Source organism: Nonomuraea sp. NPDC059007, from assembly GCF_042740555.1.
Lineage (GTDB): Bacteria > Actinomycetota > Actinomycetes > Streptosporangiales > Streptosporangiaceae > Nonomuraea.
Map to the genome: position 1 here is coordinate 1 of NZ_JBHYJD010000059.1, position 56,838 is coordinate 56,838.

47 protein-coding genes (1 of these 47 only partly in view) are annotated in these 56,838 nt (G+C 73.9%); 26 read left to right on the forward strand and 21 right to left on the reverse strand.

The annotated features are described in order from the left end of the window. Positions 1-111: 111 nt before the first annotated feature. Both ACFWY5_RS50115 and ACFWY5_RS50120 read right to left on the reverse strand, forming a co-directional pair. Positions 112-1,680: a (2,3-dihydroxybenzoyl)adenylate synthase gene (locus ACFWY5_RS50115; protein WP_379639213.1), complete on the reverse strand. Its 1,569-nt coding sequence runs from the start codon at positions 1,678-1,680 to the stop codon at positions 112-114. Between the two features lie 10 nt (positions 1,681-1,690). Next, positions 1,691-2,251: a pyridoxal 5'-phosphate synthase gene (locus ACFWY5_RS50120; RefSeq protein ID WP_379639214.1), complete on the reverse strand. Its 561-nt coding sequence runs from the start codon at positions 2,249-2,251 to the stop codon at positions 1,691-1,693. A gap of 56 nt (positions 2,252-2,307) precedes the next feature. Between ACFWY5_RS50120 and ACFWY5_RS50125 the strand changes: the two genes are divergently transcribed. Continuing rightward, on the forward strand, positions 2,308-2,967 hold the full coding sequence (locus tag ACFWY5_RS50125) for a methyltransferase (RefSeq protein WP_379612753.1): 660 nt from the start codon (positions 2,308-2,310) through the stop codon (positions 2,965-2,967). A 1-nt stretch (position 2,968) separates the two neighbouring features. Here the strand turns inward: ACFWY5_RS50125 and ACFWY5_RS50130 are convergent, their stop codons facing one another. Genes ACFWY5_RS50130 through ACFWY5_RS50170 form a run of 9 tightly spaced genes read right to left on the reverse strand, consistent with a single transcriptional unit; the run spans position 2,969 to position 20,872 of the window. Continuing rightward, the gene (locus ACFWY5_RS50130; RefSeq protein ID WP_379639215.1) at positions 2,969-3,718 is read right to left on the reverse strand and encodes an ABC transporter permease; all 750 of its coding nucleotides are present in this window, start codon (positions 3,716-3,718) and stop codon (positions 2,969-2,971) included. Then, positions 3,715-4,494, reverse strand: a complete 780-nt coding sequence (locus tag ACFWY5_RS50135; protein WP_379639216.1) for an ABC transporter permease — start codon at positions 4,492-4,494, stop codon at positions 3,715-3,717. The genes ACFWY5_RS50130 and ACFWY5_RS50135 overlap by 4 nt, the downstream gene beginning before the upstream one ends. Then, positions 4,491-5,426, reverse strand: a complete 936-nt coding sequence (locus ACFWY5_RS50140; protein WP_379639218.1) for an ATP-binding cassette domain-containing protein — start codon at positions 5,424-5,426, stop codon at positions 4,491-4,493. The genes ACFWY5_RS50135 and ACFWY5_RS50140 overlap by 4 nt, the downstream gene beginning before the upstream one ends. Positions 5,427-5,454: 28 nt before the next feature. Further along, a complete protein-coding gene (locus tag ACFWY5_RS50145) occupies positions 5,455-5,826 on the reverse strand; it encodes a nuclear transport factor 2 family protein (protein WP_379612757.1) in 372 nt (123 codons plus the stop codon). A 23-nt stretch (positions 5,827-5,849) separates the two neighbouring features. Then, positions 5,850-6,629 carry a thioesterase II family protein gene (locus tag ACFWY5_RS50150; protein WP_379639219.1) on the reverse strand — a complete coding sequence of 260 codons (780 nt, stop codon included), beginning with the start codon at positions 6,627-6,629 and terminating at the stop codon, positions 5,850-5,852. Further along, positions 6,626-7,708, reverse strand: coding sequence for a Gfo/Idh/MocA family oxidoreductase (locus tag ACFWY5_RS50155; protein ID WP_379639220.1), 1,083 nt, complete (start codon positions 7,706-7,708; stop codon positions 6,626-6,628). The genes ACFWY5_RS50150 and ACFWY5_RS50155 overlap by 4 nt, the downstream gene beginning before the upstream one ends. After that, positions 7,705-8,751, reverse strand: coding sequence for a saccharopine dehydrogenase NADP-binding domain-containing protein (locus ACFWY5_RS50160; RefSeq protein WP_379639221.1), 1,047 nt, complete (start codon positions 8,749-8,751; stop codon positions 7,705-7,707). The genes ACFWY5_RS50155 and ACFWY5_RS50160 overlap by 4 nt, the downstream gene beginning before the upstream one ends. Beyond that, on the reverse strand, positions 8,748-14,291 hold the full coding sequence (locus ACFWY5_RS50165) for an amino acid adenylation domain-containing protein (protein WP_379639222.1): 5,544 nt from the start codon (positions 14,289-14,291) through the stop codon (positions 8,748-8,750). The genes ACFWY5_RS50160 and ACFWY5_RS50165 overlap by 4 nt, the downstream gene beginning before the upstream one ends. After that, positions 14,288-20,872, reverse strand: coding sequence for an amino acid adenylation domain-containing protein (locus ACFWY5_RS50170; protein WP_379639223.1), 6,585 nt, complete (start codon positions 20,870-20,872; stop codon positions 14,288-14,290). The genes ACFWY5_RS50165 and ACFWY5_RS50170 overlap by 4 nt, the downstream gene beginning before the upstream one ends. 311 nt (positions 20,873-21,183) lie before the next feature. On the opposite strand from ACFWY5_RS50170, the gene ACFWY5_RS50175 reads away from it, so the two are divergent. Genes ACFWY5_RS50175 through pabB form a run of 5 tightly spaced genes read left to right on the forward strand, consistent with a single transcriptional unit; the run spans position 21,184 to position 26,952 of the window. Next, a complete protein-coding gene (locus ACFWY5_RS50175) occupies positions 21,184-21,900 on the forward strand; it encodes a Phenylacetic acid catabolic protein (protein WP_379639224.1) in 717 nt (238 codons plus the stop codon). After that, positions 21,879-22,529 (forward strand): hypothetical protein, encoded by a 651-nt coding sequence (locus ACFWY5_RS50180; protein ID WP_379639226.1) that lies wholly within the window; start codon positions 21,879-21,881, stop codon positions 22,527-22,529. Before ACFWY5_RS50175 ends, ACFWY5_RS50180 begins: the two co-directional genes overlap by 22 nt. Further along, entirely contained in the window at positions 22,522-24,039 is a 1,518-nt protein-coding gene (locus ACFWY5_RS50185) for an AMP-binding protein (RefSeq protein ID WP_379612766.1), read from the forward strand. The genes ACFWY5_RS50180 and ACFWY5_RS50185 overlap by 8 nt, the downstream gene beginning before the upstream one ends. A 4-nt stretch (positions 24,040-24,043) precedes the next feature. Beyond that, the gene (locus ACFWY5_RS50190) at positions 24,044-24,883 is read left to right on the forward strand and encodes an aminotransferase class IV (RefSeq protein ID WP_379639227.1); all 840 of its coding nucleotides are present in this window, start codon (positions 24,044-24,046) and stop codon (positions 24,881-24,883) included. Continuing rightward, complete coding sequence (gene pabB / locus ACFWY5_RS50195; RefSeq protein ID WP_379639228.1) at positions 24,871-26,952, forward strand: aminodeoxychorismate synthase component I; 2,082 nt, start codon at positions 24,871-24,873, stop codon at positions 26,950-26,952. The genes ACFWY5_RS50190 and pabB overlap by 13 nt, the downstream gene beginning before the upstream one ends. On the opposite strand, the gene ACFWY5_RS50200 is transcribed toward pabB, so the two are convergent. The 3 genes from ACFWY5_RS50200 to ACFWY5_RS50210 all read right to left on the reverse strand — a co-directional run bounded on the left by ACFWY5_RS50200 (position 26,891) and on the right by ACFWY5_RS50210 (position 29,519). Further along, positions 26,891-27,598 (reverse strand): response regulator transcription factor, encoded by a 708-nt coding sequence (locus ACFWY5_RS50200; protein ID WP_379639229.1) that lies wholly within the window; start codon positions 27,596-27,598, stop codon positions 26,891-26,893. The genes pabB and ACFWY5_RS50200 overlap by 62 nt on opposite strands. Positions 27,599-27,672: 74 nt before the next feature. Next, a complete protein-coding gene (locus tag ACFWY5_RS50205; RefSeq protein WP_379612770.1) occupies positions 27,673-28,869 on the reverse strand; it encodes a cytochrome P450 in 1,197 nt (398 codons plus the stop codon). A 71-nt stretch (positions 28,870-28,940) separates the two neighbouring features. Beyond that, positions 28,941-29,519: a helix-turn-helix domain-containing protein gene (locus ACFWY5_RS50210; protein WP_379612771.1), complete on the reverse strand. Its 579-nt coding sequence runs from the start codon at positions 29,517-29,519 to the stop codon at positions 28,941-28,943. Positions 29,520-29,586: 67 nt separating this feature from the next. Between ACFWY5_RS50210 and ACFWY5_RS50215 the strand changes: the two genes are divergently transcribed. Continuing rightward, positions 29,587-30,501, forward strand: coding sequence for an NAD(P)/FAD-dependent oxidoreductase (locus tag ACFWY5_RS50215; protein ID WP_379639230.1), 915 nt, complete (start codon positions 29,587-29,589; stop codon positions 30,499-30,501). A gap of 10 nt (positions 30,502-30,511) precedes the next feature. Here the strand turns inward: ACFWY5_RS50215 and ACFWY5_RS50220 are convergent, their stop codons facing one another. Continuing rightward, a complete protein-coding gene (locus tag ACFWY5_RS50220) occupies positions 30,512-31,648 on the reverse strand; it encodes an agmatinase family protein (protein WP_379612773.1) in 1,137 nt (378 codons plus the stop codon). A 40-nt stretch (positions 31,649-31,688) separates the two neighbouring features. Between ACFWY5_RS50220 and ACFWY5_RS50225 the strand changes: the two genes are divergently transcribed. After that, entirely contained in the window at positions 31,689-33,134 is a 1,446-nt protein-coding gene (locus ACFWY5_RS50225) for a sodium:solute symporter family protein (RefSeq protein ID WP_379639231.1), read from the forward strand. Here ACFWY5_RS50225 and ACFWY5_RS50230 read toward each other — a convergent pair. Both ACFWY5_RS50230 and ACFWY5_RS50235 read right to left on the reverse strand, forming a co-directional pair. Beyond that, positions 33,131-33,631 (reverse strand): TetR/AcrR family transcriptional regulator, encoded by a 501-nt coding sequence (locus tag ACFWY5_RS50230; RefSeq protein WP_379612775.1) that lies wholly within the window; start codon positions 33,629-33,631, stop codon positions 33,131-33,133. The genes ACFWY5_RS50225 and ACFWY5_RS50230 overlap by 4 nt on opposite strands. Beyond that, a complete protein-coding gene (locus tag ACFWY5_RS50235; protein WP_379612776.1) occupies positions 33,624-34,019 on the reverse strand; it encodes a DUF4260 family protein in 396 nt (131 codons plus the stop codon). The genes ACFWY5_RS50230 and ACFWY5_RS50235 overlap by 8 nt, the downstream gene beginning before the upstream one ends. A gap of 85 nt (positions 34,020-34,104) precedes the next feature. Between ACFWY5_RS50235 and ACFWY5_RS50240 the strand changes: the two genes are divergently transcribed. The 10 genes from ACFWY5_RS50240 to menC all read left to right on the forward strand — a co-directional run bounded on the left by ACFWY5_RS50240 (position 34,105) and on the right by menC (position 47,165). Further along, positions 34,105-35,067 (forward strand): GlxA family transcriptional regulator, encoded by a 963-nt coding sequence (locus ACFWY5_RS50240; protein WP_379639232.1) that lies wholly within the window; start codon positions 34,105-34,107, stop codon positions 35,065-35,067. A 231-nt stretch (positions 35,068-35,298) separates the two neighbouring features. Then, positions 35,299-36,783 carry a serine hydrolase domain-containing protein gene (locus ACFWY5_RS50245; RefSeq protein WP_379639234.1) on the forward strand — a complete coding sequence of 495 codons (1,485 nt, stop codon included), beginning with the start codon at positions 35,299-35,301 and terminating at the stop codon, positions 36,781-36,783. A 183-nt stretch (positions 36,784-36,966) separates the two neighbouring features. After that, a complete protein-coding gene (locus tag ACFWY5_RS50250; protein ID WP_379612779.1) occupies positions 36,967-38,511 on the forward strand; it encodes an ABC transporter substrate-binding protein in 1,545 nt (514 codons plus the stop codon). A 1-nt stretch (position 38,512) separates the two neighbouring features. After that, complete coding sequence (locus tag ACFWY5_RS50255; RefSeq protein WP_379639235.1) at positions 38,513-39,448, forward strand: ABC transporter permease; 936 nt, start codon at positions 38,513-38,515, stop codon at positions 39,446-39,448. Continuing rightward, positions 39,445-40,239, forward strand: a complete 795-nt coding sequence (locus tag ACFWY5_RS50260; RefSeq protein WP_379639236.1) for an ABC transporter permease — start codon at positions 39,445-39,447, stop codon at positions 40,237-40,239. Before ACFWY5_RS50255 ends, ACFWY5_RS50260 begins: the two co-directional genes overlap by 4 nt. Further along, positions 40,236-42,038, forward strand: a complete 1,803-nt coding sequence (locus ACFWY5_RS50265) for an oligopeptide/dipeptide ABC transporter ATP-binding protein (RefSeq protein ID WP_379639238.1) — start codon at positions 40,236-40,238, stop codon at positions 42,036-42,038. The genes ACFWY5_RS50260 and ACFWY5_RS50265 overlap by 4 nt, the downstream gene beginning before the upstream one ends. 54 nt (positions 42,039-42,092) lie before the next feature. Then, entirely contained in the window at positions 42,093-43,628 is a 1,536-nt protein-coding gene (locus ACFWY5_RS50270; protein ID WP_379639239.1) for an amidohydrolase family protein, read from the forward strand. Positions 43,629-43,671: 43 nt separating this feature from the next. Further along, entirely contained in the window at positions 43,672-45,240 is a 1,569-nt protein-coding gene (locus ACFWY5_RS50275) for a PucR family transcriptional regulator (protein WP_379612784.1), read from the forward strand. A 54-nt stretch (positions 45,241-45,294) separates the two neighbouring features. Beyond that, positions 45,295-46,059, forward strand: a complete 765-nt coding sequence (locus ACFWY5_RS50280) for a GNAT family N-acetyltransferase (protein WP_379612785.1) — start codon at positions 45,295-45,297, stop codon at positions 46,057-46,059. Then, complete coding sequence (gene menC / locus ACFWY5_RS50285) at positions 46,056-47,165, forward strand: o-succinylbenzoate synthase (protein WP_379639240.1); 1,110 nt, start codon at positions 46,056-46,058, stop codon at positions 47,163-47,165. Before ACFWY5_RS50280 ends, menC begins: the two co-directional genes overlap by 4 nt. On the opposite strand, the gene ACFWY5_RS50290 is transcribed toward menC, so the two are convergent. Further along, entirely contained in the window at positions 47,155-48,342 is a 1,188-nt protein-coding gene (locus ACFWY5_RS50290; RefSeq protein WP_379639241.1) for an N-acetylglucosamine-6-phosphate deacetylase, read from the reverse strand. The two genes, menC and ACFWY5_RS50290, sit on opposite strands and share 11 nt — an antisense overlap. A gap of 79 nt (positions 48,343-48,421) precedes the next feature. Between ACFWY5_RS50290 and ACFWY5_RS50295 the strand changes: the two genes are divergently transcribed. The 5 genes from ACFWY5_RS50295 to ACFWY5_RS50315 all read left to right on the forward strand — a co-directional run bounded on the left by ACFWY5_RS50295 (position 48,422) and on the right by ACFWY5_RS50315 (position 52,646). After that, a complete protein-coding gene (locus tag ACFWY5_RS50295) occupies positions 48,422-48,568 on the forward strand; it encodes a hypothetical protein (protein WP_379612788.1) in 147 nt (48 codons plus the stop codon). Between the two features lie 80 nt (positions 48,569-48,648). Beyond that, complete coding sequence (locus tag ACFWY5_RS50300; protein WP_379612789.1) at positions 48,649-49,671, forward strand: FecCD family ABC transporter permease; 1,023 nt, start codon at positions 48,649-48,651, stop codon at positions 49,669-49,671. A gap of 1 nt (position 49,672) precedes the next feature. Then, entirely contained in the window at positions 49,673-50,464 is a 792-nt protein-coding gene (locus ACFWY5_RS50305; RefSeq protein ID WP_379639243.1) for an ABC transporter ATP-binding protein, read from the forward strand. Positions 50,465-50,469: 5 nt separating this feature from the next. Continuing rightward, a complete protein-coding gene (locus ACFWY5_RS50310; protein WP_379639253.1) occupies positions 50,470-51,441 on the forward strand; it encodes an ABC transporter substrate-binding protein in 972 nt (323 codons plus the stop codon). Next, a complete protein-coding gene (locus ACFWY5_RS50315) occupies positions 51,438-52,646 on the forward strand; it encodes an MFS transporter (protein WP_379639244.1) in 1,209 nt (402 codons plus the stop codon). The genes ACFWY5_RS50310 and ACFWY5_RS50315 overlap by 4 nt, the downstream gene beginning before the upstream one ends. On the opposite strand, the gene ACFWY5_RS50320 is transcribed toward ACFWY5_RS50315, so the two are convergent. Genes ACFWY5_RS50320 through ACFWY5_RS50330 form a run of 3 tightly spaced genes read right to left on the reverse strand, consistent with a single transcriptional unit; the run spans position 52,594 to position 55,431 of the window. Next, positions 52,594-53,679: a serine hydrolase domain-containing protein gene (locus ACFWY5_RS50320; RefSeq protein ID WP_379612792.1), complete on the reverse strand. Its 1,086-nt coding sequence runs from the start codon at positions 53,677-53,679 to the stop codon at positions 52,594-52,596. The two genes, ACFWY5_RS50315 and ACFWY5_RS50320, sit on opposite strands and share 53 nt — an antisense overlap. 25 nt (positions 53,680-53,704) lie before the next feature. Further along, positions 53,705-54,349: a response regulator gene (locus tag ACFWY5_RS50325; protein WP_379612793.1), complete on the reverse strand. Its 645-nt coding sequence runs from the start codon at positions 54,347-54,349 to the stop codon at positions 53,705-53,707. Next, a complete protein-coding gene (locus ACFWY5_RS50330; RefSeq protein ID WP_379612794.1) occupies positions 54,337-55,431 on the reverse strand; it encodes a sensor histidine kinase in 1,095 nt (364 codons plus the stop codon). The genes ACFWY5_RS50325 and ACFWY5_RS50330 overlap by 13 nt, the downstream gene beginning before the upstream one ends. Between ACFWY5_RS50330 and ACFWY5_RS50335 the strand changes: the two genes are divergently transcribed. The 3 genes in view from ACFWY5_RS50335 to ACFWY5_RS50345 are tightly spaced (at most 58 nt apart) and all read left to right on the forward strand, a layout consistent with a single transcriptional unit that may run on beyond the window. Beyond that, complete coding sequence (locus tag ACFWY5_RS50335) at positions 55,430-55,825, forward strand: hypothetical protein (protein ID WP_379639245.1); 396 nt, start codon at positions 55,430-55,432, stop codon at positions 55,823-55,825. The genes ACFWY5_RS50330 and ACFWY5_RS50335 overlap by 2 nt on opposite strands. Next, positions 55,822-56,418: a hypothetical protein gene (locus ACFWY5_RS50340; protein ID WP_379639246.1), complete on the forward strand. Its 597-nt coding sequence runs from the start codon at positions 55,822-55,824 to the stop codon at positions 56,416-56,418. Before ACFWY5_RS50335 ends, ACFWY5_RS50340 begins: the two co-directional genes overlap by 4 nt. 58 nt (positions 56,419-56,476) lie before the next feature. Next, positions 56,477-56,838, forward strand: partial view of an epoxide hydrolase family protein gene (locus ACFWY5_RS50345; RefSeq protein WP_379639248.1) — the beginning only. It continues 778 nt past the right edge of the window; the window shows 362 of its 1,140 coding nt (coding positions 1-362); its start codon is at positions 56,477-56,479; its stop codon lies beyond the right edge, outside the window.

Sequence of the window (56,838 nt, forward strand, 5' to 3'; positions counted from 1 at the left end):
CGAGCCGGTCGCACTCGCGCGCGCCGACCAGCGGCGGCAGCCCGTGCAGGGTGGCGACGACCCTGCCGAGCAGCGCCGGGTCGTCCCAGTCGGGTTGCTGGGCCGCGGCGATCACGGCGCCTCGTCCCGCAGCCGGGCCTTGTCCACCTTGCCGACGGGGGTGAGCGGCAGGCCGGGCACGACGACCACCCGGTCAGGGATCTTGTAGGCGGCCGCGCCGCGCTCGCGCATGAACGCGCCGATGGCCGGGAGCGTGGGCGGTTCGGCCCCGGCGACGATGTAGGCGCAGGTGCGTTCGCCCAGGTAGTGGTCGGGCACGGCGACCACGGCGGCGGCGCGCACGTGCGGGTGGGCCAGCAGGTGTTCCTCGACCTCGTCGGCGGGCACCTTGTCGCCGCCGCGGTTGATCACGTCCTTGACCCGGCCGCAGATGACGAGGTGGCCGCTCGGGGTGGTGCGGGCGAGGTCGCCGGTGCGGAAGAACCCGTCGGGGGTGAAGGCCCGCGCGTTGTGGTCGTCCGCGCGGAAGTAGCCCCTGATCGTGTACGGCCCGCGCACCAGCAGCTCACCGGCCTGACCGGCGGGCACCTCGGCGCCCGACTCGTCCACGACGCGGATCTCGTCATGCTCCGACAGCGGCCTTCCCTGGGCGCCGGCCCGCAGGTCCGGCCCGTCGTCCGGCGGGCTCTGGCTGAGCAGCCCCTCGGCCATGCCGAACGACTGCTGCACCCGCCCGAGCCGCGCCTCGACGTCGGCGACCAGCTCGGGACCGGCCGCGGCGCCGCCGAGCTGCACCAGGCGCAGGCTGTCCAGGCGGTGCGGGGTCCACGCGGCGGCCTCGGCCCACAGCAGGCCGAGCGAGGGCACGAGCCCGGTGACGGTGACGCGTTCGCGCTCGATGATCGGGAAGGCGTCGTCGGGGCCGGGGGTGGGGGTGAGGGCGACGGCGCCGCCCGCGTGCAGGGTGCCGAGCACGCCGGGGCAGCCGAGCGCGTAGTTGTGCGCGATGGGCAGCGCGGCCAGGTAGACGTCGTCCCCGGTCAGCCGGGCGTTGGCGGCGCTGAGCCGGAGGTTGCACAGGTAGTCGTCGTGGGTGCGCGGGATGAGCTTGGCGCGGCCGGTCGTGCCGCCGGACAGCAGGAAGAGCGCGACGTCGCCGGGGCCGGGCGGCTTGAGGTCGGCGGGTTCGGCGTAGAGGGCGTCGAGGGGGGTGAACTCCTCCGGCTGCCCGGCCACGATCACCTGGCGGGGGCCGTGGATCCGGCGGGCCAGTTCGCGGTGGTCGAAGCCCTGGTGGCGGTCGGGGATGACGTAGGCGGCCGGTTCGGTCCGCGCGGCGAGGTGGCCGATCTCGTCGTGGCGGTGCGGGGGCAGCGCGAGTACGGGGGCTGCGCCCAGCGTGAACAGGGCGAACAGGGTGTCGATGAGCTCCGGGGAGTTGGGCAGGTGCACGATGACGCGTTCGCCGGGCCGTACGCCGAGATGGTGCAGGCCGGTGGCCAGGCGGGCGGCGCGCTCGGCGAGGTCGCGGTAGGTGCGGCGCTCGCCGGTGGCGGTGACGAGCGCGGTGCGCCCGTCGTGGGCGTGGAGCAGGGAGCCGAGGGTCTGTCCTGTCCACAGGCCGAGTTCGCGGTAGCGGCGGGCGCTCTCCTCCGGCCACGGTACGCATCCGGGGATCATGCGGTCCTCCTCAGGGGGCCAGCCGCGTCAGGTGCCAGCCGCCGGAGGCGTGGCGGTAGCGGACGCGGTCCTGGATCTCGTCGGCCCTGCGCTGCCAGAACTCCATCTCGCGGGGCGTGAGCCGGTAGCCGCCCCAGTGGACGGGGCGCGGGACCTCCTGGCCGGTGAAGCGGGCGCGCTGGTCGTCGAAGCGGGTGCGCACGGCCTGCCGGTCGCCGATCTCGGTGCGCTGGTCACTGCTCCAGGCCAGCAGTTGGAGGGTGCGGGGCAGGGTGGCGAAGTGGGCGTCGGACTCGACCTCGCCCAGCCGCGCGACCAGGCCCTCGACGCGGACCTGGCGGCCCTTCTCCAGCAGGGCGAAGCACAGGGCGGCCATGGGGTTGACCGCGACGTCGGCGGCCTTGCGGCTGGCGTGGTTGGTGAAGTACACGAAGCCGTGGTCGACGTAGGCCACGTCCACCCAGCGGGCGGAGGGGCGGCCGTGGTGGTCGGCCGTGGCCAGTACGGCGAAGCCGGGCATCTCCCAGCGGGCGAACTCCAGCATCGGATCCACTGCGTTTTCGGTGAGCATTTTCTGCTCCTGCCATTCTCTGGTCAGTTGAAACCCTATTGCCTATAATCGCATTCATGCAAGAAGTCGCAGCGAAACTCATCACCCGCCATCGCGAAATAACCACTCCGCGGACTTTCGAGCTGCTCGGCCTCGAATGGGATCTCCTGCCGGGCGTCTACGCCCCGCACCTGTCCCAGTCGTCGGCCCTTTACGCCGAATGGCTGCCCTATCCCCTGCACGGCTCGTTCTGCGAGGTCGGCAGCGGCACCGGCTACATCTCGGTGCTGGCCGCGCTGCGCGGCTGCGCCTCGGTGACGGCACTGGACCTCAGCGCGGCGGCCGTGGACAACACCCGGCTCAACGCCGTACGGCACGGCGTCGACGACGTCGTCCGCACGGCCCAAGGCGACCTTTTCGAGCCGTTGACCAGCGAAGACCGGTTCGATCTCCTCTACTGGAACTCCAACTTCGTCGAGGGTGAGCCCGCCGACGCGCTGGAGCGCGCGTTCTTCGATCCCGGCTACGCCACGCACGCCGCCTACTTCCGCGACGCCGCCGCGCACCTGGAGCCGGGCGGCCGGCTGCTGCTCGGCTTCACCGACCTGGGCGACGAGAACCGGGTGCGCGCGCTGGCCGAGGAAAGCGGCTGGCGGGCCACGACGCTGCGCGCCGCGAAATGCGCAGCGGAAAAAGGGCACATCGAATACCGCCTCCTCGAATTCCGGCAGCGATAATTCACCGATAAAGGCGGACGGCGAGCGGCGCCAATATGGCGGTCACCGCCACCGCCCACGCCGCGGTGAAAAGCACGGGCACCAGAACGGGACCGCCGCTCGAAAGACCGACGAGCGCGTCACCGGCCAGCGACAGCGGATTGGCCCGCACCACCGGCTGCAGCCAGCCGGGGAACTGCTCGACCGGCACGAACCCCGACGACAGGAACAGCAGCAGCGTCACCGGCGTGTTGAGCGCCCCGCTGACCGCCTGCTCGCTGGAGGCCGACAGCGCCACGACGACGGCCGGCCAGAGGAAGATCCAGGCGAACAGCGCCACCACCGCGAAGAAGGCGAGCACCGCCAGCGGCCCCTGACCGAACCGGAACCCGGCGGCGTACGCGACGGCCGTGGTGAACGCGGCCACGATCACGGCCCTGGCCAGGTCGGCGGCGATGCGCCCGGCCAGCACCGGCAGCCGGCCGATGTCCATGGCCCTGAACCGGTCGGTGATGCCGCCCCGCAGGTCGGTGAAGAAGCCCACGCCGGTGCCGACCGCCCCGTACGCGGCGCTGAACAGCACGATGACCGGGGCGAGCCGGTCGATGTAGGAGCCGCGGGTGGCCTGGCCGACGAGTTCGCCGAAGACCAGCAGCATGAGGAACAGCAGGATCACCGGGAACATCACCGAGTCCGCGACGAGCTGCGGGCTCTTGACGAAGCGGCGCAGATTGCGACCGGCGAGCAGGCCGGTCTCGGCAAGGGTGCTCATGTCGCCCTCCTGAAGGCCTGGACGGCCGCCGCCGAGAAGACCGCCAGCAGCCCGGCCAGCCACGCCAGCGCCTTGAGCACGGGCCCGGCCGTCGGGCCGCCCTCGGCCAGCGCGCGCAGCGCGTCCAGCACCGCGGTGACCGGCTGGTGGCGTACCACCGGCTCGATCCAGGCGGGGAAGGCGTCGGCGGGCACGAACGCCGAGGAGATCATCAGCAGCGGCAGGTAGATGACGTGCAGGGTCGAGGAGACCGACTCCGGGTCGCGGGAGACGAGCCCGAGCGCGCTGGTGCCCGCCGAGATCGTCAGCGCGAACGCCACGGACAGGGCGGCGAAGCCCAGCGCGGCCAGGGGACCGGCCTGGAAGCGGAACCCGGCCACGTAGCCGGTCGCGACGATCACCGCGATGGCCAGCAGCGCCCGTACGCTGTCGGCGGCCATCCGGCCCACCACCACGGCGCCCCGGTTGATGGCGAGCGCGCGGTAGCGGGCCAGCATGCCGCTGCGGCGGTCGGAGGCGGCGAAGAAGGCCGCGGTGATCGCCACGGAGAACATCCACTGCACGATGATCGCCGGTGGCAGGAACTGGGCGTAGTCGATGCCGCGTACCCGCAGCAGGTTGCCGAACAGGGCCAGGAAGCCGAAGACGAAGATGATCGGGAAGATCACCATCGTGCTGACGGTGTCGGCGATCGAGTTGAGCCGGATGTTGCGCCCGGCCAGCAGGAGTCCCTGCCCGAACAGGTTGCCGAGCCCGGCCTCGCTCCTGGCCGTCATGACGCGGCCCCCTCGCGCCCGTGCCCGGTGAGCGCGAAGAACGCCTCGTCGAGCGTGGGCCGGCGCAGCCGAATGTCGTCGGCCTCGACGCCCCGCTCGCGCAGGGCGGCGACGACCTCGGCGAGCGTGCCGCCGTCGGCGTCGCGGACGATGACCAGGCCGCCGGACTCCTCGACGTTCTCCACCTTGCCGCGCAGCGCGCGCAGGGCGTCCTCGGACGGTTCGGCGCGTACTTCGCAGACCTGTCCGCCGACCTGCTTCTTGAGCTCGCCGGGCGTGCCCTCCGCGATCACCTTGCCGCGGTCGATGAGCACGAGCCGGTCGGCCAGCCGGTCGGCCTCCTCCAGGTACTGGGTGGTCAGCAGCAGCGTGACGCCCTTGTCGCGCAGCGAGGCGACGACGTCCCACATCTCCTGGCGGCCCACGGGGTCCAGCCCGGTGGTGGGCTCGTCCAGGAAGATCACCGGGCGGCTGACCACCAGGCTGGCGGCCAGGTCCAGGCGGCGGCGCATGCCGCCGGAGTAGGACTTGACGGGCTGGTCGGCGGCGTCCGCCAGGCCGAACCCGGTCAGCAGTTCCCCGGCGCGGGCCGTGGCCGCCGCCTTGCCGAGCTTGAGCAGCCTGCCGAACAGCACGAGGTTCTGGCGTCCGGTCAGCACGTCGTCGACCGCGGCGAACTGGCCGGTCAGCGCGATGGACGCGCGTACGCCCGACGGGTCGCCCGCCACGTCGTGCCCGGCGACCGACGCCCTGCCGCCGTCGAGCGGCAGGAGTGTGCTCAGGCAGTTGATCACCGTGGTCTTGCCGGCGCCGTTGGGGCCCAGCAGGCCCACCACCGCGCCCGGCTCGACGGCGAAGGACACCTCGTCCACGGCCGTCTTGTCGCCGAAGACCTTGCGCAGGCCCTCGACCTCGACTCCCCCTCCGTTCATGCCGCTCATCTCCTCGATGTGGTGGCCGTCAGCCGTCCTGCTTCACCGGCGTCTGCTGGTGGAAGACGAGCTTCCAGGCGCTGCCGCCGCGCTCGTAGACGCTGGTCATGTAGAGCTGGAAGGCGAACCCGGCCTCCTTGAGCCGGACGGTGGCGCGGTAGGTGATCAGCGCCGCGTCGCCGGTGAGCTCCAGCACCTTGACGTCCTCCAGCGTGTAGTCGTCGAAGGGGGCCTTGTTGGCCTCGATGTCGGCGGCCAGTTCCGCGCCGGTCTGCGGGCCGTCGGGCTCGACGCAGATCGTGCGGTCGGTGACCAGCTCGCGGTAGAAGTCGCCGTTGCCGACCGAGATGGCCGCCCAGCCCTGCTCCTCGAGCTCTCGCAGTTCCTTCTCGACGCTCATGCCCGATGTCTCCTCTTCTTCGGTTACGGGGTCGAGGGCCAGCTGCCGGGCAGGCCGCAGAACTGCAGCACCTGCTCGACCAGCTCGCTCTCGTGGGGGACGAGGTAGAAGTGGCCGCCGGGGAAGTCCCTGAGCCGGAACGGGCCCGTCGTGCAGCCCTTCCAGGCGGCGGCCTCGTCGTGGTCCGCCTCGGGGTCGGCCGCGCCGACGGCGGCGCAGATCGGGGTCGCGATCGGCGCCGTCTCGTCCGGCCGGTAGGTCTCGATCAGCCGGTAGTCGGCTGCGAGCGTGGGCAGGATCAGCTCGCGCAGCGCGGGGTCGTCGAGGGCCTCGTCGCTGGTGCCGCCGAGCCTGCGCAGGTCCTCCAGCAGGGCCCGCTCGCCGCCGAGGTGCACCTGGGCCGGGCGGGCCAGGTGCGGCGCGGGGCGTCCCGAGACGACCAGGCCCGCGATCGGGCCGCCGAGCAGCCTCTCCAGGCGGCGGGCCGTCTCGTGCGCGACGGCGGCGCCCATGCTGTGGCCGAACAGGGCCAGCGGCACCTCGCTCATCGGGGCGAGGGCGGCCGCGACCGGTCCGGCCAGCTCGTCCATGGTCGCGGCGCAGGGTTCGCGCAGGCGGTCCTGGCGGCCGGGGTACTGCACGCCGTACAGCTCGACGCCTTCGGGAAGGCGCGCGGCCCAGGTGCGGAAGAACCCGGCGGCGCCGCCGGCGTGCGGGAAGCAGACCAGGCGCAGCCTGGGCACCTCCTGGACGCGCAGGGGCCGCAGCCACTGCTCGCGCTGCCGGGTGGTCGTCGTGGTCATGCCGGTGAGTCCTCCAGTTCGGTACGGGCGGCCGCGATCAGCTCGGCGGCGGGCATCGGGCGGGGCGGCGGACCGGACAGCCGCTCGGGGAATCCCAGGGAGGCGGCCATCGCCTGCCAGATCCCGCTGACCGACAGGTAGTACTGCCCCTCGCGCAGCGGATCGATCCTGTCACCGGCGGCTTTCCACAGGCCGCTGATCGCGCGGTGGGCCGCCGCGGGCCAGTGAGTCGCCAGGATCTCGCGGTAGCCAGGCGTCTGAGCTGGGCCGATGACGGTGGTGGCGGGCAGGTCGAGGCCGGGGTCGGCGGCATCGGCGAACCTGGTGCTCTTCCTGGCCTCTTCCGGCAGGTGGGGTCGCGGCGACCACAGGACGGGGCCGTGGGTGCCGGCCAGCGTGAGCGTGCCGCCGTCCGCGCCGACGGTGATCCGGTGCAGCAGGTGGGCGTGGTTGTCGGGGTCGGCGGGGTGGAGCTGGTTCTGCACGCGCAGCGTGAACGGCATCCCGGCGAGGGTGCCGTCGATCGTGCGGAAGGGGCCGGAGCCGGTGGGCGCGGGCAGTTCGTAGGGACGCAGCCCGCCGAGCGCCCGGCCCAGGATGTCGAACAGGTGGTAGGAGACCTGCACGCCGCAGGCCGCCTCGACGTAGAGGGGGCGCAGCGCGCGGGCGGCGGCGATGAAGCGCCGCACCGGCGGCAGGTGCACGTAGTGGCTGTTGACCTGGTACACGGTGTGGTGCTCGCGGGCGGCGCGCAGCAGCCCGGCCAGTTCGTCGCGCAGCAGCGGCCCTTCTTGCAGCACATGCACGCCGCGGGCCGTCAGCGCGGCGGCGACCTCACTGGCCGGGCCGCCGTTCACCGCGCCGAGCAGCACGACGCAGGCCAGGTCGACGCCGTCCGGCACGTCTTCGACGCGGGTCCAGAGCGGCACCCGCGCCTCTCGCGCGCAGGCGTGGGAGCGCTCGCCGCCCTTGGCGAGGATGCCCGCGAGCCGGAACCCGGAGCCGGGCGCGGCGATCGCGGCCAGGTGGATCCGGCCGAAGCCGGTCCCGCAGACCAGCACGCGCGGCTGTGAGTTCACAGGACCCCCTCCTCGACGACGGCTTCCTCGACGCCGGAGGTGACCCGCACGGCCGGGTCCGCGCGCAGGTCGCCGAGCACGCGCTCCGGGTCGAGCACCCAGGCGGCCTCGTGCGCGCCCGGCGCCACCCGTCCCGCCGCGTGCGGGTTGCCGGCGCGCGCGGCGACCGCGGCGGTCAGCTCGTAGCTGTCGGCGGCGCGCGTGATCAGAATCCTGCCGTCCAGGTCGAAGACGAGCTGGAAGTACGGCTCCCGCCCCACCGCGTCGAGCCGGGCGGCCAGTTCCAGGTCCCGGGCCGCCTGCCCGGGATCCCTGTCCGCGGCGCCGGCCAGGGCGCGCGGGGCGCGTTCGCCGTCGAAGACGCCCCACCACTCGACCTCGGCCAGCCCGAGCTCGCGGGCCAGGCGGGCGCTCTCGCGGCTGAGGTAGGGATAGGCGCTGACCCGGCCGGGGAAGTGCGGCAGCCGTACCCGGTCGAGCGGGCGCAGCGCGCCGCGGACCTGCCGGTGGCCGCGCCAGGCGGCCTGCGGGGTGGCGTACTCGCCGGTCAGGGAGGCGATGTAGTCGAGGGCTGCGGCCTTGGTGAAGCGGTCGAGGCCGCCGACATGGGCGACGAGCCGGTACGGCGCGGGCCCCGCCATCGCCCGCGGCAGCAGCGCGGACAGGCCCGGCATCATGCCCGCCGCCAGCACGGCGCCGCGCGGCCCGCCGGGCGCCCGCAGGGCCAGGCCGGTGAGGAGGTCGAGGTCGAGCCGGTCGCCCGCGACGTCCACGTAGTGCGCTCCCGCGGCCAGCGCGGCCCTGGCCACGGTGTCGCGGATGTCCGAGGACGGCCCCGCGCAGTTGACCACCACCTCGCACCCGGCGCAGAACCGGGCCAGCGCGGCGGCGTCGTCCAGGTCCAGGGTGACGGCCTCGTCGTCCGGCCTGGCCAGGGCGCGCACCCGGGCGGGGTCCCGGCCGCCGAGCCGCAGCGGGCCGGGCAGCCGTCGGGTCACCGCGCGGCCGACGGCGCCGTAGCATCCGCTCACGCCGATGGTCATGACTCCTCCAGCACGGCGGCGACCTCGTCCACGTGGGGCGGGCGCAGGCAGGTGAAGTGGTCGCCGGGCACGTCGGTGACGGTCAGCTCGCCCAGGCACAGCTCCCGCCAGAAGCCGGTCATGTCGTCGCGCAGCCACGGCAGGAAGCTCGTGCCGCCGCGCTGGCGCAGGAAGGCGATGTCGCCCGCGTACGGCTCCGGCTCGTGGGCGGCGACGGCCAGGAGGCTGTGCCGTACCACCTGGAAGGACGTGGCGACGTGCCGCTCGACGTCGGGGCCGGCGGCGCCGGAGGTGGCGGCGTGGCCGATCGCGGCCAGCCGTTCGGCCTGCGGGCGGGCGGCCTGGGCGCGGAAGGCCGCGGCGGCGGGGGCGAGGTCGCCGGTCAGCGCGGTGACCGAGCCGGCGGGCACGTGGCCGGGGTCCTCGCGTAGCAGGGCGGCGAAGACCTTCGCCATCAGCTCCTCGTCGGCGGGGTAGCCGGCCGCCGCCGGGTCCACGCCCATGACCTTGGCGAAGACGTACTCGGCCACGAGGTCGTCCTCGATGGTCCGGGGCAGCGTGTAGCTGCTGACCACGGTGAGGGCGCTGACGTCGGCGCCGGACTCGGTCAGGTTCCTGGCGACCTCGGTGGCCAGCAGGCCGCCCATGCAGTAGCCGACCACGTGGAAGGAGTGCGCGCCGGTCTCCAGGAGGGTGCGGGCGTAGCGGGCGGCGCGGCGGGCGATCAGGCCGCGCGGCTCCTCGGCCAGGTAGGCGTCCACGTCGGTGATCGCGAGTCCGGCGAGCGGGCCGCCCTTGGCGGTCAGCAGCCGGGACAGCGCGCGGTAGGGGGTGAGGGTGCCGCTGCCCTCGTGGACGAGCACGCGCAGCGGCCCGTCGCCGGGCGGGTCGCCGCCGAGCGGGATCAGCGGCGTGCGCTCGGCGGGGGCGCCGTCCTCGTCGGCGGCGCCGTCGCGCAGGCCGTCGGCGAGCGCGGCCACGGTGGGCTGGTGCAGGATGCGGCGGACCAGGTCGTCCCAGTGCGCATCGGCCGCGGCCGGTACGCGCTCGCGCAGCGTGGCGGCCAGCTTGGCGACCACCAGCGAGTCGCCGCCGAGGTCGAAGAAGTCGTCGTCGCGGTTGACCGTGCCCACGCCGAGCACCTCGGCCCACACGCCGGCGAGCGCGCGTTCGAGGTCGTCGCGGGGCGGCCCACCGGCCGAGGCGCGGCTCGCGGCGGCGCGGGGCAGCCATGAGCGGAGCGTGGTGGTGTCCACCTTGCCGTTGGCGGTCAGCGGCAGCTCGTCGACGATCTGCAGGTGGGCCGGGATCATGTAGTCGGGCAGCCGCCTGGCCAGGTGCCCGGCCAGGCCCGCGACGTCCAGGGGCCGCCGGTCGGTCTTGAACCGGGCGGCGAAGACATTCTGGCCGAGCGGGCCGGTCACGTCGCCGGGGCCGGGCAGGCAGACGGTCGCGCCGGCGCCCGCCTCCCGCAGCAGGCCGAGCCACTGGTCCCGGCCGAGGAAGGTCTGGTCGAGGCCCTGGCGCAGGTCCTCGTAGTCCCATTTGCGGGGGTCCTTGTCCGGCATCATGAACTCCATCGAGGTCATGATCTGGTAGCTGTCCCGCGTGGTCTCGATGAAGACCAGCCAGCCGCCGGGGCGCAGCATGCGTACCAGCCGCTCCAGCACGCGGCCGGCGTGGCGGGAGTTGTGCAGCACGTTCGCGCAGAGGATGACGTCGAAGTCGTTGGGCACGTAGCCCTGCGCGCGGAAGTCCTCGTTGATGTCGAACAGGCCGTAACGCACCCAGGGCAGCTCGCCGAAACGGGCGCGGGCCTCGTTGATGAAGAAGGGCGAGACGTCGGTGAACAGGTAGTCGGCGTCGTGCCCGGCCAGGGCCGGGATCGTCCGCGCGCTGGTGCCGCCGACGCCCGCCCCCGCCTCCAGCACGCGCAGGCGGCCGGGGTGCCCGGCGGCGATGCGGCGCAGGATCTCGACGGCGGCGTGGTTGACGTAGCGGCTGATGATGTTCTCCCGGTAGGCGGCCTCGGAGATCTCCAGGCGGCCCTCCGGGAACAGCAGCGGCAGCGGGTCCAACTCGTCCCTGACCAGTTCGGGCAGGTGGGCGGTGCTGGTCCTGAAGTAGGCGATCAGCTCGGCCGGGTAGCTGTCCTCGCGTTGCAGCTCGCCGACCGCGCGCCAGGCGGCGTCCAGGTCGCCGGGACCGGCCGTGCGGACGGCCGTGCGCACGCCGGCGGGGCCGCGTTCGAGGTAGCCCTCGTGTTCCAGCACGCGCAGCCAGCGGCGCACCAGCCGGTGGTGGCGGGGCGCGGCGTCGAGGGCCGCGATGACCTGCTCGGTCGTGGCGGTGTCCCCCACCTGCCGGAACAGGCCGCGGGTGGCGAGGGCACGCACGATGCCGACGACCGCGGCCCGGTCCAGGCGGGCGATGAACTCGGTCAGCTCCTCGCGGGAGATGTGCGCGGTGTGCGGGTCGCCCGCGCGCGATCCGGCCGCGCGCAGCTCCTCCGCCGCCCCGTCCATGACCTCCGGGGTACGGCGGGCCGGCTCGGCGAACGCGGCCAGGCGGCGCTCCATGCCGTCGCCGTCCACCAGCACGTGCGCGGCGGCGACCGCGGGATGGTCCTGGACCGCGGCCTCGACCTCGGCCGGTTCGATCCGGTGGCCGCGGATCTTGACCTGCCGGTCCTCGCGGCCCAGGAACTCGATCAGCCCGTCCTCGCGGTAACGTCCGAGGTCGCCGGTGCGGTAGAGGCGTTCGCCGGTCACGGGGTGGCCGACGAAGCGCCGGGCGGTCTTGCCCGGGTCGCCGAGGTAGCCGAGCGCTACGCCCGCGCCGCCGATGTACAGCTCTCCCGCGACCCAGTCGGGGCAGGGGCGCAGGTGGTGGTCCAGCACGTGGAAGGTCTGGTTGGCCAGCGGCTTGCCGTACGGGACGCTCGTCCAGCCGGGCTCGGGCTCGCCGATCGGGTGGAAGATCGACCAGATCGACGCCTCGGTGGCGCCGCCCAGGCTGACCAGGTCGAGCCGGGGCAGGCGGGCGCGGATGGCCGGGGGCAGCGTGATCGGGATCCAGTCGCCGCTCAGCAGGGCCAGCCGGAGCGTCGGCAGGGCGGTCTCCGGCTGCGTGGCCAGGTAGTGCTCCAGCATCTGGAGCTGGGCGGGCACGGAGTTCCAGAGGGTGACGCCGTGCTCGGCGACCAGCCGGGCCCAGCGGGCCGGGTCTCCCCTGCCCGCGGCGCCGGGCAGCACCAGCGTGCCGCCCGCGGCCAGGACGCCGAAGACGTCGTAGACGGACAGGTCGAACCCCAGCGCCGCCAGGCCGAGGACGCGGTCGGCCGGGGTCACCGAGAAGCGGCGGTTGATGTCGGCGACGGTGTTGAGGGCGGCCTCGTGGGAGATCATCACGCCCTTGGGGTCGCCGGTGGAGCCCGAGGTGTAGATGACGTAGGCCAGGTCGCCCGGCCGCGCGGCGCTTCGGGGGACGGAGGCGGTGACGGGCGCCAGCGTGTCCACGTCCAGGCAGCGCACGCCGTCGGGACGCTCGCCGATCCACGACTGGGTCAGGACGGTGTCCACACCGGCGTCGGCCAGGATGCGGGCGCGCCTGGCGGGCGGCTGGCCGGTGTCGACCGGCAGGTAGGCGGCTCCGGCCAGCAGGATGCCGAGCGCGGCGACCACCTGCTCCCAGCCTTTGTCCATGAGGATCGCCACCGGCGCCCCGCCTCGGGCGAGGGGCTCCGCCACGGCGGTGGCGGGGGTGAGGGGTTGCGCCGCGGGGCCGCCTCGGGTGAGGGGCTCCGCTCCGGCGGTGGCGGGGGTGAGGGGGTCCGCCATGGGGCCGCGTCGGGTGAGTGTTTCGGCTACGGCGGTGGCTCGGGCGAGCAGGTCGCCGTATGTCAGCGTGCGGTCTTCCGCGATGACGGCGGGCGCGCCGGGGGTGGTGGACGCGCGGGCGACGACCGGCTCGTGCAGCAGCCCGCCGGGGCGCGGCGCCGCGGTGGCGTTCGCGCGTTCCCGCCGCGCCTCCTGTACGGCCGGCAGCCCCACGGGCGAGGCCGCCGCCCACGCGTCGTCGCCGGCGGCCAGGTCGGCCAGCAGTTCGCGCAGCGCCCCGAACAGGTCCTCGGCCAGCCCGGCCGGGAGCACGCCGTCGCGCACGTCGGCCCTGACCTCCAGGGTCCCGTCCTCGACGAGGGCCTGGCAGTCGATCCACACCTGCGGCGTCTGGCTCCTGCCGTACACCACGTCGCCCATGCCGTCGCCGGCTTCGCCGAGCCCGAGGGTGCTGGTGAAGACGACCGGCATGAGGGCGGCGTCGCGGCCCTTCGTGCGGGCGATCTCGCGCATCACCTCGACGCCGGAGTGGAGCCGGTGGTCGAGGTCCTGCCACAGCCGGTCCTGGAGCGCGGCGGCGCGGGCGGCGAAGGTGGCGTGCGCGGAGCCGTTCACCTCAAGGAGGCTGACCGTGGTGAAGTCGCCGACGAGCGCGTCCACCTGCGGGTGGAGGGGACGGCGGTTGAGGAGGGTGAGGTTGAGGCAGAATGCGGGCTGGCGGCTCCAGCGGCCGACGACCTCGGCGAAGGCGGCCAGCACGGCGGTGGAGGGGGTGATGGCGTGCGCGGCGGAGCGCTCGCGCAACGCCTGCCACTGCCCGGGCGCGAACCTGGCCCGGTGGCGGGTGAACGAGCCGCCGGCCTGGGCGCGCTCGTCCTCGCGCAGGGGCAGTTCCGGCGCGCCGGGCAGGGTGGCGAGGCGCTCCTCCCAGTAGGCGCGGTCGCGTTCGCGGGCGGGGCCGTCGCGTTCGCCGCGGGTGGCGGCCACGTAGTCGCGGAAGGTGATCTCCAGGGGCGGCAGGTGCGCCGCGGGGTCCTGGTAGAGGGTGTTCAGCTCGGTGAGCAGGAGCTGGATGCTCATGTAGTCGGCGATGAGGAAGTCGACGGAGACGTGCAGCAGGTCGCGTCCGTCCGTGCGGGTGATCCGGAGCTCGAACAGCGGCCAGGCCGCCGGATCGTAGACGCGGCTGTCCATGGCGGCCCTGACGGCCGTCAGGTGCGCCTCGGTCTCGGCGGCGGGGCGGCCGGTGAGGTCGGTGGTCTCGATGCGGTAGCGGGGCCGGTCGGGGGCGGTGACCTGGTAGCCCTCCGGGTGGACGGTGGCGCGCAGCATGTCGTGGCGCTCGATCAGCCGGTTCCAGGCGTCCTCGGCGCGGCCGGGGTCCAGGCCGGTGAAGGCGAGTTCGGCGTAGACCTGGCAGGCGGTGCCGCCGTAGTCGTAGGCGGCGCCCCGGCCGAGCAGGTAGGCGGCCTGGACGTCGGTGAGCGGGAACGGCTCGTGGCGGGCGGCCGGGTCGGGGCGCAGCTCGGGCTGGGCGGGGCGGCTCAGCTGCTCCAGCAGCGCCTCCTTGTGGGCGGCCAGCAGGGCGCGCCGTTCCTCGGTGAGGACGCCCTTGGGGGCGCGGAAGCGCAGCCGCCCCGACTCCGCCCACAGGTGGACGCCCTCCCGGGCCAGTTCGGCGATGAGCTGACCGGCTGTCATAGCGAGCCCTCCTCGAAGGCTGAGTCGTCGCGGTGGTCGATCAGGGCGGCGTGCTCGGCGATCGTCGGCCCGGCGAACAGCTCCCGCAGCGGGAGGTCGGCGCCGAACTCGATCCTGATCTCCTCGGCCAGGCGGGTGGCCAGGACGCTGTCGCCGCCGAGCGTCACGAAGTTCTGGTGCCTGCCCACGTCCGGCAGGTCGAGCAGGGACCGCCAGATCGCGGCGAGGGCCTGCTCGGTGGGCCCGGCGGGCGGGGCGTCGCGGCTCTGGCCGTCGGGTTCGCGGGCCAGGCGGGCGAGGGCGGCGCGGTCGATCTTGCCGTTCGCGCCGAGCGGGAGGTCGTCCAGCGGGGTGATCGTGGCGGGGACGGCGTAGGAGGGCAGGCGGTCGGCGAGCCGGTCGCGCAGGTCACCGAGGTCCCCGGCTGGGACGACGAAGGCGGCCAGGTGGCGATCCACCTTGGTGGCGACGGCGCGCTCGACGTGGGGGTGGGTGAGCAGGGCGGCTTCGATCTCGCCGAGTTCGATCCGGTGCCCGCGGATCTTGACCTGGTGGTCGCGGCGGCCCAGGAACTCCAGGGTGCCGTCAGTCCAGTAGCGGCCCATGTCACCGGTCCGATACCAGCCGCCGGTGAACTTCGCGGCCGTCGTCTCCGGATCGCCCCGGTACCCCTTGGCGACCCCGGCGCCGCCGATCCACAACTCGCCCGCCACCCAGTCGGGGCAGTCCCGGCCCGCAGCATCGACGACGCGGAAGCACTGGTTGGCCAGGGGCCTGCCGTAGGGGACCGACACCCATTCCGGTGGCACCTTGGCGGGGACCGGGCAGTAGTTGGACCAGATCGACGCCTCGGTGGCCCCGCCCAGGGCGATCAGCTCACAGTCGGGGGCGGCACGGCTGAGCCTCGCGGACAGGTCGAGGGGGACCCAGTCGCCGGAGACCATGGCCAGGCGCAGTGATCCCAGGGTGCCCCGGTCGGCGGTGAGCAGCATGTCGAGCAGGGCCGGGACGGTGTTCCACACGGTCACCCCGTGCTCGGCCACCAAAGCGGCCCAGCGGGCGGCGTCGCGGCGCTCGTCCTCGCCGATCATGACAAGGGAGCCGCCTGCCGACAGCAGGCCGAACACGTCCCACACCGACAGATCGAAGTCCAGCGCCGACACCGCCAGAACCCGATCCTCGCCGGTCACACCGAAGCGCCGGTTGACATCCACGACCGTGTTCACCGCGGCCTGATGGGAGATCTCGACACCCTTCGGCTCACCGGTGGAGCCCGAGGTGAAGATCACATACGCGCTCGCCTCCGGATCCACCTCGACCGGAGCCTCCAGTGGCGGGCCGGAGGGCAGGTCGGTGAGGGTCAGGCGGACGCCGGCGCGGCGGAGCATCCGCTCCCTGCGCAGCTCCGGCTGGTCGGCGCCGATGGGCACGTAGAGCGCCCCGGCCGCCAGGATGCCCAGCACGGCGGCCACCTGGTCGGCGCCCTTCGGCAGGCAGACGGCCACGGCGTCGCCCGGCCGTACACCCTGCTCGACCAAGGAGCCCGCCACCCGCAGCGCCCGCTCGGACAGCTCGCCATAGGAGAGGCCGGGACGGATCGCGATCCGGGACGGATCGCGGCGGGCCCGGTCGAAGAAACGGGAGTGGAGGGTGCCCCCGGGCGGGGAGGTGGCGGTGTCGTTGGCGCCGGCGCGGGCGACGAGCTGCTCCGACGGGGTCAGGCAGGGGACGGCGGCGGCCCAGTCATCGGTGGACAGGCGCTCCAGCATCCCGGCGAAGGCGGCGAACATGCCGTCCAGGACGCCGGGCGGGAAGAGGTCCTCGACGGCGTCCCAGTTGACCAGCAGGTCACCATCGACCTCGACCACCTGGTGGTCCAGCCAGACCTGCGGCGTCTGCGAGACGCCCCAGAACGGCTCGGCGAACAGCGCGCCGGACGGGGTGGCGTCCATGCCGAGCGTGCTGGTGAACACCACCGGCATCGCGGCGTCGGCCGTACCGGTACGCCTGGCCAGCTCGCGCATCACCCACAGCGCGGAGACGTCGCTGTGCTCCAGGTCGCGCACGACCCGGCGCTGCAGGCGGCGGGCGCTGTCCAGCCAGGTACGGCCCGGCTCGTAGGCGACCAGCAGCAGCGAGGTGAAGTCGCCCAGGACGGTGTCGATGTCCGGGTGCACCTCGCGGCGGTCGAACAGGGTCAGGTTGATCGTCATGTCGCGGCGGGCGCTCCAGGCGCCGAGCGCCTCGGCGAACGTGGTGGCCAGCACCGTGGACGGGGTCAGGTCGTGTGCCCTGGCGGCGTCCTTGACGGCCTGCCACCGCTCGGCGGGCACGCGGGCCTGGCGGCGGGTGAAGCGCGGGCGGCCGACGCGCTCCGGCTCCTCGGCCAGCGGGAGCTGCGGGGCGGGCGGCAGTTCTGCGACCCGCTCCGACCAGTACTCCTGTGCCCGGCGCAGCGCCCGCGGGCCCGGCTTGACCGTCAGCACGTAGTCGCGGAACGAGGGCCCGGCGGGCGGCAGTTCGGCGGCCGGGTCGTGGTAGAGCGTGTCCAGTTCGCGCAGGAGGGTCATGGTGCTGAGCGCGTCGAGGATGATGTTGTCGAAGCTGACGCCCAGCCGGGTGCGGCCCGCGCCGTAACGTACGGCCCGCACGTCGAACAGCGGCCACCGGGTGGCGTCGATGAGCTGGTGCGACATGTCCGCGCGCAGCCCGGCGAGCGCCTCGTCGGCGTCCTCGCCCGCCTCGGTGACCGCGATGGCGAAGCGGGGCGTCTCGGGCAGAACCCGCTGGGTGCCGTCGGGCAGGAACACCGCGCGCAGCATCGCGTGCCGCTCGATGAGCCGGTTCCAGGCCGCTTCCAGCCGGGGCAGGTCGAGGTCCTCCAGGTCGTACTCGGTGTAGAAGTGGCAGCCCACGCCGCCGAGCGCGAAGTCGTCGGTGCGGCCGAGCCAGTAGGCGCGTTGCACGTCGGTGGGCGGGAAGGGCTCGTGGCGGTGCTCCGGGTCGGCGCGCAGCGCGGCCCGCTCGCCCTCCTCCCGCCCCGGCGTCAGGGTCGCGGCGAAGGCGGCGAGCTCGGGATGGTCGAACAGGTTCGTCAGCCGCCCACCGGACACGCCGCCCTCGCGCAGCCGGGTGATGAGGCGGGTGGCCAGCAGGCTGTCACCGCCCAGCGTGAAGAAGCTCTGGTCGCGGCCGACCGCGGGCAGCTCCAGCAGTTCGGCCCAGATGGCGGCGACGGCGCTCTCCACGCCGGGCAGCGGCGGCTCGAACGGCTCGTCGCGCTGCTCATGGCCGGCGAGGATGCCTCGCACCACCGTCCTGTCGATCTTGCCGTTGGGGGTGAGCGGCAGGTCCCGCACGGGCACGATCCGGTCGGGGATCATGTACGGCGGAAGCCGTTCCGTCAGCCGGTCGGGCAGGTCGCCGAGGTCACCGTCGCTGACGACCACGGCGGCGAGGCGGCGGTCGATCTTGGTGGCGACGGCGCGCTCGACGTGGGGGTGGGTGAGCAGGGCGGCTTCGATCTCGCCGAGTTCGATCCGGTGGCCGCGGATCTTGACCTGGTGGTCGCGGCGGCCCAGGAACTCCAGGGTGCCGTCGGGCCAGTAGCGGCCCATGTCGCCGGTCCGATACCAGCCGCCGGTGAACTTCGCGGCCGTCGTCTCCGGATCGCCCCGGTACCCCTTGGCGACCCCGGCGCCGCCGATCCACAACTCGCCCGCCACCCAGTCCGGGCAGTCCCGGCCGAGCCCGTCGACCACGCGGAAGCACTGGTTGGTCAGCGGTCTGCCATAGGGGACGGAGACCCAGCCGGACGGCACGTCTGCCGGGACCGGGCAGTAGTTGGACCAGATCGACGCCTCGGTGGCCCCGCCCAGCGCGATCAGCTCACAGCCGGGGGCCTCACCGGCGAGCCGGGCGGACAGGTCGAGCGGCACCCAGTCGCCGGAGACCATCGCCAGGCGCAGCGAGGTGAGCGCGGACTCGGTGCCCGTGAGCAGCATGTCGAGCAGGGCCGGGACGGTGTTCCACACGGTCACCCCGTGCTCGGCCACCAGAGCGGCCCAGCGGGCGGCGTCGCGGCGCTCGTCCTCGCCGATCATGACGAGGGAGCCGCCTGCCGACAGCAGGCCGAACACGTCCCACACCGACAGATCGAAGTCCAGCGCCGACACCGCCAGAACCCGATCCTCGCCGGTCACACCGAAGCGCCGGTTGACATCCACGACCGTGTTCACCGCGGCCTGATGGGAGATCTCGACACCCTTCGGCTCACCGGTGGAGCCCGAGGTGAAGATCACATACGCGCTCGCCTCCGGATCCACCTCGACCGGAGCCTCCAGTGGCGGGCCGGAGGGGAGGTCGGTGAGCAGGAGCCGGGCTCCGGCGCGGCGCAGGATCTGGTCGCGGCGGGCCTGGGGCTGGTCGACGCCCACCGGGACATACAGGGCTCCGGCCGCCAGGATGCCCAGCACGGCCGCGACCTGGTCGGCGCCCTTCGGCAGGCAGACGGCCACGGCGTCGCCCGGCCGTACACCCTGCTCGACCAAGGAGCCCGCCACCCGCAGCGCCCGATCGGACAGCTCGCCATAGGAGAGGCCGGGACGGATCGCGATCCGGGACGGATCGCGGCGGGCCCGGTCGAAGAAACGGGAGTGCAACGTGCCCCCGGGCAGGGGCGTCTCGGTCGTTTCTGGAGCGGGGCGGGACGGGTGGGGCGGGGGCGCGGACCAGTCCTCGGTCAGGAGCCAGTCGATCAGGCGGTCGTAGGCGGCGGCCATGCCGTCCAGGACGCCGGGCGGGAAGAGGTCCTCGACGGCGTCCCAGTTGACCAGCAGGCCGCCGTCGACCTCGACCACCTGGTGGTCCAGCCAGACCTGCGGCGTCTGCGACACCATCCAGCCGAGCGTGCCGAGGCCGCGCTGGACGTCCTCGGTGACCAGGTCGCCCATGCCCAGCGCGCTGGTGAACACCACCGGGGCGCTCACCTGGTCGTGGCGGCTGCCGCGGTTGAGGTCGCGCAGGACCTCGACGCCGGTGTAGGCCGAGTGCGCCACGTCGCGCTGGAAGCGCGCCTGCAGCGAGGCGGCCCGCTCGGCGAACGTCTGCGGCCGCGACAGGTCCACCTCCAGCAGGATGAGGTTGCTGAAGTCGGCCACCATGTGCTCGACCTCGGGGTGCGGCAGGCTCCGGTCGAACAGCGGGGCGTTGAGCACGAACCGGGGCGAGGCGCTCCACGCGCCGACGACCTCGGCCAGCGCTGCGGCCAGCGTCATCGGCAGCGTGAGGCCGTGGGCGCGGGCTCGCTCGGACAGGCGTTCCCGGTCGGCGGCGGTGATCCTGCGGTCGCGGCGGACCACCCGTACCCGTTCCAGCTTTCCCGGCTCGACAGCGAGCGGGAGGGCCGGACCCGGCGGCAGGCCGGGCAGGCGTCCGGACCAGTAGCGGCGGTCGGCCTCCCGGTCGGCGGCGCGCTGCCGCTCCTGCCCGGCGAGGTAGTCGGGGAAGCCGTAGGTCAGCGGGGGCAGGGTGCCGCCCCGGTAGAGGGTGGCCAGGTCCTCCAGGAGGATCTGGATGCTGCGTACGTCGGCGACGAGCAGGTCGATGTTGGCGTGCAGGCGGTGGGCGCCGTCCGGCAGCAGGGAGAGCGTCAGGTCGAGCACCTCGCCCCGCTCCACCTCCAGGCGGCGGTGCGAGAGGCCTTCGCGCACCGCCAGCAGGCGCGCCTCGGTGTCCGCCGCTTCGCGCAGGTCGTGGACGGTGAGGCCGGGCCACGGGCTCCGCGGCAGGATCTGCTGGGTGGCGTCGTCGAGGAAGCGGGCGCGCAGCAGCTCGTGCCGGTCGAACAGGGCGCGGGCGGCGCGTTCCAGTGCGTCGGGGTCGAGGCCGCGGCCGTCGAACTCGGCGTAGAAGTGGCAGCCGACGCCGCCGAGCACCTGGCGGTCGCGGCGGCCGAACCAGTAGGCGTGCTGCAGGGGCGTGAGCGGGAAGGGGGCGTGCCGGTCGGGCGGCCCGGTCTGCGGGGGCGGCGGTGCGACCGGACCGCCCGAGTTCAGGAGGGTGTGCCAGGAGGCGAGCGTCGGCGACTCCATCAGGTCGCCGAACTTGACCACGACGCCCTGGCGCTGCCAGTCGTTGGCGAGCTGCATGATCCGGATGGAGTCGGCGCCCAGGGCGATGAGATCGTCCTGCGCTCCGAGCGCCTCGGGCGCGACCCCGAGCAACTCGGCCGCCGCCCGCGCGATCTCCCGTAGTCCGAGATCCGGCCGCCGCGGTCTTCGCGAGCTGGTCTCCGAAACGTCCCGTTCATCCCGTCCAGCCGGTACGGCCAGCGAGTCCGTCGCCAGCACGGGCAACGCGCCGCGCCGCAACAAGTTCACCAACTCGGCCGTCTCCCCCGCCAGCGAGCCCGGGGCGAGTGTCACCACCGTCTCGGCCACCTCGCCGCAGGCGTCCAGGACGGCGGCCCGCACCCGCGCGGCCGACGGCCCGCGATCGCCGTCCGCCTCCACCAGCAGCACCAGCCCACCACCGGGAACCATCTGCACGGCACGGCAGGCCAGCCCGGTCAGCTCGCTCACCGGCGCCTCGAGCTCAGGCGCGGAAAGCAGCCGATCCTGAAAAGGCAGACGCGTCGCTGTTTCCGTCATAGTCAACAACGCTGGCACGCGGCGGAAGCACACGACAAATGCCGAACTTTCTTTGGGCGCTCGCTGACTAGCCGTTCAGTCATTAATTTAGCCTTACCTAACTACCCGGCCGGAAGCGCGTGTTCTGCGGAGAAAGAAATAACGTGCCCTTTCGGTACACCTCAAAAAGTCACCACCCCCTCTTTCGAGGTGCCCGTCCGGGCACTTGCCGCTCTCGCCAACCGCCCTTAACTTCCGTCGATATGCCCCAGATGCTGATGGACGACGTCCACGACGCCGCCGCGGCGCACGCGCTCGGCGAGGAGTACGTCACCGCGCTCGGCAAGATCATCAACAGCCACGTGCGCAACGAGGCGGCGGGCGCGGCGGTGTTCGACGAGCCCTCCATTTCACTCGCACCCACTCCGCACGAAAAATGGCTGGCCTGCAGAATGGCGATGGAGGAATACGGACATCATTTGAAGTTCAACAAACTCGCCGCGCAGCTCGGCCTCGAAGACGACCAGGACAGGCCGCCGCTTTCCGTCTTCGACTATCAGGTGACATCGTGGACCGGATATGTGATGACCAAGGCCGTCGTGGATCTGGCCGAGGTCGTGCTGATGGAAGACCTGTGCGAATGCTCGTACGTGCCGCTGCGCATGTTGTGCCGGTCGCTGATGCGGGAGGAACGTTTCCACGTCTCCTTCGGCGCCAGAACGGCCGCGCGGCTGGCCGCCGATCCCGCCCGGCGTGAAGAGGTGCGGTACTCGGCCCATCACCTCATCCGGATGACGCTGCCCTTCTTCGGCCGCAGCGACTCCAGGAACAACGAGATCTTCCGGCGCTGGGGCATCAAGCGGCTGAGCAACGACGAGTCGCGGGCCGAGTTCGTGCGGCGGACCCGCGTGCTGCTGTGTGACGAGCTCGGCCTGGACTATCCGGAGGTGGGGACGCGGTGGAACGCCACTACGAGCTGACCGCCCCGCCTCCCGGCCTGCCCGCCGCGCTCGGGCCCGGAGGCGAGGACGTGCTCGCCCTGCTCGACGGCCTGTCCGCGGCGCCCGGCCGGGTACCGGACGAGGTGGACGGCCTGCCGGTGCGGCAGGCCGGCCGGGTGCCCGCAACGCTGCTCGACCGCGTGGAGCCCGGCTGGCTGGCCGCGCTGGATGGCCGCCGGGCCCGCGCCAGGACGCGCCTGGTGGCGGCGGGCCGCGAGAGCCGGCTGGAGCTGGCCGAACACGTGGCCATGCTGGTGGCCACCCCGCGCCTCGAACCCGCAGAGCCCGGCGACGGCGACGCCCTCGCCCAGTCCGGCGCCATCCTCTGGCTGCTCGGCACCCTGGTCGCCACCACCCTGGCCGATGCCCCAGGCAGCACACCGCCCGCCGCCCGGCACGACGACCCCGGTGACACACCGCCCGCCGCCCGGCACGACGACCCCGGTGACACACCGCCCGCCGCCCGGCACGACGACCCCGGTAACACGGTCCCAAGAGGGGACGCGGCGCTCGCCGGGCTGGTCGCTCGGGGCTGGTGGCCGGTCGGTCCCGTGGACGGCGCCTTCGTGATCGCCCCTCTCACCCTCCCGAGGACATGCCATGCGTGAGCTCCTGCCCCGGCAACGCTCCGCCCCGCCGGACGGGGAACCGGCCGGTAACTGCGCCACCCACCTGGCCGCCCTGGCCCGGCGCGAAGGGTGGTGGGAGCTGCCCGCCTTCCACGCGCCCGGCCGTTCCTACACGCACGGCGAGGTGCACACGCTGGCCGCCGGTGCCGCCTCCGTCCTGGCCGGTCACGGCGTACGGCCCGGCGACCGGGTGCTGATCGCCCTGGGCGACGGCATCGCCTGGGTGAGCGCGTTCCTGGGCGCGGCCCGGCTGGGCGCGGTGGCGGTGCCGGTCAACCCCGACCTGACCGCCGGCGACCACGCCTTCATGGCCGCCGACTGCCGGGCGCGGCTCGTGGTCAGCGACGACCACCTCGCGGGGCGGTTCGGCGGCTGTGCCGTACTGGCCGATGAGCGGCTGACGGCGCTGGCGGCGAGCGCGCCCGCCGGGCCCGTGCGGAGCGTCAGCGGCCGGACTCCCCTGTACGCGCAGTACACCTCGGGCACGACCGGCACGCCCAAGGCGGCGCTGCACCGCCACGCCGACCTCGCCCGCTACATGCGCGCGGCCGGGACCGGCGTGACCGGGGTGACCCGCGACGACGTGACGTTGTCGATCTCGAAGATGTTCTTCGCCTACGGCCTCGGCAACGCGCTGGTCTTCCCGCTGTTCTCCGGCTCATCGGCGGTGCTGCTGCCGCACCGGGCCGCACCGGGCGACCTCGCCGAGGCCGTGGCGCGCCACCGCGTCACGCTCCTGTACGGCGTCCCGACCGCCTACGCCAACCTGCTCGCCGACTGCCCGCCCGGCCCCTTCTCCACGGTACGGCTGGCCGTCTCCGCCGGCGAACCCCTGCCCGCCCAGCTGGGCGAACGGGCCCGTGACCTGCTCGGCGCCCCGGTCCTGGACCAGCTCGGCTCGACCGAGGCCGGGCACGCGTTCTGCTCCAACACCGCCTGGAGCGACGAACCGGGCACCATCGGCCGCCCCCTGCCGGGCTACGAGGTCGCGCTGCGCGACAAGAACGGCGCGCTGGTCACGCTCGGCCAGGGCGAGATCTGGGTACGCGGCGACGCGGTCATGATCGAGTACCTGGAGCGGCCGGAGCAGACCGCCCGTGCCCTGAGCGGCGGCTGGCTGCGCACCGGCGACCTGGCCGAGTACGTGGACGGCGGCGCGCTCAAGCACTGCGGCCGGGCCGACGACATGGAGATGGTCGGCGGCATCACCGTCTCCCCCGTCGAGATCGAACGGGTGCTGGCCGAGCATCCCGCGGTCGCCGAGGTGGCCGTGGCGGTCGTGCGCGACGAGCGCGGCGCCGGACGGCTGCGCGCGTTCGTCGTCCTCACCGGCCCGGCCGGACCCGGCCTGGAGGGCGAGCTGATCGGGCTGGCCCGCCGCCGGCTGGCCCCGTACAAGGTGCCGCGCAGCGTGGAGGTACGCCCCGCGCTGCCGCGCACCCCGACCGGCAAACTGCGCCGTTTCGCGGTGCGCGAGGGAAAGTGGTGATGGCATGCTGACCGTCCGCGCGGACGAGCGCCTGGCGTGGGACCCGGACTCCGGCCTGGTGCCCGCCCCCGACCGGCCGCCCGGCGAGCCCGCGGTCGTGGACTCGTGGCTGGTCACCGACGAGCGGGTACGCGACCTGCCCCTGCACGAGGAGCGCTTCGTGCGCGCCAGCACGGAGCTGGTGCCCGGCCTGCGGGCCGCCGCGGTCCACGACTTCCTCGGCGCGGTACGCCACCGGCTGCCCGGCCACGGCCGCTGGTTCCCCCGGGTCGAGGCGTACACGGGAGCCCGTCCCCGGCTGGCGCTCTGGCCCAGGCCCGCCCCAGAGCCGGGCGAGGCGGAAATCACCCTCTGGATCCCGCCGGCCGCCGACCCGCGCCGCCGTCCCACCGTCAAGGGCCCCGACCTGCGGGTGCTGGCGGAGCTGCGCGATCGGGCCAGGGCGCGGGGAGCCGACGACGCGCTGCTCTACGACCGTCGCGGCACCGCGCTGGAGAGCGCGCACAGCGCGCTGGTGTGGTGGCGCGGCGGCACGCTGTGCGTGCCCGACCGTGCCCTGCCGGTCCTGCCGTCGGTGACCAGGATCCATCTGGAACGGCTGGCCGCCTGCTGGCGCTGCCCGGTCAGGCACGAGCGGGTGAGCGTGGCCGAGCTGATGGAGCTGGAGACCTGGAGCGTCAACGCCCTGCACGGGCTGCGTCCGGTCCGGGCCTGGGCCGACGCGGCGGGCCGTACCAGGGCGGCGGCCCGGATCTCTGCGCGGGCGGCGGAGTGGCGGCAGGCCGTCAGCCACCGCGCGGTGCTGCCGGTCCTGCCCGCGCGGGAGCAGCCGTGCGCACCCTGATCGTGGACAACCACGACTCCTACACCTACAATCTGTTCCAGCTCGCCGCCCAGGCCTACGGCGTGGAGCCGGTCGTGCTGACCAACGACGACCCGCGCTGGGACGGCCTGGATCTCGGCCGGTTCGACGCGCTCATCGTCTCCCCCGGTCCCGGACGCCCGCAGAAGGAACGCGACGTCGGCGTCACGCTGGAGGTGATCCGGCGTTCCGGCCTGCCCGTGCTGGGCGTCTGCCTCGGCCACCAGGCGCTGGCGTGGATGTCGGGGGCCGACGTGGTCCCGGCGCCCATCCCGATCCACGGGTACGTGGAGGAGATCCGGCACTGCGGCCGCGACCTGTTCCGCGGGCTGCCGCAGGGCTTCGCCGCCGTGCGCTACCACTCCTTGTGCGTGGCCACGCCGCCGCCCGCCGATCTGGAGATCACCGCGTGGAGCGCCGACGGTGTGGTGATGGGGCTGCGGCATCGCGAGATGCCCTGGTGGGGGGTGCAGTTCCATCCGGAGTCGATCTCCACCGAGCACGGGCCGGCGCTGATGCGCAACTTCCGCGATCTGGCGTACGGCCGCGCCGTCACCCTCGCCCCCGCTCCGGTCTGGTCGCTGGAGGTGGAGCGGGTGGACGGCGTGCCCGACGCCGAGGGGGTCTTCGCGGAGGTGCTCGGGGCGGAGCCGTACGCGTTCTGGCTGGACAGCAGCCGTGCCGAGCCTGGGCTGGCCCGGTTCTCGTTCCTGGGGGACGCGGGCGGGCCGCATGGCGAGGTGCTGTCCTGCCAGCCGGGTTCGGGCAGCGTGGTGGTCAGCTCGGGGGGCGCGGAGTCGGCCGTGTTCGCCTCCGTCTTCGACGTGCTGGCCGATCGGGTGGCGGCGCGGGCCGTACCGGATGAGCTGCCCTTCGAGCTGAACGGCGGCTATGTCGGCTACTTCGGCTATGAGCTCAAGCGTGACTGCGGCGCTCAGGCCGCGCACGTCTCCCCCTTGCCCGACGCGGTCTGGATGTCGGCGACCCGGCTCGTCGCGCTCGACCACGAGCGCGGGCAGTCCTGGGTGCTGGCGCTGACCGACGGCCGCGGCGCGAGCCGGTCGGCGGCGCGGGCCTGGGTCGCCGGGACCGCCGCCGCCTGCCGGGCCGCGCGACCGGAACCGGCCGCGGCGCCCGCCGATCCGGAGGAGGGGTTCGATCCCGAGCCGTGGCTGGTCAGGGACCGTACGCGCTATGTCGCCGACATCGAGGAGTGCCTGCGGCTGCTGCGGGCGGGCGAGAGCTACGAGATCTGCCTGACCAACACCGCCGAGATCCCCTTCGACGGCTCCCCGTTCGAGCTCTACCTGGCCCAGCGGCGGCTCAACCCGGCCCCCTACGCCGCGTACCTGCGCCTGGGCGGCACGCACGTGCTGTGCTCCTCGCCGGAGCGCTTCCTCAAGGTCGGCAGGGACGGCGTCGCCGAATCCAAGCCGATCAAGGGCACCGCCCCGCGCTCGCCCGAGCCGCGCGCCGACACCGCCCTGCGCGAGGAACTGGCGACCTCGGACAAGACCAGGGCGGAGAACCTCATGATCGTGGATCTGCTCCGCAACGACCTGGGCCGCATCAGCGACGTCGGCTCCGTGTCCGTGCCGCGCTTCATGGCGGTGGAGTCCTACGAGACCGTGCACCAGCTCGTCTCGACCGTGCGCGGCCACCTGAACGACGGGGTCGGCGCGGTGGCGGCGGCCCGTGCGTGCTTCCCCGGCGGCTCGATGACGGGGGCGCCGAAGCTGCGCACGATGGAGATCATCGACCGGCTGGAGGGGCGGGCGCGGGGCGTGTACTCCGGGGCCATCGGCTTCTTCGGCCTGGGCGGCGGCGCCGACCTCAACATCGTGATCCGCACCGCCGTGGCCAGCGACGGCCGGCTGTCGGTGGGCGCGGGCGGCGCGATCGTACTGGACTCCGACCCGGCGGCGGAGTACGAGGAGATGCTGCTCAAGGCCCGCGCCCCGCTGCGCGGGCTGTCCCGGCGGCCGGAGGTCACCCGCGCGGGCGGCGTGAGTTCCCCGGATCCCGTGGATCGCGAACCAGTCCCCGACTGATCGCCACCGCCGTCGCCAGCGTCCTGTTCGGGCAGTTGAGCTTGGCCAGGATGTTGGCGACGTGCCGCTTGGCGCCGTGCTCGGAGATGCCGAGCCGGCGCGCGATCTGCTTGTTGCTCAGCCCTTCGGCCAGGAGTGCAAGCGCTTCCATTTCACGGCAGCTCAAAAGCGCGTCCGGCGTCTCCTCACGCGCCGCCGGAGCCGCCTCACGGTTGCGGGTGTCCGGCCCGACCTGGGCCATCAGCTTGCGCGCCACCGCGCCGGGCATCGGCACGAGCCCGCTCTCCAGGTCGCTCAGCGCGCTGGAGAGCGTCTCGCGGGTGAGCACGTTCTCCAGGAGGTAGCCGTCGGCGGGGATCGGCGCCACCTGGGCCAGCGTCCTGTCACTGGCGGTACGCAGGACCAGCAGCACGCGGACGCCGAGGTCGCTGGCGGTCCGCGCGAGCTTCTCCGCCCGCTGCGGCTCGGGGGTGTCGCTCAGCACCAAGAGGGTGGGGCGGCCGGAGTGCAGGATGCCCATGCTCTGGTCGACGCAGGAACTGCCGACCACCTCGTCCAGGGTGTCGAGCTCGCGCAGCATCGCGCACAGGCCGCACCGCACCACTTCACTGCCCAGGGAGACCAGGGCGACTCGTTCTGATGTCATCGTCATCCGCCGTCACGTCGGGGGCAACGAAGGACTACCCATCAGGCTGCACGATATGTCCGCGAACATGAGCCTCACTGCAGTGGCAGCCGCCGTACGCCGGTCATGGTCGGCGTGGGGATGAAGGCGACCGGGTCGGCGGGGTCGGTGCGCAGGGTGGCGTGCCGGTCGAGCAGGATGTTCAGCGCGACCCTGCCCTCCAGCCTGGCCAGCGGCGCGCCCAGGCAGAAGTGGATGCCGCGGCCGAAGGCCAGGTGCGGGTTGGGGTCGCGGCCGGGGTCGAACACCTCGGGCCGGTCGAACTGGCGGGGGTCGCGGTTGGCGACCGCGGGCCAGGTCAGCAGCATCGCGTCGGCAGGGATGGTCAGGCCGCCGAGCTCGGTCTCGCGGGTGGTGGCGCGGCCCAGCGCGGCGAACGGGGTGAAGAAGCGCAGCGACTCCTCGATGACGTCCGGGATCCGGCCGCGGTCGGCGCGGACCTCCTCCTGCCGCCCGGGGAAGGCGTCCAGGCACAGCACCGTGTTGCCGAGCAGCATGGTCGTGGTGATGTGCCCGGCGAGCAGCAGGATGATCCCGAAGTTGACCACCTGCTCGTCGGGCAGGCGCTCGCCGTCCACCTCGGCCTCGACCAGCTTGGTGAGCAGGTCGGCGCGCGGCCGGCGGCGGCGTTCCGCGGCGTGGCCGGCCAGGTAGTCCGTCATCTCCTTCCAGGACCCGAGCGCCGCCTCGGTGCCGGGGTCACGCCGGTCGGACTCGTTCATCGAGATCTTGGTCTCCCGCGAGAACAGCGTGTCCGCCCACCGCTTGAACAGCTCGCGGTCACCGGCGGGCACGCCCAGCAGCTCGGCGATGACGATGACCGGCAGCGGGTAGGCGAGGTCGGCGACGAGCTCCAGCCGGCCGCGCTCGCGGGCCGCGTCGAGCAGCTCGCCGGTGAGCGCGGCGATCCTCGGTTCGAGGTCGGCGACGACCTTGCGGGTGAAGGCGGCGCTGACGAGCTTGCGCAGTTTGCCGTGCTCCGGGGGGTCGATCTGGGTGAGGAAGCCCTTCAGCGAGAACCCCTCGTCCTCGGAGAACGCTCCCTTGGGCAGCAGGCGCATGGTGTCGGAGGAGTAGGTGCCCGGGTCGGCGAGGACGTCGTGCAGCTCGGGGTATCCGAACACGTTCCAGATCCCCGCGGCCTCGTCGTAGGCGACCGGCGGCCCCTCGTGCGGGCCGTGCAGCCAGAAGTGCTGCGAGGGAACGTCGTACCGTTCGACGATGGCGGCCATCGCCTCTCCTTGTGGGTTGGAGCGGATCTGACTGCCGGCAAGATTCGATTTTACTCCCGGGTCCCGCCCGGTCAACGAGCGGCGGGGCGGGCGCGTACGTGCATGCGCTCGCCCTGGGCGCCGAACAGGCAGAGCAGCTCCGCCGGCCCGGGACCCGCGGTGGTGAAGGCGTGCGGCAGCCGGGTGTCGAACTCGGCCGCCTCCCCCGCCGCCAGCTCCAGATCCCGCTCGCCGAGCAGCAGTCGCACCCGCCCGGCCAGCACGTAGAGCCACTCGTAGCCCTCGTGCGCGCGCTGCTCGCTCATGTCCTCCTGCCGCAAGATGATCATCTTGTACGCCTGAAGCCCGCCGCCCATCTGCCGGGTCAGCGGGACGAAGGTCCGGCCGTAGCGGTTGAAGGGGCGCAGGTGGATGCGCGGGTCGCCGGTCTCCGGTGCGCCGACCAGCTCATCCAGCGGCACCCGGTACGCCTGCGCGAGCGGCAGCAGGAGCTCCAGGGTGGGTTTGCGCTGCCCGGACTCCAGGCGCGACAGCGTGCTGAGCGAGATCCCGGTCGTCGAGCTCAGCTCGCTCAGCGTCACGCCGTGCTCGACCCGCAGCGCGCGCAGCCTCGGCCCCACGGACCCGAGGACGGCAGCCAGTTCTTCCACGGCCCCAGTTTGCCAAAACAGCAACGGTGTTTGTCAATTCGCCCGCTCATGGCGCACTCTCTGCGGCATGACAGAGATGCGACGTTACGACGTGATCGTGATAGGCGGCGCGGCCGCGGGCCTGAGCGGGGCGACGGCGCTCGCGCGTTCCCGCCGGGCGGTCCTGGTGATCGACTCGGGCGAGCCGCGCAACGCTCCCTCCGACGGAGTCCACAACTACCTGGGACACGACGGGCTGCCGCCGTCCGAGCTGGTGGCCAAGGGCCGTGCGGAGTTCACCGGCTACGGCGGCGAGATCCGCGAGGGCAGTGTGGCGTCGGTGACCCGGCTGCCCGATGGCGCCTTCGCGGTCACCTTGCGCGACGGCGGGGTGGCCGAGGGTTCCCGGATTCTGGTCGCCACCGGGCTGAGGGACGAGCTCCCCGACATCCCGGGGCTGGCCGGGCGCTGGGGCCGGGACGTGCTGCACTGCCCGTACTGCCACGGGTGGGAGATGCGCGACCGGGCGATCGGGGTGCTGGCGACGGGGCCGCTGGCCGTACACCAGGCGTCGCTGTGGCGTCAGCTGAGCAAGGACGTGATCCTCTTCTCGCACACCGTGGCCGGTCTCGACCTGTCCGGTCACGACATCGAGGTGGTCGACGGCGTCGTCACCGCCGTGGAGACGCACGACGACCACCTGTCCGGCGTACGGCTGGCCGACGGCAGGATCGTCGCCCGCGACGTCCTCGTCGTCAGCCCGGTCATGCACGCCCGCGCGGACTTCCTCAAGGACCTGGGCATCGAACCCGTGATCCAGGAGATGGACGGCCACCTGATCGGCAGCCAGATCCCCGCGGGCCCCACGGGCGCCACCGACGTGCCGGGCGTGTGGGTGGCGGGCAACGTGTCGGGCCTGATGGAGACCGTGATCGGCGCCGCCGCCGCGGGCCTGCGCGCCGCCGTCGCCATCAACGGCGACCTGATCATGTCCGGGAAATAGGCCGGGACGATCAGGCGGCGGGCCCCCAGGCGGGCCGCGCCCCGGTGGCCGGTTTGCGGCCGAGCTTGCCCGACCTGACCTGTACGGCGAGGCTGTCGAGGATGACGCGGGAGCTGAGCAGGGCGGTCTGCTCGGCCCAGTCGTAGGGCGGCGAGCACTCGACGACCTCGATCCCGGCCAGCCCGGGTTCCGAGACCAGCCGGACCAGGTTGAGCGCCTCGCGGGGCAGCAGGCCGCCGGGCTCCGGCCAGCCGGTGCCGGGGACGAACCCGGCGTCGATGACGTCGATGTCGAAGGACAGGTAGACGGCCTCGGCGTTCTGCCAGGCGATCTCCAGGGCGGTCTCGGCCACGCGTTCCACGCCGACGCGCTCGACGTCGCCGACGGTGATCACGGTGGTCCCGCGCTCGCGGCCCACCTGGACGCCGGGGCGGGGCGACTGCCAGCCGCCGATGCCGACCTGGACGAGGTTGGTGGCGGGAGCGTTCTTGATGTTGGTGGCGTGGAACCAGGGCGTGGTGTGCATGCGCTCGTCAAGGTCGGTCTCCTGCGTGTCGACGTGCCGGTCGAAGTGGATGATGCCGATGTTGCCCTCGTGGTACGGGGCCAGGCCGCGGATGGTCGGGAACCCGATCGAGTGGTCGCCGCCGAGCACCACGGGCATCACCCCTTGGCGCACGACGTGGCTCATCGCCTGGCTGATCTGGTCGAACGACTTCTCCAGGTTGCCGGGGATGGTGAACACGTCCCCGATGTCCACCAGGTTGAGCTGTTCGCGCAGGTCGACGCCGAGTTCGTAGCTGTAGGTGCCGAACAGGTTGGTGCTGCGCCGGATGCCCTGCGGGCCGAACCGGGTGCCGGGGCGGTAGGTGGCTCCCGCGTCGAGCGGCACCCCGAAGATCGCCACCTCGGCGTCCCCGACGTCATGGACGTCCTCCAGGTAGGGACATTTCAGGAAGGTTCCGCGTTCGCCGGCGAAGTGGGGCCGCTCCCCCCGGGCGAACGTGGGAATCGTCCTGTCGTTGATCGTCGGCGCACCCTCCAGACCGTGGGCCAGGGCCCGCTCGATCTCCTCGTCGTGCCGCATGGTCGGAAGTTCCGCCTCCGCCCGCTGGGCCCAGGCGCCTTCTTGATTTACGTTGGTCATGTCTTCGGAGTCTTCGCTCGCAACGATCGGCTGTCCAGCAATGGTCATTCTGGGCGTGGCGCTCGCCATCTTCTCCATGATCGTCGTCGGCCTGCTGGTCGCCCGCAGGGTCGCGGGTGACAGCAGAAACTTTCTGGTCGCCGGCCGCACCCTGGCCTTACCCGTCGTGGCGGCGACGCTGATGGGCCAGGCCGTCGACACCAACGCCACTCTCGGCGCCACCGACCAGGCCGCGAAGCTCGGCTTCTGGGCGGGCGCCACGCTCCCGCTGGGGCTGGCGCTGTGCCTGCTGCTCACCGGCCTGTTCTTCGCGCGGCCCATGAACCGTATGGGCCTGACGACGCTGCCCGACTTCTTCCGGCTCCGGTACGGCCGCGCCACCGAGGTCGCCGCCGCCGTGCTGATGATCATGGCCTTCGCGATCCTGGTCGCGGGGAACCTGGTGGCGGGGGGTTTCCTGTTCGAGAAGTTCCTCGGCACGCCGTACGGGGTGGGCGTGCTCATCATCGTGGCCGCCGTGCTGATCTACACGCTGGCCGGCGGCATCCTCAGCGACGCCTACAGCTCGATCGTGCAGGTGGCGGTCACCGCGGTCGCCTCGCTGGCGCTGCTGTTCTGGGTCGCGGCGACCTTCGGGCTCAAGCACGAGCCCGGCATGGGCCCGCTCGACCTGGGGCAGCTGTCCGACCCGGCGCAGGGCGCGGTGATCAACTGGGCCACGCTGGCCGCGCTCGGCATCGGCGACATCGTCGCGATCGACTTCATGCAGCGCGTCTTCTCCGCACGCTCCCCCGACGTCGCGCGCCGGGCCTGCTTCCTGGCCGCCGCGGGCACGGCGGTGGTCGGCGTGCCGTTCGCGCTGGTCGCGGTGTCCACCGGGCACGGCCTGCTGACGCTGCTCGACGAGGCGGCGCCGGTCGGGCTGAGCGTGCTGGTGCTGGCGGGCATCGTGAGCGCGTCGCTGTCCACGGCCGACGGCGCGATCCTCGGCACCGCCGCCGTGGCCGTCCGCAACGTCGGCACCGTGCGCCGCGTGCACCGTCCGGGCCGCGCCGACCCGCTGTTGCGCGCGACCCGCTGGGCGATGCTCCCGGTGGTCGGCGGCTCGGTGCTGCTGGCCCTGCGGGTGCCGCAGACCGGCGTCCTGCTCACGCTGGCCTTCGACCTGATGCTGGCGTGCCTGGCGGTGCCGTTCGTGCTCGGCATGTTCTGGCGGCGCGGCTCCTCGCGCGCCGCCCTGGCCGCGCTGTCGGTCGGCCTGGTGGTACGGCTGGCGCTGTTCGCCCTGACCCCCACCATGTACGGGGTGGAGAACACGCTGCTGTACGTGCCGAACACGCTGGTCGGGGCGGCGTTCGACGGCTGGCCCACGTTCATCGCGGTGGCCGCCTCCCTGCTCACCTACACACTGGTGGCCCTCCTCGGCGCCCCGGCCGGAATCCGCGGCCTGGACCTGCGCGTGCGGGAGACCCCGGCGGAGCGCTAGGACACGGAGAAGGCGGCCATCCCCGCCTCCCACGCGCTGCCGAGGTCGGCGCCGGGTGGGAAGCGGCCGTCGAGTTCGAGAATCACCATGCCGTGCGCGAAGGCCCAGGCGGCCCGGGAGGCGGCCTCGTCGAAGGCGACGGCGCGTACCAGCGGCATCGCCGCGCGCTCCTCCACGCCGGGCGGCAGCAGGTCGCGCGGCAGCGGCCCGCTGCTCATCAGCCGGTACAGGTGGGGGTGCGCCAGCGCGTAGCGCCGGTAGGCGGCGCCGAGGGCGGGCAGACCGGGTCCGGCCGCTTCGAGCGCCTCGGCCAGATCGGTCATGGCCACCGCGATCACCTGGGCCTCGACCGCGGCCTTGTCGGGGAAGTGCTTGTACAGCGAGGGCGCCCGGATGCCCAGCCGGTCGGCGAGCGCCCGCATGGTCAGGGCCTCGGCGCCGCCGTCCTCGATCAGGTCGCGGGCGGCGGTGACGATCTGGGCGGCCCGCTCAGACATCGCGCGAGCCGTCGCTGTTGCGCAGGCCGTACCCGAAGGCCCGGTCGGCGGCGACGTGCAGCAGCCACGCGAGGCCCGCCACGAACAGCGGCACGAAGTCGATCGGGCCGAAGGAGTAGCCGACGAGGATCACCAGCGGGATCCAGGGGCGGTGCATGAAGTTGTAGAACGGCACCGCCTTGGGCGACAGGCGGCCGTTGCCCCCTTCGCCCGCCCCGATGAACATCGTCAGGTCCGGCGCGATCGCGAACACGATCGCGGTCACCAGCGCGGGGGCGCCGTGGTTGACGACCTCCAGGACGGTGAAGGCCAGCAGGAACAGGGCGAGCGCGGCCCAGGCCGCGCGGGCGGCCACGGTACGGCGGGCGGGAGCGGTGACGACGGCCATGGGGACCTCCTGGGATGGCGGCTAACGCTGTTAGCTTGACAGTAGGCTAACGCCGTTAGCCTGTCAAGAGGCTTAAAGTCGGCGCATGAGGCATTTCGTGGTCGTCGGCTACGACGCCGCAGAGCTGCTCGACATCGCCTGCGTCGTCGGCTGCCTGGAGAGCGCGAACCTGCGCGGCGCCGACCCCCTGTACAAGGTCCGCCTGGCCACGCCCGGCGCCCGCGCCATCGACTGCGGCCCCACCGTCACGCTCCAGCCCGGCGAGCGGCTCGAACACGTCAGAGGCCCGATCGACACGCTGCTGATCTCCGGCGGCGTCGGCTGCCAGGACGCCGCGGCCGACCGGATGCTCGTCGCGCACGTGCGCCGCCTGGCCCGCGAGAGCCGCCGCGTGGCCTCCGTCTGCACGGGCGCCTGGATCCTGGCCGCCGCCGGCCTCCTGAACGGCCGGCGCGCCACCACCCACTGGAACTGGGCCGGCATGCTCGCCAAACAGCACCCGGAGGTGCTGCTCGACCCCGATCCCATCTTCGTGCGCGACGGCAACGTCTACACCTCCGCCGGCGTCACCAGCGCCCTGGACCTCACGCTCGCCCTCATCGAGGAGGACCACGGCGCAGAGGTGGCCCGCACCGTGGCCCGCCAGCTCGTCACCTACTTACAGCGGCCGGGCAACCAGGCGCAGATGAGCATGTTCACCGCCGCGCCGCCCCCGGCCGACAGCCTGGTCCAGCGGGTGGTCGACCACGTCACCGCCCACCTCGACGCCGACCTCGCGGTCGCGACGCTGGCCGCGGGGGCGGGGGTGAGCGAGCGCCACCTGACCCGGTTGTTCCTGCGCCACCTGGGGCAGACGCCGGGCAGGTTCGTCCGGCAGGCCCGGGTGGAGGCCGCCGCCCACCTGCTGTCGGCCACCTCGCTACCCCTGGAGACCGTGGCCGCCCGCTGCGGATTCGGCAGCGCCGAGACGCTGCGGCAGGCGTTCACCGGCCGCTACGGCGTCCCTCCCTCTCACTACCGCCTCACCCAGTCCCGCGCCGGCACCTGACCACCTCCGGCCACACAACCCAAAAGCCGCAACCTTCGAGCCCCACGCGCCAAGCCGCGGCTTTGCGCCCGGCGCCCCCAAAGCTCCTCCTCCGCGCGCTCGCCCTATGAGCTGCCTTCTCCGGGCGCGGCCTAAAAGCCGCGGTCGTTGGGCGCAGGGCACAAAGGCGGCAGCCCATCCGTCGTCGCGCACGCCAAAGGAGTGCGCCGGCCGCCTGGCGATACTGGCCGCATGGATCTCGAACGAGTCAAAACCGAGGTGTCCTCGCTGGTCGGCCCCGGCTCGCCGGGCATCGCCGTGGCCGTGTACCGGGACGGCGCGGCGATCCTGACCGCCGTGGGCGGCGCGGCCTGCGTGGAGTTCGGCGTACCGGTCGACGAGCGCACCCGCTTCGACATCGCCAGCGCGAGCAAGCAGTTCACCGCCGCGTGCGTACTGCTGCTGGAGCGCGACGGCAAGCTGACGCTGGACGACGACGTCCGCACGCACATCCCCGAGCTGAGCCTGGACACGCCGGTCACCCTGCGCCAGTGCCTGCAGCACACCGGCGGCCTGCCCGAGTGGTACGCCCTGCAACCCCTGACCGGCATCCCCCTCGCGGAGATGACCGAGCAACGGCTGCTGGACATGGTCAAGGGCGTCAGGCGCACGACGTTCCCGCCGGGCACGGACTTCTCCTACTCCAACACCGGCTACGTGCTCGCCGCCATCGTGGTCGGCCGGGTGTCGGGGACGTCGCTGGCCGCGTTCGCCCGCGAGCGGATCTTCACGCCGCTCGGGATGGACGACGCGCTGTTCCGCGACGACGCGTCCCTGCCGCTGGACCGGCTGGCCTACGGCTACGCCACCGCGCGGGGCGAGCCGCGCCGGGCCGACACCGAGGAGAGCGCCGTCGGCGACGGCGGCCTGGTGACCAGCGTGTCCGGGCTGGCGCCGTGGTTCGGATTCCTGGCCGACGGGCGGGTGCTCGGGGCGGACCTGCGTGCGCGGCTGCTGGAGCGCGGGGTGCTGGCCGATGGGACGGCGCTGCCGTACGCGCTGGGGATCTACCACGGCGCCGGCGGCGGGTTCGGGCACGCGGGCGGGATGCACGGCTACCTGTCGAACCTGTGGTTCCTGCCCGAGGAGGGCGTGGGCATCGCCATCCTGTCGAACCAGACGGCGATCAACCCGGTGCGGCTGACCGGCCGGCTGCTCGGGCTGTTGCTGGATCGGGAGCCGCCGGCCGTACCGGAGGCAGGGACACTGGCGGCGCCCGCGCAGCCGTACTGGCACGATCCCGTGACGGAGGCGACGCTCACGCTGACGAGCACGGAGTCCGGCCTGGAGGTCAAGGGCGCCGGGACGTTCACCGCCCGCCGGGACGGCCGCTGGCACGGCACCGGCGACGCCGAGGGCTCCTGGCTGGAGGTGGACGGCGAGCGGCTGCTGTCCGGCACCGACCATCCCGCCCGTGGTCCCGTCGTGTTCTACCCGGCCGCGGCACCCGGCCAGGCGCCGCCGCCCGGCGGAGTGTTCCGCAGCGCCGAGCTGGGCGTGGAGGCGAGCCTGCGCGACGGCGTGGTACGCGTCGGCCGCACCCTGGCCGAGCCGCTGACGCCCGCGCCCGGCGGGGTGTGGGAGGCGGGGCCGTTCACGCTGCGGCTGCACGAGGGCGAGCTGCTGCTCAGCGGCGGCGGTCTGCGCCGCATGCGCTTCCTGCCCGTACGCGGCTGACGCCCCTCGTGCGCTTCCAGGCCGTACGCCGCTGACGCGCCTCCAGCCCGTACGTGGCTGATGCGCTGATTGGCCTGCAGGACGAGGCGGGGACCGCGGGTTTTGGCTGCCGGGTCAGTGAACGGCGGCTGTCCGGCTTCTAGCGTCCGACTGTCCCCGCCCGTTCATTTCCGAGGTGGTCCCATGACATACGCGAAGGCCGCGACCGCCGCCGTCGTACTCGCGCTCACCACCGCCTGCTCCTCCGGGGCGAGCCCGGCCCAGACCCGCGACTCGCTGGTCTGGGGCCTGGCCTCCGAGCCCAACAGCCTGGACATCGCGCACGGCTTCAACAAGTCCTCGACCCTCGTCCAGAGCGCCGTCCTCGACACCATGGTCGCGCTCGACTCCACGGGCAAGCCGGTGCCGAGGCTGGCCGGCTGGACCCAGCCCGACCCGGCCACCTACCTGTTCACCCTCCGCGAGGGGATCCGCTTCTCCGACGGCAGCCCGCTGACCGCCGACGACGCCGCCTTCTCGTTGCGCCGCCACCTCGATCCGAAGGTCGCCTCGCAGGCCGCCTCCTACTTCACGGGGGTCAAGCGGGTCGAGGCCGTGGGCGAGGGGCAGGTCAGGGTCACGATGAAGCGGCCGAGCCCGGCGTTCCTGGCGGTGGCGGCGACCGCCTGGCAGGTGACGCCGCGCAAGCTGGCCGAGGCGCATCCCAAGGACCTGGGCAGCCCCGAGGTGGGCACGGTGGGCACCGGCCCGTTCAAGGTGAGCAGGTTCTCGCTCACCTCGGGCGTGGTGCTGGAGCGCAACCCGTCCTATTGGGGCAAGCCGCCCGCGCTGCGCAAGATCGAGTTCAAGACCATCGCCGACCCGGAGACGCTGCGCCTGGCCGTCAGGTCGGGCGAGGTGGACGCCACCGACGGGGTCAACGTCCGCGACGCGCGCAAATGGACGAACCTGCCCGGGGTCAAGGCGATCTTCTACCCGGGCAACGCGATCGCGTACCTGTCGCTGGCGCTGAAGTCAGGCCCGCTGAAGGACCCGCACGTGCGCAAGGCCATCGCCCACGCGGTCGACCGCGAGGCGGTGGCGCGGCTGATGACCGCAGGCCACGGCACCCCCGCGACGATCATGCTGCCGAAGCCGCAGATCACCGCCCTGTACGGCGACGACCTGCCCGGCCTGCCCGAGCACGCCCACGACCTGGCCGCCGCCAAGGCGGAGCTGGCCAGGTCCGGCTACCCGGACGGCTTCGAGCTGAAGGCCCCGTACGCCTCCACCGGCGACACCGGCACGGTCATGCAGGCGGTCGCCGCGGACCTGGCCAAGATCGGCATCAAGCTCGTCCTGGAGCCCAGCCCGACCGACCAGTACGTCTCGCGCGTCATGGAGCACGACCGCCTGTCCATCCAGTTCGTCAACCTGGCCTACGGCACGCCCGAGCCGATCGAGGTGCTGCCCGACCTGGTCAGCCGCGCCTCCGCCGAGCCGCAGGGCTTCAACTTCTCCGGCTACGGCACCGCCGAGACCGACAGGCGCCTCGACGTGCTCTCCTCGGCCACCGGCGAGGAGAAGAAGACCCAGGTCACCGCGCTGCTGAAGGAGATCGCCGAGCAGGTCCCCTACGTCCCGCTCTACTCCGCCGACTACGCGGCCGCCCTCAGCGAGAAGTTCACGGTCGGCTTCGACACCTGGACCACCGACACCTTCGCCAACCTGCGCCCGGCGGGCCGCTGACATGGCGGTCGTCAAACGCCTGTGCTCAGCGGTCCTGCTGCTCGGCGTGCTGTCGGTGCTCACCTACGGCCTGCTGGCGGCGGCGCCGGGCGGCCCCGAACACGTGCTGCTGGGCGGCCGCCCGTCCACGCCGGAGACCCGGGCCGCCATCCGCGAGCAGTACCACCTCGACGATCCCTTCCCCGTCCGCTACGCGCGCTGGCTCGGCGACGCGGTGCGCGGCGACTTCGGCACCTCGATCTACTCCCGCGAGCCCGTCACCGCCGTGCTCGCCGAGCGACTGCCCGTCACGGCCGCGCTCGCCGGCTACGCGCTCACGCTCACGGTGGTGGTCGGCGTGCCGGCCGGCCTGGCCGCCGCGATGCGCCGCGGCGGCGCCCTCGACCAGGGCATCACGCTGACCTCGCTGGTCGCGCTGTCGATCCCGCCGTTCGCGCTGAGCATCCTTCTGCTGTACGGCTTCGCCGTCACGCTGGGCTGGTTCCCCGTCTTCGGGGCCGGGGACACCCCGCTGGAACGGCTGACCCACCTGACGCTGCCGGCGATCGCACTGGCCACCGCGCAGGCGGCGATCGTGGTCAGGCAGATGCGCGCCGCCGCGCTCGACCTGGCCGCGCAGGACTTCCTGACCTTCGCCAGAGCCCGCGGCCTGCCCAGGCGGCGCGTGTGGATCAGCTACGCGCTGCGTAACGCGGCGCTGCCGGTGCTGACCGTGGGCGGACTGCTGCTGGCGGCCAACCTGACCGGCTCGGTCTTCATCGAGCAGGCCTTCGGGCTGCACGGTCTCGGCGCGCTGCTGATCGGCGCCGTCGGCCAGAAGGACATCCCGGTGGTGCAGGCGCTCGTCCTGCTCGGGGGCGCGATCGTGATCGCCGTGAACCTGCTCATCGACCTGGCCTACGTGGCCGTCGACCCGAGGGTGAGGCGGCGGGCATGAGGGCGTTCCTGACGGGCGTGCTGGGGCTGGCGCTGGTGGCGGCCGTGGCGGGGACGTGGCTGGCGCCGTACGATCCGGGCGCGCAGGACCTCGCGCTCGGCGCGGCCGGCCCGAGCGCGGCGCACTGGCTCGGCACCGACGACCTGGGCCGCGACGTGCTGTCGCGGCTGCTGGCCGGGGCGGGCTCGGCGCTGCTGTGGCCGGTGGTGGTGGCCGTCTGCACGATGCTGCTGAGCACCTCGCTCGGACTGCTGGCCGGCTACCGGCGGGGCTGGGTGGACGCGGTCATGATGCGCGCGGTCGACCTGGCCATCGCGCTGCCGGGCATGCTCGTGCTGATCGTGGTCGTGGGCGTGCTCGGCGGCGGGTACGGCTGGGCCGTCCTGGCCATGGCGGTGCTGTTCACGCCGGGCGACATCCGGGTGATCCGCAGCCTCACCCTGGCCCAGCGCGAGCTCGCGTACGCGGAGGCGGCCAGGACGCTGGGGCTGCGGCCGGCGCGGATCATGTTCAGGCACCTGCTGCCGAACCTGGCGCCCACGGTGGTGGCCAGCGCGCTGCTCAGCTTCGTGGCCGCGCTGGTGGCGCTGGCCGGGCTGTCGTTCCTGGGCGTCGGGCTGCCGGCGGGCACGCCCGACTGGGGCCTGATGGTCGAGGAGAACCGCGGCCTGCTCGACCTGAACCCGTGGGCGGCCATCGCCCCCGCGGCGCTGATCACCGTGGTCGCCTGCGCGGCGACCCTGCTGGGCGACCGGGCGTTCGAGTCGCTGTCGAAGGGAGGGCGGCGATGAGGATCTCCGCGCTGCGCGTGACCAGGGAAGGCGCCGGGCCCCGGACCGCGACCGAGTCCGGGGCTGAGGCTGGGGCCAGGGCCAGGGCCAGGGCCAGGGCCAGGGCCGGGGCTGGGGCCGGGGCCGGGGCTGGGGCCGGGGCCGGGGCTGGGGCCGGTCGCGGGGCCGGGTTGATTGTGGACGGTGTTGACCTGGAGGTCTTGCCGGGTGAGACCGTGGGCCTGGTCGGCGAGTCGGGCAGCGGCAAGTCGCTGACCGCGCGGGCCGCTGCCGGGCTGCTGCCGAAGGGGCTGCGGGCCGAGGGCTCGGTGGTCTTCGACGGCAAGGAGTTCCTGGGCGCGCGCGAGCGGACGTGGCGCTCGGTGCGCGGCACCCGGGTGAGCCTGCTCATGCAGGACCCCTTCGCCATGCTGAACCCGCTGCGCACGGCCGGCGCCCACGTCGCCGAGTCGCTGCGGGGCCGCGAGAGCCGGGCGGAGGTGGCGCGGCGGCTGGCCGAGGTCGGGATCGACGACCCCGGCGTGGCCGGGCGCCATCCCTTCCAGCTGTCCGGCGGGATGCGCCAGCGGGTGGCGCTGGCCGCCGCGCTGGCCGGCGATCCCGAGCTGCTCATCGCCGACGAACCCACCACGGCCCTGGACGCCACCACGCAGCACGACATCCTCATGCTGATCAAGAGCGTGCAGGCGGCGCGCGGCATGGGCGTGCTGCTCATCACCCACGACCTGCGGGTGGCGTTCGAGCTGTGCGACCGGGTCGCCGTCATGTACGCGGGCCGCGTCGTCGAGCAGGGCCCGGCCGCCGAGCTGGCCAGTTCCCCCGCGCACCCGTACACCGCCGGGCTGCTGGCCGCGGTGCCGGCCGCGGACCGGCGCCTGGCCCGGCTGAGCGGCATCAGGGGCAGCGTTCCCACGGCCGCGGAGGTGGCGGCCACCTGTGCGTTCGCCGCCCGCTGCGACCAGGCGACGCACGCGTGCGAGGAGGAACGGCCGCCCTTGCGCGAGCTGAGTCCCGGCCGCCGCACGGCGTGCCTGCACGAGGTACGCCCCCGCCCCCGCGTGGAGGAGGCCGCGCCGCCCGAGCGCCCGGCCGCGGGGGATGAGGTGCTGCGCGTCACCGACCTGCGCAAACGCTACGGCGGGCAGATCGCGCTCGGCGGCGTCTCCCTGCACGTGGGCAGGGGCGAGACCGTCGGCGTGGTCGGCGGCTCGGGCTCGGGCAAGACCACGCTGGCCCGCTGCGTGCTCGGGCTGGCCACCCCCGATTCGGGCACGATCGCGCTGGCCGACGCCGTACGTCCCCGGCACCGGCTCGTGCAGTGCGTCTTCCAGGACCCCTCGACCTCGCTCAACCCGGCCATGACCGTCGGCGCCGCGCTGGCCGAGGCCGCGGCGCAGGGCCGGGAGGAGGGCAGGCTGGGCGTGCGCGAACTGCTGGAGCTCGTCGGCCTGCCCGCCGCCTACGCCGACCGGCGTCCCGCAGGTTTGTCGGGCGGCGAGCGGCAGCGCGTGGCCATCGCCAGGGCGCTGTCGGTCCGGCCCGAGCTGCTGATCTGTGACGAGCCCGTGGCCTCGCTGGACGTCTCGGTCCAGGCCCACGTGCTGGAGCTGCTGCGGGAGGTGGGCGGCAGCATGTTGTTCATCACCCACGACCTCGCGGTGGTCAGGCAGCTGGCCGACCGGCTGGTGGTGCTCTCGCGCGGCGAGGTGGTGGAGAGCGGCGGCACCGCCGAGGTCCTCGACTCCCCTGCTCACGACTACACGCGCCGCCTCTTGGCCTCCGTACCAGCTATCCCATGACATTTCAGCCTTTCTCACTAGCGCCCGCGACACCGGGCAGGGGAGTCTTTCACCATGCATGACCTGCTACTACGCGACGGAACCGTGCACGACGGCCTCGGCGGCCCGCCCCGGACCGCCGACGTCGCGATCACCGGGGGCCGCGTCACCGCGGTCGGCCGCGGCCTCGGCCCCGCCCGCCGGGTGATCGACGTCTCCGGGCTCGTCGTCGCCCCGGGCTTCGTGGACCCGCACAGCCACTCCGACACCGTGCCCTTCCTGGACGAGCCACAGCCGTTCAAGCTCTTCCAGGGCGTCACCACGGAGATCGTCGGCAACTGCGGCTTCTCCTGCGGCCCCACAGACCCGGCGACCAGCGGCTTCATGCCCTCCTTGCTGTCGAGCCACGAGTTCCGCGCGTTTGGCGACTACCTCGACGCCGCCGAGGCCGCCGGTCCGAGCAACAACCTCGCAGTCCTGGTCGGCCACAACACGCTGCGCCTGGCCGCCTCGGGCATGAACGCCGAGATCACGCCAAAGCAGCTGGCGCACATGTGCGAGCTGGCCGCCCAGAGCTTCGAGGCGGGGGCGGCCGGGCTCTCCAGCGGCCTGGAGTACGTGCCCGGCGCCTACGCGAACGTGGACGAGCTGGTCGCGCTGGCGCTGGTGGGCAAGCGGTGGGGCCTGCCGTACGCGACGCATATGCGCAGTGAGAGCGAGGGACTGGCCGGCGCGCTCGACGAGGCGATCGCGGTGGCACGGCGGGCGGGCGTGCGGCTGCAGGTCTCGCACTGCAAGGCGTCGGGACGGGCGGTGCACGGCGCCTCGGCGATGGTGCTGGACAAGCTGGCCCGCGCCCGGCGCGAGGGCGTGGACGTGCGCGCCGACGTCTACCCCTACCTCGCCTTCGGCACCGGGCTGGTGGCCGTGCTGCCGCCGGCCGCGTGCGAGGGCGGCGAGCAGGCGCTGCTGGCCAGGCTCGCCGACCCGGCCGAGCGGGCGGCGCTGCGCGCGCTGGCCGAGAGCCCGGACACCGGCACCGGCGTCGGCATCTGGCGCGAGCTGCACCCGGCCGACGTGCAGATCCTCACGCACACCGACCCGGGCATCGCCGGCAAGCGCCTGTCCGACCTGGGCGGCGACCCGTGGGAGACGCTGTGCGACCTGGTACGGCTGGACCCGCAGGCCTCCGGCGTCTTCCACACCATGCACGAGGGCGACCTGCGCGCCTTCCTGGCCGACCCGCTGGTGTCGGTCGGCTCCGACGGCGGGCCGCCGGTCGGGCCCAACCACCCCCGCACCTTCGGCGCCTTCCCCGTCTACCTGGGCGAGTACGTCACCGAGGAGGAACTGCCCGAGGCGATCCGCAAGGTCAGCTCCGCCGCGGCGGCCCAGTTCGGCCTGGAGGGACGCGGCTGGCTGGCGCCCGGGGCCATCGCGGACGTGGTCGTCCTCGACCGGGACCGGATCGGCCACGCGGGCACCTACGAGCGGCCGGACGTACGGCCCACCGGCGTCGAGCACGTCTTCCTCGCCGGGCGTCAGGTGATCGCCGGCGGCGAGTTCACCGGCGGCAGGCACGGCCGGATCCTCAGGCGAGGCACACGATGACGGCCATACGACAGCACGGCCGGATCCTCAGGCGAGGGGCCCGGTGACGGCCGGCGGGCGGGTCACGCTGGGCGTCCTGGTCGACAGCCTCGGCCCCGAGGTGGCGCGCCCACTGGCCCTGCCGCGCGGCAGGGAGCCGCTGGTCGGCTCGCCGGTCATCTACGACCCCGAAGAGGCGCTCGCCGGGCTCGACGGGGCGGCGCTGCTGGTGACCGGGCGGCCCTCGGCCGAGATCCTGGCCCGCGCGGGCGAGAGCCGGGTGGCCGCGGTGTTCGTCAAACCCGGCACCTGCGACCCGGACGCGCTGGCCGCGGCGGCGCGGGCGGCGGGCACCGCGCTGCTGGCCGTACCGCCGGAGCTGTCGTGGGGCCAGCTGTACACGCTCATCGACGCCCTCCTCGCGCTGGTCGCCCCGGCCCAGGACCCGGGCGGCACCCGCGCGGCCGACCTGTTCGCGCTGGCCAACGAGGTGGCCCGCAAGGTGGGCGGCGCGGTGGCGATCGAGGACCTGGCGATGCGCGTGCTCGCCTACTCCACCGTGGAGGGCCAGCGCATCGACGACCTGCGCAAGGAGGGCATCCTGGGCCGCAGAGTGCCCGAGCACCCGACCAACGCCGAGGAGTACGCGGGCGTGCTGCGCGCCGACGGCGCGGTCTGGAGCTACGTGCCGCGCGAGTTCTACCCGCGCCTGGCCATCGCGATCCGTGCCCACGGCGAGGCGCTCGGCACGATCTGGGCGGTGCAGGCCGACCAGCCCCTGGCCGCCGACGCCGAGGTGGCGCTCATGGAGGCGGCCGCCGCCGCGGCGCCGCACCTGGCGCGGATCAACCTGGCCGCCGACGAGGCGCGGCGGCGGCGCGACGAGTGCCTGGGCTGGCTCCTGCGCGGGGTCGGCGCCGTGGACGAGCTGGCCACCTCCTTCGGCCTGCTGCCCGGCGAGCCGCTCACCGTGGTGACGCTCGGCCCGTACGCGGGCACCGCCGACGCCTTCGCCGCCGCCCACGCCGCCGACATGCTGCGTACCGCCTATCTGGCCTACCGGATCAGGGCGGCGGCGGGCGTATCGGGGGGCCGTGCCTACGCGATCGTCGCGGCCGAGGCGGGCGCGCCGCTGCTACGCCGGATCACCCTGGACACGCTGGCCCGGGTGAGCGAGCGCCTGGGCGGCGGGTGGCGGGCCGGGCTGGGCCGTACCGCGAACAGCGTGGGCGGGGTGCCGGCCGGCGCCCGCCAGGCCGAGGAGGCGCTGCGGGCGGTCTGCGGGCCGTTCGCCGAGGAGCCGGTCGGCGCGCACGGGGAACTGTCGGCCGCGCTGTTCCTCATGGACGTGGACGCGGCGCTGCGCCCCAAACCCTCCCTGTACGGCGAGCCGCTCGACCTCGTCTCCGCCCACGACGCCAAGCACGGCACCGACTACGTGCGCAGCCTGGCCGTCTGGATCGGCGCCCACTACGACGTCCCCCGGGCCGCCGAGCTGCTGTCGCTGCACCCCAACACGCTGCGCTACCGGCTGCGCAGGATCGGCGAGCTGATCGCGCTCGACGACCCGGACACCCGCCTGGTGCTGGCCCTGCAGCTACGGCTGAGCGGCGCCACAAAGGCGGGCGGGTGAAGTTGGGCGCGCACGCCAACGCCCGCGCGGGCGCGCGCCGCGATGCTGTGGTCCATGGCCGAACTCCTCATCCGTTCCCTTGACGGCACCGCGGCGCTGCGGCGGGCCGACCGACTGCTGCGCGAGGTCTGGGGGACCAGACCCGGCGACGACCCGCCGCTCGCGCTCGACCTGATGTGCGCCTTCGCCCACACCGGCGGGTACGTGGGCGGCGCCTTCCTGGACGGCGAGCTCGCGGGCGTGGCGGCCGGGTTCATCGCGGGCGACCGCAGCCTGCACTCGCACGTGGCGGGCGTGGCGGCGGGCGCGCGCGGGCGTGGCGTCGGCAGGGCGCTGAAGGAGCACCAGCGGGCGTGGGCGGCCGATCGCGGCCTGAGCGCCGTCTCCTGGACCTTCGATCCGCTGGTCAGGAGGAACGCGTTCTTCAACCTGGCCAGGCTGGGCGCGCGGGTGGTGGCGTACCTGCCCGACTTCTACGGGCCGATGCACGACGGCATCAATGATGGCGGTCCCTCCGACCGGCTGTTCGTGACCTGGCCGACGTGGGCCGCCGACCCCTCCCCCGCGCCGGACGGGGCCGAGCGGGGCGTGGTCGTGGTCGACGAGTCGGGGACCGTACACGGTCATGACGGCGCTGACGTGCTGCGGTGCGCGACGCCGGACGACGTGGAGGCGCTGCGGACGGCCGAGCCGCGGGAGGCGCTGCGGTGGCGCGCGGCGATGGAGGACGGGCTCGGCGGCGCGCTGGCCCGGGGCTACGAGGTCACCGGGTTCACCCGCGGCGGCTGGTACCTGCTGGCCAAGGGAGGCGAGAAGTGAGGATCGACGGCGTCGAACTGCGTGAGGTGGCGCTGCCGCTGGTCAGCCCGTTCCGTACCTCGCTGGGAACGCAGCACGAGCGCAACGCGCTGCTCGTGCGCGTGGTGAGCGGCGAGGCCGAGGGGTGGGGCGAGTGCGCCGCCGAGGACGAGCCGACCTACTCCCCCGAGTACCTGGCGGGCGCCGCCGACCTGATCAGGCGCTTCGCGCTGCCCGCCCTCGCGCCGTCCGGCCTGGACCCCGCCGCCGTCGGGCCCGCCCTGCGGCACCTGCGCGGCCATGTCATGGCCAAGGCCGCCGTGGAGACGGCGGTGCTGGACTGCTGGCTGCGCGCCCACCGCGTCAGCCTCGCCGGGCACCTCGGCGGGGTACGGCGGCGCGTGCGCGTGGGCGTCTCGGTGGGCATCGCCGAGACCGTGGACGCGCTGCTGGACACCGTGGACAAGCACCTGACCGCCGGTTACGCCCGGATCAAGCTGAAGATCGAGCCGGGCTGGGACCTGGAGCCGGTCAGGGCGGTGCGCGAGACGTTCGGCCCCGGCGTGATGCTGACCGTGGACGCCAACACCGCCTACACCCCGGCCGACCTGCGGCACCTGGCCCAGCTCGACGCGTATGGGCTGGCGCTGATCGAGCAGCCCTTCGCGCCGGGCGACCTGCGCTCACACGCGGCGCTCGCCGCCCGCCTCGACACCCCCGTGTGCCTGGACGAGAGCATCACCAGCGCCCGCGACGCCGCCGAGGCCATCAGGACGGGCGCCTGCTCGATCATCAACATCAAGCCCGGCCGCGTCGGCGGCTACCTGGAGGCCCGGCGCGTGCACGACGTGGCCGAGGCCAGCGGGGTGCCCGTCTGGTGCGGCGGCATGCTGGAGACCGGCCTGGGCAGGGCGGCCAACCTGGCGCTCGCCAGCCTGCCCGGCTTCACGCTGCCGGGCGACATCTCGGCCACCGAGCGCTACTACCATCGCGACATCACCCGCCCGTTCGTCCTGGACGGCGGCGAACTGCCCGTGCCGGAAGGCCCCGGCATCGGCATCGCGCCCGATCCCGAGGCGCTGGAGGCGTGCACCACGAGCGTGGAGTGGATCCCGCTCAGTTCGTGAGAACCCCGTCACCGGCCACGCCGTCGAGATCCATGAGCCAGCGTCCGCCCACGACGGTGGCCCGCGCGGTCAGGTCGTCGTCGAGCAGGGCCAGGTCGGCGTGGCCGCCGGGGCGCAGCGTGCCCTGGCGGCGCAGCCCGAGCACCGCGGCCGGCACCCGGGTCGCGGTGGCGACGGTCTCGGGCACGCTCAGCCCGGCCGCCCGGCGCAGGTGGCCGAGCATGCGATCGAGCCCGGTCGTACTCCCGGCGAAGGCGGTGCGGTCGGGCAGCATGCCGACGCCGTCCTCGACGACACAGCACAGATTTCCCAGCCGGTACGGCGTGCCCTCCGCCAGCCCCAGCCCCGGCGTCGAGTCGGAGACCACGGTCAGCCGCCCGCCCAGGCACCGGTAGGCGATGCGCAGCAGCTCGGGCGGCAGGTGCCGGTCGTCGGCGATGACCTCGGCGCTCAGCCCGGTGGAGGCCAGCGACTCCTCCAGCAGTCCCGGCACCCGCCACGGCCCCTCGCGGCGCAGCGCGGACTGCCCGCTCCACAGGTGGGTCAGGTGCGTGGCCCCGGCGGCCACCGCGGCGGCGAACTCCGCCCCGGCCGCCTGGCTGTGCCCGATGGCCACGACCGCGCCCGCCCCGGCGAACGCCCGCGTGGCCGCGATCCCGCCCGGCAGTTCGGGGGCGAGCGTGACCATCGTCGGCGACCCGGCCCGCAGCAGGGCCTCCACGTCCTCCGGCCGGGGTTCGCGCAGCAGCGCCGGGTCGTGCGCCCCGGCCTGTTCCGGTGCCAGGAACGGCCCTTCGAGGTGGACCCCGATCAGCCGGACACCGGACGGGCGGTAGCCCGCGGCGAAGGACAGGCACTCGGCCAGGTGTGACAGCGCGGAGGTGGCCAGCGACGCCTGCACCGCGGTGACGCCGGAGCGGGCGTGGGCCGCCAGGACCGCGTCGTACCCGGCGGCGTCCGGGGTGTCGAAGCCGTGCCCGGCGGCGCCGTGGGTGTGCAGGTCGATGAGGCCGGGGGTCAGGTAGCGCCCGCCCGCGTCCAGGCGGGTGAGGCCGGGCGGCAGCTCGCCGTACGGCATCAGCGCCTCGATCTCGCCGTCGCGGACCAGCACGGCCAGATCGGCGTCGATCGTGCGGGCCAGCACGACCCGGGCGCCGACCAGTGCGTAGCGGCTCATGGGGTCCTCTCGCGACGTTTGCGCACCCTGTCTACCTCACCCGGCGCATAGACCGCCTCACGGGGGTAGCTGGAAGGGCATGGCGACAATCATCGATCGGGTGCGCGCGTACCTGCGCAGCCCGCGTGGCAGGCAGAACGTCGAGAAGGCGAAGCGGATGGCCCGCGATCCCCGCACACGGCAGAAGGCCAGGGGCTTCCTGGACCGGCTGCGAGGGAGGCGCTGAGCCGATCATGTAGCCGTCCCCCGGGCCGCTCCGCCGGTGGTAGGGTCGCGTGAAAATGATTGCCGTTATCGGAGTCAATCTTGCGATCCCTTGTCCTTTTACTGACCGCCGTCCTCGCGGTCTCGGTGCTGCTGGCGATCGGCGTCGGCGCCGCGGCGGTCCCGCCCGGACAGACCCTGCGCTACCTCTGGGCGGCGCTGTCCGGCGCCGCGATCACGCCCGACGAGGTGAGCGCGTACCAGATCGTCTGGCAGGTGCGCACCCCGCGCGTGATCCTCGCGGTGCTGGTCGGGGCCGGGCTCAGCGCGGCCGGCGTGGCGATCCAGGCCATGGTGCGCAACGCGCTGGCCGACCCGTTCGTGCTCGGCGTCTCCTCCGGGGCCTCGGCCGGCGCCGTGCTGGTCGGCGTCACCGGCGCGCTCACCGCGCTCGGCATCTACGCCGTCAGCGCCGGCGCCTTCCTCGGCGCCCTGCTCGCCTCCGCCCTCGTCTACTTCGCCGCCCGGCAGGGCGGCGGGCTGACACCGCTGCGGCTCGTGCTGACCGGCGTGGCGGCGGCGTTCGGCTTCCAGGCCGTGATGAGCGTGATCGTCTACTTCGCGCCGGACGGCGAGGCCACCAGCACCGTCCTGTACTGGTCGATGGGCGGGTTCGGCGCGGCGACCTGGGGCGCCCTGCCCGTCATCGCCGCCGTCACGCTGGCCGCGCTCGTCGTCCTGCGCGGGCTCGGCCGCCGCCTGGACGTGCTCGCGCAGGGTGACGAGAGCGCCGCCAGTCTCGGCGTCGACACGGTACGGCTGCGCCGCGGCCTGTTCGTGCTCACCTCCCTGGCCACCGGGGCGATGGTCGCGGTCAGCGGCGCGATCGGCTTCGTCGGCCTGGTCATGCCCCACCTGGTCCGGCTGCTGGTGGGCGCCGCCCACACCCGCGTGCTCACGATCGCCCCCTTGGCCGGCGCGATCTTCATGGTGTGGGCCGACCTCCTCGCGCGGACCGTGGTCGCGCCCAGGGAGCTGCCGATCGGCGTGATCACCGCCCTGGTCGGCGTCCCGGTGTTCGTCACGTTGCTGCGCCGGCGCGGCTACCTGTTCGGGCGGGCCTGACATGGCCCTGCTCCTCGACGGCCTGTCCGTCTCCGCGGGCGCGGCCGACCTCGTCAGCGACCTGTGCCTGACGGTCGCGGCCGGGCAGGTCGTGGGCCTGGTCGGCCCCAACGGCTCGGGCAAGACCACCACCCTGCGCTGCGTCTACCGCGCGCTGCGGCCGAGCGCCGGAGCGGTGCGCGTGGACGGCCGGGACGTGGCCGCCCTGCCGATGCGCGAGTCCGCCCGGCTGGTCGGCGCGCTCACCCAGGAGGGTCACACCGACCTCGACTTCACCGTCGAGGAGACCGTGGCGCTCGGCCGGGTCCCGCACCTGCGCGGCAACCGGGCGCTCGGCGCGCGCGACCGCGACGTGTGCCGCCGGGCGATGGAGAGCATGGAGGTCGCGCACCTGGCCGGGCGCGGCGTGCTGTCGCTGTCGGGCGGCGAGCGCCAGCGGGTGCTCGTGGCCCGCGCGCTCGCCCAGGAGCCGCGGGTGCTCATCCTCGACGAGCCGACCAACCACCTCGACCTGCACCACCAGATCAGGCTGCTGTCGATGCTGCGCGCCGCCGGCCACACCGCCCTGGTCACCCTGCACGACCTCAACCTCGCCGCCTCGGCCTGCGACCGGCTGGCCGTACTGTCCGGCGGCCGGCTCGTGAGCGCCGGGACACCCGGCGAGGTCCTCACCCAGGCGCTGCTGCGCGACGTCTTCGGCGTCGAGGCCAGCGTCGTCCCCCATCCCCTCACCGGCGTGCCCCAGGTCCTGTACGACCTGGGATCCGCCCATCTGGAAGGAACCACCGCGTGAACCGCATGCTGACCGCCTGCGCCCTGACCGGGACCCTGCTGCTCACCGGTTGCGGCGCCCGGGTCGAGGGCGGCGCCGCCGTATCGGAGAAGGCGCGCGTCAAGCGGTGCGGGCAGGAGGTCGAGTACACGACCCCGCGCCGCGCCGTCGTCTACGAGGCGGGCAGCGCGGACAAGATGTTCGCGCTGGGGCTCACCGCGCACGTGCACGGCTACGTGATGCCGCCCGCCAACCCGCCGGTCGAGGAGTCGCCCTGGGCCGCCGAGTACGCCAAGACCAAGTTCCTCAGCGACGACCTGCTCAACCGCGAACTGGTCGTGGACGCCAAGTCCGACTTCGTGGTGGCCGGATGGCGCTCGGGCTTCAGCGACCAGCGGGGCATCACCCCGGCCATCCTGGACGGGCTGAAGATCCAGAGCTTCATGCACGCCGAGTCGTGCTTCAACTACCCGGGCTTCCCCGAGCGCGTCACGCCGTTCGAGGGCCTCTACACCGACCTCGAACGCCTCGGCCGGATCTTCCACGTCGAGGACCGCGCCCGCGCGCTGGTCGCCGGCTACCGCGAGCGGGTCGAGGCGGTACGCGCCCAGGCGCCGAAGGGCGAGCCCGTGCCCGTCTTCCTGTACGACTCGGGCACCGACAAGCCCTTCACCGCCGGCAGCCAGGTGCCACCGAACGACATCATCCGCTTCGCCGGCGGCCGCAACGTCTTCGCCGGCCTGGACGCCCGCTGGAGCGAGGTCACCTGGGAGGCGGTCGTGGCGGCCAAGCCCGAGGTCATCATCATCCTCGACTACGGTGACAAGCCCGCCGCGGAGAAGATCCGGTTCCTGAAGGAGTCGCCGGTGACGGCCAAGCTGCCCGCCGTCGTCAACGACCGCTTCCACGTCCTGGACTACAACGAGGGCATCAGCGGGCCGCGCAACATCGACGGCCTGGAGGGCTTCGCCGCCTACCTGCGCGGGCTGCCCGGGTGAGCACGGCGACCGTTCTGCGCGACCCGGCGTTCGCGCGGCTGTGGGCGGGCACGACCGCCTCCGGGCTGGCGACGTGGGCGCTGCCGTTCGTGCTGGCGCTGGCGGTACTCGACCGCGGCCTCACCGCGACCGGCCTCGGGATCGTCCTGGCCGCCAGGACCGCCGGGTTCCTGGTCGCGGTGCCGTTCGGCGGCGTGCTCGCCGACCGGTACTCGCGCCGCGCCGTCGTCCTGTGGGCGGGGCTGGCCGCCGCGCTGGCCACGCCGGCCATCGCCCTGGGCCTCGGCCGCTCGATCCTGCTCATGAGCGTGGCCGCCGCGGTCGCCGGCGCGGGCCAGGGCGCCTGCCGGCCCGCCTTCCAGGCGCTGACCGCCGAGGTGGTCGACGAGGCCGGGCGTCAGCGCGCCAACGCCGCCATCACGCTGGCGGTGCGGGCCACCACGCTGGCCGCGCCCGCCGCGACGGCGCTGCTCGCGACCGTCCTGGACACCTGGGCGCTGCTGACCGGCACCGGCCTGCTGTGGCTGGTGGCCGCGCTCCTGCCGCCCCGTGGCCGCCGCCCCGCACCCGCCGCCGCGCCGGTGGCGCTGCTCGGGGAGTTCGCCGAGGGCGTGCGCGAGGCGCGGCGGCATCCGTGGTTCCTGGCCGGGCTGGCCGCGCTGACCGCCGTCGTCTTCACCGGCTACTCGGTCACGGGCGTCGCGCTCCCGCTGATCAGCCGCGACCGCTACGGCACCGAGGCGGTGCTGGCCGCCGCCCTGACCGCCTACACCGCGGGCGCGCTGGCGGGGGCCCTGCTCATGGCGCGCTGGCGGCCGCGCTCCCAGGGCTGGGCCGCGCTCGCCGGTCTCGCCCTGTACGGCTGCGCGCCGCTCAGCCTGCTGCTGCCGGTGCACCCGGTGCTGGTGGCGGGGGCGTACCTGCTGGCGGGGCTGGGCATCGAGCTGTTCAACGTGCCGTGGTTCACCGCGACGCAGCGCGAGGTGGAGCCGCGCCTGCTCGCCCGGGTCTCGTCGCTGGACTTCCTGCTCTCCTACGGCCTGGCCCCCGTCGGCCTGGCCGTCCTGGCCCCGGCCATGGAGTCCTTCGGCGCCGCCCCGGTCCTGGCGGTCTGCGCCCTGGTCTGCTTCCTGGCGCCGGCCGCCGCCGCCCTCACGCCGACGGCCCGCCACTTTCGCAGGCAGTCCGGGCCAGCAGGGTGTTGAGCGCGCGGCCCGGGTCCCCCCGGTACGGCGTGGCCGCCAGGCCGACCTCGCGCCGGCCGTCCTCGCTGCGGAAGGCGGCGGCGAAGTAGCCCGCGACGCCGCCTGCCTGGCCGTAGAAGGTGCCGCAGGGCAGCCGGATGCTCGCCAGGCCCAGCCCGTAGGAGCCGCCGGGCAGGGGCCTCTTCATCTCGGCGAGCCAGGCGGGCGGCAGCAGCCGTCCGCCGAGCAGGGCGCGCATGAAGCGGTTGAGGTCGGCGGTGGTGGACACCATGCCGCCGGCCGCGCCGAGGACGGTCGGGTTGAGCGCGGTGATGTCGGTGACGACGCCGCCGGTGAGGGCGTGGGCGTGCGGGTGCGGGCCCTTGATCGACGGCACCGCGTCCGGAGCGGACGTCCTGGTCAGCCCGGCTGGCCGGATGACGCGCTCGGTGATCTCGGTGGCGTAACCGCGTCCGGTGACGGCCCGGATGACCATGCCCAGCAGCACGTAGTTGGTGTTGGAGTAGGCGAACGTCTCGGGGGTGCGGGGCAGCTTCTCGGCCAGGCCCACCAGCTCCTGTTCGCGCCAGGTGCGCAGCGGCTCGCGCGGGTTGCCCGCGGCGTCGAGGAGCGTGGGGAAGTAGTCGGGGATGCCGCTGGTGTGCCGCAGCAGGTCCCTCAGCGTGACGCGCTCGCCCTCGCGGACGGCGCCGGGCAGCCACCTGGCGAGCGGGTCGGCCAGGGTGAGGCGGCCCTCGGCGGCCAGTTGCAGGACGACGGTGGCGGTGAACGCCTTGGTCAGGCTGCCGATCCTGAACCTGCCCGCCGCCTGGGCCGGGTGCGGCCCGCCGTACCGGATCCTGCCTTCGGCCAGCCTGTGCGTACGGCCGCCCGCCCGCACCTCGGCCAGGACAGCCAGCGAGCCGTCGGCGACCGCGTCGCGCAGATGACTTCGCAGCGCGGCACGGATGTCACCGGTGGCGGCGGCGGGGGTGGCGGACAGGAGGGTCGCGGCGGCGAGTGCGGCCGCGGTGAAGCGCGCGAGGACACGCAAGGAGAGCTCCTTCGATGGTGGGGTTTCAGCGCTCGCTGCCGAGAAAGGCCAGGACGGCGAGCACGCGGCGGTGGCCGCCCTCCTCGGGCGGCAGGCCGAGCTTGGTGAAGATGTTGCCGATGTGCTTGTGCACGGCGCTGCCGGTGATCGTGAGCAGGGCGCCGATGTCGGCGTTGCCGCGGCCCTGCGCCATGAGCGTGAGGACCTCGCGCTCGCGGGCGGTGAGGGCGTCGATGCGGCGTTCGCGGCCGGACATGAGCTGGGCGACGACCTCCGGGTCCATGACGGTGCCGCCCGCCGCGACCGTGCGCAGCGCGGCGACGAACTCGCTCACCCGGGCCACGCGGTCCTTGAGCAGGTAGCCGACCGCGCCGCCGCCGTCGGCGAGCAGTTCGCGGGCGTAGACGCGCTCGACGTACTGCGACAGCACCAGGATCGGCAGGCCGGGGACGGCGCGCCTGGCTTCCAGTGCCGCCCTGACGCCCTCGTCGCGGAAGGTGGGCGGCAGCCGTACGTCCACGATGGTCACGTCGGGGCGATGGCGCCGCACGGCGGCGACGAACCCGGGCCCGTCGGTGGCGACCTGCGGCACCTCGATGCCCTTGGCGGCCAGCAGGAGCTCCACCCCGGACGACAGCAGGACGTTGTCCTCGGCGATCACGACGCGCACGGCAGCTCCACCACCAGGCGCGTCGGGCCGCCGTGCGGGCTGGTCACCCGGAGCGCGCCGTCGAGGGCGGCGGCGCGGCGGCGGATGCCGGCGACGCCGGTGCCGCGCGTCTCGTCCAGGCCGCCCACGCCGTCGTCGGCGACCTCGATGTGCAGGACGCCGTCCGCGCGCCCGACGCGGACGGTGGCCAGGCTCGCGCGGCTGTGCTTGGCGACGTTGGTGAGGGCCTCGGCCACGGTGAAGTACGCCGCGGCCTCCAGCGCGGCCGGCAGCTCGCCGGCCCCTTCGAGGCGCAGGTCGACCGGGACGTCGCACCGCGCGCCGAGCGCGGCGAGCGCGCCGTCGAGCCCGCGGTCGGCCAGGATCGGCGGGTACATGGTGCGGATCACCCCGCGGAGCTCCACCATCGCCTCCTCCGCGCCCTCGTGCGCCTCCCGCAGCAGGTCGGCGACCGGTCCGCGCTCGCCGAGCGCCTCCCTGGCGACGCCGAGCCTGATGGCCAGCGCGACCAGCCGGGCCTGGGTGCCGTCGTGCAGGTCGCGTTCGATGCGGCGCAGTTCCGCCCCATGGGCGTCCAGTACGGCGGCGCGGCTCTCACCCAGCTCCGCGACCCGCTCGGTGAGCCGGTCCAGGTCGGCGGGCCCGGCCAGGGTCCTGCGGGCATGCCGGCGGGCCACCGGCGGCGCTCCCGCGACCAGGAGCGCCAGCGCCACGGCGCCGAACCCGAGCGCGGGCCCCCACCCGTCCACCGGCGCCAGCAGGACGAGCGGCCGCTCCGCCGGGTACAGCCACCAGACCGGCACCGCCACGACCCTGCCGGCGGCGAGGAACGCGGCGAACCCGGCGAGCGCCCCGGTGAGCGCGAACTCCACGCCCCACCACCGCCCCGGGCCCGTGACCGGGGCGGGAACCCCGAGGAGAGCCGCGGCCCGCCGCCGGTTCCACGCCGCCCACCGCCGCAACCCCGGCGCCGCGGCCGGGAGCGCGGCGAGCGGCAGCAGCGGCAGGGTGGCGAGCCCGCAGACCAGGTTGACCAGCAGATATCGAAGCCCGCGCCACACCGCGGTCCATCGTTCGCGCATGCCGCCCAGTCTCCAGGCGGCGCCTGCGCACCGTCACTACAGCCTGCTGCACCTTCGCGGCCTAGATCAGGGTGGCGGCGAGGTCCTTGACGGAGTCGGTAAAGCGGCCCGGTCCCACGTGCCGGATCAGGGCGCCGTCGAAGAGGGCGAGCAGGGCGTGGGCGAGGAAGCCGGGGTCGGTGCCCGCGCCTTCCAGCAGGGAGGTCAGGTGGGCGTGCCAGAAACGGTAGCTCGGGTCGGCGAACTTGTCGTCGGCGCAGGCCTGCTCGTGCGCCGAGAGCAGGACGGCGTTGCCCTCCGCGATCGCGCACAGCCCGCCGAGGAAGGCGAGCAGGCGTTCCCGGGCGGGCGCCGGAACCGCGGCCGGCGGCCGGGCAGCTCGTTCTGGAGGTGAGCCACATCTCGCTCAACCGCGGCGAGGTGACCTTCGCCGGCAGCCGCCCGCCCGGCACCGTGCACGGATACGACGCGGCGGGGGTCGTGCTGCAGCCGGCCGCCGACGGTTCCGGGCCCGCCGCCGGGACCCGGGTCGCCGCCTTCGGGGCCGGAGCCTGGGCGCAGCGGATGGCCGTGGAGACCACCGCGGTGGCCGAGATCCCGGCCGGGGTGGATCCGGCCGACGCCGCCGCCCTGCCGATGGCGGGCCTCACCGCGCTGCGCACCCTGCGTACGCGCGACATCCTGGGCCGCCGGGTTCTGGTCACCGGGGCGGCGGGCGGGGTGGGGCGCTATGCCGTACAGCTGGCCAGGATGGGCGGGGCGCACGTGATCGCCTCGGTCGGCTCGCCCGCCCGCGCGCGGGGACTGGAGGCGGACGAGATCGTCATCGGCCTGGACGGCATCGACCGGCCGGTGGACCTGATCCTCGACAACGTGGGCGGGCCGCAGCTCGCCGCGGCGTGGCACCTGCTCGCGGCGGGCGGCAGCGTGCGGAACATCGGCTGGGCCGGCAAGGCGGTGCTGTCGGTCACGCTACATCGGAAATAGCGGACGCTAGAGCGCGTCTTGCGCCCAAGGGGTGAACGACCGAACGAGAGGAACCGCGATGAGCATCCGTCCCTTCCGCGTCGAGATCCCGCAGGCGCGGCTCGACGACCTGGCCGACCGGCTGGCCGCGACCCGCTGGCCGGACGAGCTGCCCGGCGTCGGCTGGAGCCGGGGCGTGCCGGTGGAGTACCTGCGGGAACTGACCGGCTACTGGCGTACCGGCTATGACTGGCGGGCGCACGAGGCGGCGATCAACGAGCACCCGCAGTACCTCACCGCGATCGACGGGCAGAACGTCCACTTCCTGCACGTCCGCTCCCCCGAGCCGGACGCGACGCCGCTGCTCCTGCTGCACGGCTGGCCGGGCGCGGTGACCGACTTCCTCGACGTGATCGGCCCGCTGTCGGACCCGCGCGCCCA

Coding starts and splice junctions, on each gene's coding strand:
- ACFWY5_RS50115 (WP_379639213.1), bottom strand. CDS start 1,680: ATGATCCCCGGATGCGTACCGTGGCCGGAGGAGAGCGCCCGCCGCTAC.
- ACFWY5_RS50120 (WP_379639214.1), bottom strand. CDS start 2,251: ATGCTCACCGAAAACGCAGTGGATCCGATGCTGGAGTTCGCCCGCTGG.
- ACFWY5_RS50125 (WP_379612753.1), top strand. CDS start 2,308: ATGCAAGAAGTCGCAGCGAAACTCATCACCCGCCATCGCGAAATAACC.
- ACFWY5_RS50130 (WP_379639215.1), bottom strand. CDS start 3,718: ATGAGCACCCTTGCCGAGACCGGCCTGCTCGCCGGTCGCAATCTGCGC.
- ACFWY5_RS50135 (WP_379639216.1), bottom strand. CDS start 4,494: ATGACGGCCAGGAGCGAGGCCGGGCTCGGCAACCTGTTCGGGCAGGGA.
- ACFWY5_RS50140 (WP_379639218.1), bottom strand. CDS start 5,426: ATGAACGGAGGGGGAGTCGAGGTCGAGGGCCTGCGCAAGGTCTTCGGC.
- ACFWY5_RS50145 (WP_379612757.1), bottom strand. CDS start 5,826: ATGAGCGTCGAGAAGGAACTGCGAGAGCTCGAGGAGCAGGGCTGGGCG.
- ACFWY5_RS50150 (WP_379639219.1), bottom strand. CDS start 6,629: ATGACCACGACGACCACCCGGCAGCGCGAGCAGTGGCTGCGGCCCCTG.
- ACFWY5_RS50160 (WP_379639221.1), bottom strand. CDS start 8,751: ATGACCATCGGCGTGAGCGGATGCTACGGCGCCGTCGGCCGCGCGGTG.
- ACFWY5_RS50165 (WP_379639222.1), bottom strand. CDS start 14,291: ATGACAGCCGGTCAGCTCATCGCCGAACTGGCCCGGGAGGGCGTCCAC.
- ACFWY5_RS50175 (WP_379639224.1), top strand. CDS start 21,184: ATGCCCCAGATGCTGATGGACGACGTCCACGACGCCGCCGCGGCGCAC.
- ACFWY5_RS50185 (WP_379612766.1), top strand. CDS start 22,522: ATGCGTGAGCTCCTGCCCCGGCAACGCTCCGCCCCGCCGGACGGGGAA.
- ACFWY5_RS50190 (WP_379639227.1), top strand. CDS start 24,044: ATGCTGACCGTCCGCGCGGACGAGCGCCTGGCGTGGGACCCGGACTCC.
- ACFWY5_RS50200 (WP_379639229.1), bottom strand. CDS start 27,598: ATGACATCAGAACGAGTCGCCCTGGTCTCCCTGGGCAGTGAAGTGGTG.
- ACFWY5_RS50205 (WP_379612770.1), bottom strand. CDS start 28,869: ATGGCCGCCATCGTCGAACGGTACGACGTTCCCTCGCAGCACTTCTGG.
- ACFWY5_RS50215 (WP_379639230.1), top strand. CDS start 29,587: ATGACAGAGATGCGACGTTACGACGTGATCGTGATAGGCGGCGCGGCC.
- ACFWY5_RS50220 (WP_379612773.1), bottom strand. CDS start 31,648: ATGACCAACGTAAATCAAGAAGGCGCCTGGGCCCAGCGGGCGGAGGCG.
- ACFWY5_RS50225 (WP_379639231.1), top strand. CDS start 31,689: ATGGTCATTCTGGGCGTGGCGCTCGCCATCTTCTCCATGATCGTCGTC.
- ACFWY5_RS50230 (WP_379612775.1), bottom strand. CDS start 33,631: ATGTCTGAGCGGGCCGCCCAGATCGTCACCGCCGCCCGCGACCTGATC.
- ACFWY5_RS50235 (WP_379612776.1), bottom strand. CDS start 34,019: ATGGCCGTCGTCACCGCTCCCGCCCGCCGTACCGTGGCCGCCCGCGCG.
- ACFWY5_RS50240 (WP_379639232.1), top strand. CDS start 34,105: ATGAGGCATTTCGTGGTCGTCGGCTACGACGCCGCAGAGCTGCTCGAC.
- ACFWY5_RS50245 (WP_379639234.1), top strand. CDS start 35,299: ATGGATCTCGAACGAGTCAAAACCGAGGTGTCCTCGCTGGTCGGCCCC.
- ACFWY5_RS50250 (WP_379612779.1), top strand. CDS start 36,967: ATGACATACGCGAAGGCCGCGACCGCCGCCGTCGTACTCGCGCTCACC.
- ACFWY5_RS50255 (WP_379639235.1), top strand. CDS start 38,513: ATGGCGGTCGTCAAACGCCTGTGCTCAGCGGTCCTGCTGCTCGGCGTG.
- ACFWY5_RS50260 (WP_379639236.1), top strand. CDS start 39,445: ATGAGGGCGTTCCTGACGGGCGTGCTGGGGCTGGCGCTGGTGGCGGCC.
- ACFWY5_RS50265 (WP_379639238.1), top strand. CDS start 40,236: ATGAGGATCTCCGCGCTGCGCGTGACCAGGGAAGGCGCCGGGCCCCGG.
- ACFWY5_RS50270 (WP_379639239.1), top strand. CDS start 42,093: ATGCATGACCTGCTACTACGCGACGGAACCGTGCACGACGGCCTCGGC.
- ACFWY5_RS50280 (WP_379612785.1), top strand. CDS start 45,295: ATGGCCGAACTCCTCATCCGTTCCCTTGACGGCACCGCGGCGCTGCGG.
- ACFWY5_RS50290 (WP_379639241.1), bottom strand. CDS start 48,342: ATGAGCCGCTACGCACTGGTCGGCGCCCGGGTCGTGCTGGCCCGCACG.
- ACFWY5_RS50295 (WP_379612788.1), top strand. CDS start 48,422: ATGGCGACAATCATCGATCGGGTGCGCGCGTACCTGCGCAGCCCGCGT.
- ACFWY5_RS50305 (WP_379639243.1), top strand. CDS start 49,673: ATGGCCCTGCTCCTCGACGGCCTGTCCGTCTCCGCGGGCGCGGCCGAC.
- ACFWY5_RS50310 (WP_379639253.1), top strand. CDS start 50,470: ATGCTGACCGCCTGCGCCCTGACCGGGACCCTGCTGCTCACCGGTTGC.
- ACFWY5_RS50335 (WP_379639245.1), top strand. CDS start 55,430: ATGCCGCCCAGTCTCCAGGCGGCGCCTGCGCACCGTCACTACAGCCTG.
- ACFWY5_RS50330 (WP_379612794.1), bottom strand. CDS start 55,431: ATGCGCGAACGATGGACCGCGGTGTGGCGCGGGCTTCGATATCTGCTG.